At 54.4% G+C, this 55,759-nt stretch carries 56 protein-coding genes and 2 riboswitches (1 of these 58 cut by a window edge); of the genes, 29 read left to right on the forward strand and 27 right to left on the reverse strand.

Annotated features, from left to right (window positions below; all coding sequences use genetic code 11):
* Positions 1–820: 820 nt before the first annotated feature.
* The 7 genes from ACT6RZ_RS09460 (at position 821) to ACT6RZ_RS09490 (ending at position 7,660) form a co-directional block, all read left to right on the forward strand.
* Positions 821–2,401: a Na+/H+ antiporter gene (locus ACT6RZ_RS09460; protein ID WP_444701873.1), complete on the forward strand. Its 1,581-nt coding sequence runs from the start codon at positions 821–823 to the stop codon at positions 2,399–2,401.
* 220 nt (positions 2,402–2,621) lie between these two features.
* Positions 2,622–2,843, forward strand: coding sequence for a hypothetical protein (locus tag ACT6RZ_RS09465; RefSeq protein ID WP_444701874.1), 222 nt, complete (start codon positions 2,622–2,624; stop codon positions 2,841–2,843).
* Between the two features lie 57 nt (positions 2,844–2,900).
* Entirely contained in the window at positions 2,901–3,311 is a 411-nt protein-coding gene (locus ACT6RZ_RS09470) for a YeeE/YedE family protein (protein ID WP_444701875.1), read from the forward strand.
* 43 nt (positions 3,312–3,354) lie between these two features.
* Entirely contained in the window at positions 3,355–3,774 is a 420-nt protein-coding gene (locus tag ACT6RZ_RS09475; RefSeq protein ID WP_444701876.1) for a DUF6691 family protein, read from the forward strand.
* Between the two features lie 252 nt (positions 3,775–4,026).
* Positions 4,027–4,482 (forward strand): (2Fe-2S)-binding protein, encoded by a 456-nt coding sequence (locus tag ACT6RZ_RS09480; protein ID WP_379032793.1) that lies wholly within the window; start codon positions 4,027–4,029, stop codon positions 4,480–4,482.
* Positions 4,483–4,493: 11 nt separating this feature from the next.
* A complete protein-coding gene (locus ACT6RZ_RS09485; protein WP_444701877.1) occupies positions 4,494–6,656 on the forward strand; it encodes a molybdopterin cofactor-binding domain-containing protein in 2,163 nt (720 codons plus the stop codon).
* Positions 6,657–6,661: 5 nt separating this feature from the next.
* Positions 6,662–7,660: an XdhC family protein gene (locus tag ACT6RZ_RS09490; RefSeq protein ID WP_444701878.1), complete on the forward strand. Its 999-nt coding sequence runs from the start codon at positions 6,662–6,664 to the stop codon at positions 7,658–7,660.
* Between the two features lie 87 nt (positions 7,661–7,747).
* On the opposite strand, the gene ACT6RZ_RS09495 is transcribed toward ACT6RZ_RS09490, so the two are convergent.
* From ACT6RZ_RS09495 to ACT6RZ_RS09520, 6 genes are all read right to left on the reverse strand, one after another.
* Entirely contained in the window at positions 7,748–8,344 is a 597-nt protein-coding gene (locus tag ACT6RZ_RS09495; protein ID WP_444701879.1) for a nucleotidyltransferase family protein, read from the reverse strand.
* Between the two features lie 102 nt (positions 8,345–8,446).
* A complete protein-coding gene (gene msrA, locus ACT6RZ_RS09500; protein WP_444701880.1) occupies positions 8,447–9,724 on the reverse strand; it encodes a peptide-methionine (S)-S-oxide reductase MsrA in 1,278 nt (425 codons plus the stop codon).
* Positions 9,721–10,197: a DoxX family protein gene (locus ACT6RZ_RS09505; protein WP_444701881.1), complete on the reverse strand. Its 477-nt coding sequence runs from the start codon at positions 10,195–10,197 to the stop codon at positions 9,721–9,723. Before ACT6RZ_RS09505 ends, msrA begins: the two co-directional genes overlap by 4 nt.
* The gene (locus ACT6RZ_RS09510; protein WP_444701882.1) at positions 10,148–10,432 is read right to left on the reverse strand and encodes an HvfC/BufC family peptide modification chaperone; all 285 of its coding nucleotides are present in this window, start codon (positions 10,430–10,432) and stop codon (positions 10,148–10,150) included. Before ACT6RZ_RS09510 ends, ACT6RZ_RS09505 begins: the two co-directional genes overlap by 50 nt.
* Positions 10,405–11,187, reverse strand: coding sequence for a DUF692 domain-containing protein (locus ACT6RZ_RS09515; protein WP_444701883.1), 783 nt, complete (start codon positions 11,185–11,187; stop codon positions 10,405–10,407). Before ACT6RZ_RS09515 ends, ACT6RZ_RS09510 begins: the two co-directional genes overlap by 28 nt.
* Positions 11,188–11,215: 28 nt before the next feature.
* A complete protein-coding gene (locus ACT6RZ_RS09520) occupies positions 11,216–11,431 on the reverse strand; it encodes a hypothetical protein (RefSeq protein ID WP_444701884.1) in 216 nt (71 codons plus the stop codon).
* 168 nt (positions 11,432–11,599) lie between these two features.
* On the opposite strand from ACT6RZ_RS09520, the gene ACT6RZ_RS09525 reads away from it, so the two are divergent.
* Both ACT6RZ_RS09525 and ACT6RZ_RS09530 read left to right on the forward strand, forming a co-directional pair.
* Complete coding sequence (locus ACT6RZ_RS09525) at positions 11,600–12,139, forward strand: sigma-70 family RNA polymerase sigma factor (RefSeq protein ID WP_444701885.1); 540 nt, start codon at positions 11,600–11,602, stop codon at positions 12,137–12,139.
* Positions 12,136–12,777, forward strand: coding sequence for an NrsF family protein (locus ACT6RZ_RS09530; RefSeq protein ID WP_444701886.1), 642 nt, complete (start codon positions 12,136–12,138; stop codon positions 12,775–12,777). The genes ACT6RZ_RS09525 and ACT6RZ_RS09530 overlap by 4 nt, the downstream gene beginning before the upstream one ends.
* 91 nt (positions 12,778–12,868) lie before the next feature.
* Here ACT6RZ_RS09530 and ACT6RZ_RS09535 read toward each other — a convergent pair whose 3' ends face one another.
* Positions 12,869–13,900 carry a trypsin-like peptidase domain-containing protein gene (locus tag ACT6RZ_RS09535; protein WP_444701887.1) on the reverse strand — a complete coding sequence of 344 codons (1,032 nt, stop codon included), beginning with the start codon at positions 13,898–13,900 and terminating at the stop codon, positions 12,869–12,871.
* Positions 13,901–14,149: 249 nt separating this feature from the next.
* Here ACT6RZ_RS09535 and ACT6RZ_RS09540 point away from each other — a divergent pair, with 249 nt between their 5' ends.
* Both ACT6RZ_RS09540 and sbmA read left to right on the forward strand, forming a co-directional pair.
* Positions 14,150–14,479, forward strand: coding sequence for a hypothetical protein (locus ACT6RZ_RS09540; protein WP_444701888.1), 330 nt, complete (start codon positions 14,150–14,152; stop codon positions 14,477–14,479).
* Positions 14,480–14,604: 125 nt separating this feature from the next.
* Positions 14,605–15,831, forward strand: a complete 1,227-nt coding sequence (gene sbmA, locus ACT6RZ_RS09545; protein ID WP_444701889.1) for a peptide antibiotic transporter SbmA — start codon at positions 14,605–14,607, stop codon at positions 15,829–15,831.
* A gap of 876 nt (positions 15,832–16,707) precedes the next feature.
* On the opposite strand, the gene ACT6RZ_RS09550 is transcribed toward sbmA, so the two are convergent.
* Complete coding sequence (locus ACT6RZ_RS09550) at positions 16,708–18,870, reverse strand: sensor domain-containing protein (RefSeq protein ID WP_444701890.1); 2,163 nt, start codon at positions 18,868–18,870, stop codon at positions 16,708–16,710.
* Complete coding sequence (locus ACT6RZ_RS09555) at positions 18,870–21,455, reverse strand: chemotaxis protein CheW (protein ID WP_444701891.1); 2,586 nt, start codon at positions 21,453–21,455, stop codon at positions 18,870–18,872. Before ACT6RZ_RS09555 ends, ACT6RZ_RS09550 begins: the two co-directional genes overlap by 1 nt.
* Positions 21,456–21,805: 350 nt before the next feature.
* On the opposite strand from ACT6RZ_RS09555, the gene ACT6RZ_RS09560 reads away from it, so the two are divergent.
* Positions 21,806–22,261 (forward strand): DUF2721 domain-containing protein, encoded by a 456-nt coding sequence (locus ACT6RZ_RS09560; protein WP_444701892.1) that lies wholly within the window; start codon positions 21,806–21,808, stop codon positions 22,259–22,261.
* A gap of 9 nt (positions 22,262–22,270) precedes the next feature.
* On the opposite strand, the gene ACT6RZ_RS09565 is transcribed toward ACT6RZ_RS09560, so the two are convergent.
* Entirely contained in the window at positions 22,271–23,413 is a 1,143-nt protein-coding gene (locus ACT6RZ_RS09565) for an HPP family protein (RefSeq protein WP_444701893.1), read from the reverse strand.
* 226 nt (positions 23,414–23,639) lie between these two features.
* Between ACT6RZ_RS09565 and ACT6RZ_RS09570 the strand changes: the two genes are divergently transcribed.
* The 4 genes from ACT6RZ_RS09570 (at position 23,640) to cobC (ending at position 27,673) form a co-directional block, all read left to right on the forward strand.
* Positions 23,640–25,100, forward strand: coding sequence for a DegQ family serine endoprotease (locus tag ACT6RZ_RS09570; protein ID WP_444701894.1), 1,461 nt, complete (start codon positions 23,640–23,642; stop codon positions 25,098–25,100).
* Between the two features lie 166 nt (positions 25,101–25,266).
* A complete protein-coding gene (gene cobT, locus ACT6RZ_RS09575; protein WP_444701895.1) occupies positions 25,267–26,313 on the forward strand; it encodes a nicotinate-nucleotide--dimethylbenzimidazole phosphoribosyltransferase in 1,047 nt (348 codons plus the stop codon).
* Positions 26,314–26,315: 2 nt separating this feature from the next.
* Positions 26,316–27,107: an adenosylcobinamide-GDP ribazoletransferase gene (locus tag ACT6RZ_RS09580; RefSeq protein WP_444701999.1), complete on the forward strand. Its 792-nt coding sequence runs from the start codon at positions 26,316–26,318 to the stop codon at positions 27,105–27,107.
* Positions 27,104–27,673 carry an alpha-ribazole phosphatase gene (gene cobC, locus ACT6RZ_RS09585; RefSeq protein ID WP_444701896.1) on the forward strand — a complete coding sequence of 190 codons (570 nt, stop codon included), beginning with the start codon at positions 27,104–27,106 and terminating at the stop codon, positions 27,671–27,673. Before ACT6RZ_RS09580 ends, cobC begins: the two co-directional genes overlap by 4 nt.
* On the opposite strand, the gene cobD is transcribed toward cobC, so the two are convergent.
* Positions 27,663–28,673, reverse strand: coding sequence for a threonine-phosphate decarboxylase CobD (gene cobD, locus ACT6RZ_RS09590; protein WP_444701897.1), 1,011 nt, complete (start codon positions 28,671–28,673; stop codon positions 27,663–27,665). The genes cobC and cobD overlap by 11 nt on opposite strands.
* Positions 28,666–29,625 (reverse strand): adenosylcobinamide-phosphate synthase CbiB, encoded by a 960-nt coding sequence (cbiB, locus tag ACT6RZ_RS09595; RefSeq protein WP_444701898.1) that lies wholly within the window; start codon positions 29,623–29,625, stop codon positions 28,666–28,668. Before cbiB ends, cobD begins: the two co-directional genes overlap by 8 nt.
* A 2-nt stretch (positions 29,626–29,627) precedes the next feature.
* Here cbiB and ACT6RZ_RS09600 point away from each other — a divergent pair, with 2 nt between their 5' ends.
* The gene (locus ACT6RZ_RS09600; protein ID WP_444702000.1) at positions 29,628–31,079 is read left to right on the forward strand and encodes a cobyric acid synthase; all 1,452 of its coding nucleotides are present in this window, start codon (positions 29,628–29,630) and stop codon (positions 31,077–31,079) included.
* On the opposite strand, the gene ACT6RZ_RS09605 is transcribed toward ACT6RZ_RS09600, so the two are convergent.
* The 10 genes from ACT6RZ_RS09605 to ACT6RZ_RS09650 all read right to left on the reverse strand — a co-directional run bounded on the left by ACT6RZ_RS09605 (position 31,076) and on the right by ACT6RZ_RS09650 (position 40,636).
* Positions 31,076–31,297 carry an RNA-binding S4 domain-containing protein gene (locus ACT6RZ_RS09605; protein ID WP_444701899.1) on the reverse strand — a complete coding sequence of 74 codons (222 nt, stop codon included), beginning with the start codon at positions 31,295–31,297 and terminating at the stop codon, positions 31,076–31,078. The two genes, ACT6RZ_RS09600 and ACT6RZ_RS09605, sit on opposite strands and share 4 nt — an antisense overlap.
* A 44-nt stretch (positions 31,298–31,341) precedes the next feature.
* The gene (locus ACT6RZ_RS09610) at positions 31,342–32,166 is read right to left on the reverse strand and encodes a DUF4198 domain-containing protein (RefSeq protein ID WP_444701900.1); all 825 of its coding nucleotides are present in this window, start codon (positions 32,164–32,166) and stop codon (positions 31,342–31,344) included.
* A 27-nt stretch (positions 32,167–32,193) separates the two neighbouring features.
* The gene (gene cobU, locus ACT6RZ_RS09615; protein ID WP_444701901.1) at positions 32,194–32,718 is read right to left on the reverse strand and encodes a bifunctional adenosylcobinamide kinase/adenosylcobinamide-phosphate guanylyltransferase; all 525 of its coding nucleotides are present in this window, start codon (positions 32,716–32,718) and stop codon (positions 32,194–32,196) included.
* Positions 32,715–33,521, reverse strand: a complete 807-nt coding sequence (locus ACT6RZ_RS09620; protein ID WP_444701902.1) for a cobalamin-binding protein — start codon at positions 33,519–33,521, stop codon at positions 32,715–32,717. The genes cobU and ACT6RZ_RS09620 overlap by 4 nt, the downstream gene beginning before the upstream one ends.
* Positions 33,518–34,186 carry a 5,6-dimethylbenzimidazole synthase gene (bluB, locus tag ACT6RZ_RS09625; protein WP_444701903.1) on the reverse strand — a complete coding sequence of 223 codons (669 nt, stop codon included), beginning with the start codon at positions 34,184–34,186 and terminating at the stop codon, positions 33,518–33,520. Before bluB ends, ACT6RZ_RS09620 begins: the two co-directional genes overlap by 4 nt.
* A complete protein-coding gene (locus tag ACT6RZ_RS09630; protein WP_444702001.1) occupies positions 34,183–35,442 on the reverse strand; it encodes a cobyrinate a,c-diamide synthase in 1,260 nt (419 codons plus the stop codon). Before ACT6RZ_RS09630 ends, bluB begins: the two co-directional genes overlap by 4 nt.
* Before the next feature lie 29 nt (positions 35,443–35,471).
* On the reverse strand, positions 35,472–36,077 hold the full coding sequence (cobO, locus tag ACT6RZ_RS09635; RefSeq protein ID WP_444702002.1) for a cob(I)yrinic acid a,c-diamide adenosyltransferase: 606 nt from the start codon (positions 36,075–36,077) through the stop codon (positions 35,472–35,474).
* A gap of 16 nt (positions 36,078–36,093) precedes the next feature.
* The gene (locus ACT6RZ_RS09640) at positions 36,094–36,663 is read right to left on the reverse strand and encodes a hypothetical protein (protein WP_444701904.1); all 570 of its coding nucleotides are present in this window, start codon (positions 36,661–36,663) and stop codon (positions 36,094–36,096) included.
* 92 nt (positions 36,664–36,755) lie between these two features.
* Positions 36,756–38,618, reverse strand: coding sequence for a TonB-dependent receptor domain-containing protein (locus tag ACT6RZ_RS09645; protein ID WP_444701905.1), 1,863 nt, complete (start codon positions 38,616–38,618; stop codon positions 36,756–36,758).
* 68 nt (positions 38,619–38,686) lie between these two features.
* Positions 38,687–40,636 (reverse strand): TonB-dependent receptor, encoded by a 1,950-nt coding sequence (locus tag ACT6RZ_RS09650; protein ID WP_444701906.1) that lies wholly within the window; start codon positions 40,634–40,636, stop codon positions 38,687–38,689.
* A gap of 137 nt (positions 40,637–40,773) precedes the next feature.
* Positions 40,774–40,985: riboswitch (cobalamin riboswitch) on the reverse strand.
* A 159-nt stretch (positions 40,986–41,144) separates the two neighbouring features.
* Here ACT6RZ_RS09650 and ACT6RZ_RS09655 point away from each other — a divergent pair.
* A complete protein-coding gene (locus ACT6RZ_RS09655; protein ID WP_444701907.1) occupies positions 41,145–41,312 on the forward strand; it encodes a hypothetical protein in 168 nt (55 codons plus the stop codon).
* A 3-nt stretch (positions 41,313–41,315) separates the two neighbouring features.
* The gene (locus ACT6RZ_RS09660; RefSeq protein WP_379032706.1) at positions 41,316–41,618 is read left to right on the forward strand and encodes a cell division protein ZapA; all 303 of its coding nucleotides are present in this window, start codon (positions 41,316–41,318) and stop codon (positions 41,616–41,618) included.
* 328 nt (positions 41,619–41,946) lie between these two features.
* Here the strand turns inward: ACT6RZ_RS09660 and ACT6RZ_RS09665 are convergent, their stop codons facing one another.
* Positions 41,947–42,306 carry a DUF2237 family protein gene (locus ACT6RZ_RS09665; protein WP_444701908.1) on the reverse strand — a complete coding sequence of 120 codons (360 nt, stop codon included), beginning with the start codon at positions 42,304–42,306 and terminating at the stop codon, positions 41,947–41,949.
* Between the two features lie 158 nt (positions 42,307–42,464).
* Here ACT6RZ_RS09665 and ACT6RZ_RS09670 point away from each other — a divergent pair, with 158 nt between their 5' ends.
* The 3 genes from ACT6RZ_RS09670 (at position 42,465) to ACT6RZ_RS09680 (ending at position 45,600) form a co-directional block, all read left to right on the forward strand.
* Positions 42,465–42,929, forward strand: a complete 465-nt coding sequence (locus tag ACT6RZ_RS09670; RefSeq protein ID WP_444701909.1) for an EVE domain-containing protein — start codon at positions 42,465–42,467, stop codon at positions 42,927–42,929.
* Positions 42,930–42,977: 48 nt separating this feature from the next.
* On the forward strand, positions 42,978–44,150 hold the full coding sequence (locus ACT6RZ_RS09675) for a diguanylate cyclase (protein ID WP_444701910.1): 1,173 nt from the start codon (positions 42,978–42,980) through the stop codon (positions 44,148–44,150).
* A gap of 442 nt (positions 44,151–44,592) precedes the next feature.
* Positions 44,593–45,600, forward strand: a complete 1,008-nt coding sequence (locus ACT6RZ_RS09680; RefSeq protein WP_444701911.1) for a trypsin-like peptidase domain-containing protein — start codon at positions 44,593–44,595, stop codon at positions 45,598–45,600.
* 89 nt (positions 45,601–45,689) lie between these two features.
* Here the strand turns inward: ACT6RZ_RS09680 and ACT6RZ_RS09685 are convergent, their stop codons facing one another.
* The gene (locus ACT6RZ_RS09685; RefSeq protein WP_156376475.1) at positions 45,690–45,839 is read right to left on the reverse strand and encodes a hypothetical protein; all 150 of its coding nucleotides are present in this window, start codon (positions 45,837–45,839) and stop codon (positions 45,690–45,692) included.
* 287 nt (positions 45,840–46,126) lie between these two features.
* A riboswitch (S-adenosyl-L-homocysteine riboswitch) is annotated at positions 46,127–46,208 on the forward strand.
* 94 nt (positions 46,209–46,302) lie between these two features.
* On the opposite strand from ACT6RZ_RS09685, the gene ahcY reads away from it, so the two are divergent.
* The 3 genes from ahcY (at position 46,303) to metF (ending at position 49,042) form a co-directional block, all read left to right on the forward strand.
* A complete protein-coding gene (ahcY, locus tag ACT6RZ_RS09690; protein WP_444701912.1) occupies positions 46,303–47,712 on the forward strand; it encodes an adenosylhomocysteinase in 1,410 nt (469 codons plus the stop codon).
* Between the two features lie 107 nt (positions 47,713–47,819).
* A complete protein-coding gene (locus ACT6RZ_RS09695) occupies positions 47,820–48,170 on the forward strand; it encodes a phage holin family protein (RefSeq protein ID WP_444701913.1) in 351 nt (116 codons plus the stop codon).
* Between the two features lie 44 nt (positions 48,171–48,214).
* On the forward strand, positions 48,215–49,042 hold the full coding sequence (gene metF, locus ACT6RZ_RS09700) for a methylenetetrahydrofolate reductase [NAD(P)H] (protein WP_444701914.1): 828 nt from the start codon (positions 48,215–48,217) through the stop codon (positions 49,040–49,042).
* Between the two features lie 80 nt (positions 49,043–49,122).
* Here the strand turns inward: metF and ACT6RZ_RS09705 are convergent, their stop codons facing one another.
* From ACT6RZ_RS09705 to ACT6RZ_RS09715, 3 genes are read right to left on the reverse strand one after another with little or no spacing between them, the layout of a single operon-like run.
* Complete coding sequence (locus ACT6RZ_RS09705; RefSeq protein WP_444701915.1) at positions 49,123–49,590, reverse strand: DUF494 family protein; 468 nt, start codon at positions 49,588–49,590, stop codon at positions 49,123–49,125.
* A gap of 49 nt (positions 49,591–49,639) precedes the next feature.
* On the reverse strand, positions 49,640–50,797 hold the full coding sequence (gene dprA / locus ACT6RZ_RS09710) for a DNA-processing protein DprA (RefSeq protein ID WP_444701916.1): 1,158 nt from the start codon (positions 50,795–50,797) through the stop codon (positions 49,640–49,642).
* A 9-nt stretch (positions 50,798–50,806) separates the two neighbouring features.
* On the reverse strand, positions 50,807–51,841 hold the full coding sequence (locus ACT6RZ_RS09715; protein ID WP_444701917.1) for a LysM peptidoglycan-binding domain-containing protein: 1,035 nt from the start codon (positions 51,839–51,841) through the stop codon (positions 50,807–50,809).
* Between the two features lie 198 nt (positions 51,842–52,039).
* Between ACT6RZ_RS09715 and def the strand changes: the two genes are divergently transcribed.
* From def to rsmB, 4 genes are all read left to right on the forward strand, one after another.
* Positions 52,040–52,555 (forward strand): peptide deformylase, encoded by a 516-nt coding sequence (gene def / locus ACT6RZ_RS09720; protein WP_444701918.1) that lies wholly within the window; start codon positions 52,040–52,042, stop codon positions 52,553–52,555.
* Between the two features lie 12 nt (positions 52,556–52,567).
* Positions 52,568–53,521 carry a methionyl-tRNA formyltransferase gene (fmt, locus tag ACT6RZ_RS09725; RefSeq protein ID WP_444701919.1) on the forward strand — a complete coding sequence of 318 codons (954 nt, stop codon included), beginning with the start codon at positions 52,568–52,570 and terminating at the stop codon, positions 53,519–53,521.
* Between the two features lie 108 nt (positions 53,522–53,629).
* Complete coding sequence (gene htpX / locus ACT6RZ_RS09730; protein ID WP_444701920.1) at positions 53,630–54,502, forward strand: zinc metalloprotease HtpX; 873 nt, start codon at positions 53,630–53,632, stop codon at positions 54,500–54,502.
* 156 nt (positions 54,503–54,658) lie between these two features.
* Positions 54,659–55,759 carry the 5' portion of a 16S rRNA (cytosine(967)-C(5))-methyltransferase RsmB gene (gene rsmB / locus ACT6RZ_RS09735; RefSeq protein ID WP_444701921.1) on the forward strand. It continues 189 nt past the right edge of the window, so 1,101 of the gene's 1,290 nt are visible here — the first part of the coding sequence; its start codon is at positions 54,659–54,661; its stop codon lies off the right edge, out of view.

The following is a 55,759-nucleotide window of genomic DNA, read 5'->3' on the forward strand; positions in this document are numbered from 1 at the left end:
TGGGCGTCCAACGAAACTCGCCCTAGCGGCTTGCACACTGCGCAAGCCACCGCGGAACTCGAACAGACGCTGGCCGACCCCTCCCACGCTGACTGCGCTACTCGGCGCGTCAGATAGGGGCCCGTTAAAACCACACGCTCTCACGTAAGCTGAGACTCGCCGCTTTTATTCCCGCGCAAACATTGAAATAAAACAAAGCAAAAACCGAAATGAAACAAAACCCACCAACAAACCTAAAGAATTGGTTGGTTGGTTGGTTGGTGGGTTGGTGGGTTGGTGGGTTGGTTTTAGTTTTGGAAGTTAAGAGGGTTACTAAGCGCCCTGTGCAGTTTGAGCTTCACCACTCCCTAAACGTGGTGGGTCTAAATGGGCCCCTATCTGACGCGCCGAGTAGCGGAGTCAAAATAAGGAGGAAGGGAGCGACTGTCTGAGCTCCGCGGTGGCCTGCGTCTTGTGCAGGCCGCTAGGGCGAGTTTCGTGACCGCTTATTTTGATGAGCAACGCAGGAAACAAGCGGAAGCTAGGGTGCCCTTTCTTTTGGTTACATTTTCTTTGGGCAAGCAAAGAAAAGTAACTCGCCTACAGGCGAAATAAAATGCTCAAATAGAGCACAGAACCATCCAAAAAAATACCAATGACAACTTCAATCAGATCCAACATCCAACCAATGCTAATCATTAACCTTGCCTGCGCACAACATCAACTTTAACCCTTTCCACAAATACACCCCGATTCGGCCGCAAACTAAAACCCCAGCATTAAAGAGTAATATCTATACTCTGCGGTTGTAACCACAGCTTTTCGATATTGAAAAATCATTATGAGCAACGAATTCTATTTCAACCTGATCCTCTTGTTTCTGGTCGCCATCATCGGCCTCGAACTGGCAGCCAAAAAACTGCGTTTACCCCCTGCAGTGGCGCAACTGGTAGGCGGTGCAGTGATTGCTTTCTTGCCTGGCCTTCCCGCCTTCGAAATAGACCCCGCACTGGTGCTGGTGGTATTTTTACCGCCATTGCTGATGGATGGCGCTTATTTCACCGTTTGGCATGAGTTCCGCCGTCACCTGTCTGGCATCTTGCTGCTGGCGATAGGTGCAGTGCTATTCACCACCCTGGTCGTCGGCCTGGCCTTGCATGCATGGAACCCTGGCTTGCCATGGGCGGTGTGTTTCGCGCTGGGGGCCATCGTGTCGCCACCGGATGCGATCGCGGCCAAAGCGGTGTTGCAGCGGGTGGCGTTGCCGCGCAAATTACTGGTGTTGCTTGAGGGGGAAAGCCTGCTCAATGATGCTACCGGGCTGGTGTTGTACAAGTTCTCGATCGCGGTGGTGCTGACCGGGGTATTCTCCATGCAGTCTGCGGTGGGCGAGTTCGTGCTGCTCAGCGTGGGCGGCGTGTTGCTGGGGGCGGTGTTTGCTTATTTGGTGTATAAGATCCTCGGCTTTCTGGAAGATACCGCGCTCGTGATACTGGCCTCGGCGTTACCGGGCTGGATATGTTACGTGGTGGGCGAGCACCTGGGGGTTTCCGGCGTGATCGCTACCGTGACCTACGGCATGATACTGGGCTGGTTCCAGCACGAGATCATGACGGCCACCGCGCGCAGGCGTGGCAGTGCTTTCTGGGAGATCATGATCTTCATACTTGAATCGCTGGTGTTCATCCTGATCGGTTTATCGCTGCGCGGTGTGTGGGAAAGGATAGAGCATGCCGAAAAATCATGGGGCGCTTACAGTATGGAGGTGCTGCTAGTGCTGGTGGCGGTCATCGTTTCACGCTTTATCTGGATATTTGCGGTAGACGCCCTCACCAGGCTGTTCAGGCAGCCGCAGAAAACGCAGTTACAGACCAACTGGCGTGAATCCTTTGTGAAAAGCTGGGCCGGCATGCGCGGGGTAGTCACGCTGGCGGCGGCACTGGCGGTGCCGGCGCAAGTGCCGGGGCGCGACCTGATGTTGTTATGCGCGTTTGCCGTCATCCTGGTGACAGTGCTGGTGCAGGGTACCAGCATAGGCTGGCTGATACGCGTACTCAATATCAGGCATGTGGCGCATGAGCAGGTCTATCTTAACGAGCCGCAAACCTGGGCCAGGCTGGAAGCCGTGCAGTTCGAGGTGGTCAAACAGCTGGCGCATGATGAAGCGGGGGCGGTGATACACCCGCGCCTGCTGGAGCAGTATGGTTACCGTGCAGATTTATCCCACAGCCTGAAAGACGCGCATGCGCTACCTGCCGATATACGCAAAGCGCATTTTGATGTGGTGCTGGCAGCGGTGGCCGCCGGACGTGAGGAATTGCTGCGCTTGCACCGCTCCGGCCAGATCCATGACGAACTGCTGCATATGATGGAGCGCGACCTGGATATTCAGGAGATCGCCGCTTTGCACACCCGCGGCTGAGGCAGACCCTGAATCCACATTTTTTGTGGATAACTTTTGGGGTGGCCTGTGGGTGGATCGTGTAAGTCATTGATTGGCTGTGGGAATTCAGGGGTGATTAAAATAAGGGCGTTATCTGCAGCGTGCGAATATGCGTGACAAGAACAATTTTTTGTGTGTTGTCTGCAAGCAGAACCCGGCGTAGGATAGAGTGACCATAAGCAATGTTGGGGGAAAGATGATGAAAAAGCTTTTTTATATCGACTATCCGCAAGAGCATTTTGAGGGCCACGCGCATCGCTATCGTTGCGCGTTCTGCAAGCAGGAGACCACCAAGATCAATGGTAGGCTGGAAGGGCATCTGGCCAGTTGCGAATTTCGCATCGCGCTGGAAAAAGTGGGTTTTGAATGCAATCAGAATGTGCCGCGCCCCAACCTGGATACCACAGACGAAGAGGATTGACCTCTGATCGCGCAGACCGGCAAAAATCAATCTATCTTATTTCTGAGCGCATAGGCGATGACCCACTTCACTCCCTGGCAATCCCTGATCGGTGGCTTGCTGATCGGTTTTTCTACCCTGTTGTTGATACGCTGGCTGGGTAAAGTGGCTGGCATCAGCGGCATCGTCGGCCAGTTGTGGGCTGGCAATGCCAGCGATAAAGCCTGGCGGCTGGCGTTTGTCATCGGCCTGCTGTTGTCACCCTTTGTTTATCAGGTATTCACGCCACTGCCGGAGATACAGATAGCAGCGGGTCTGCCAGTGTTGATAGTGGCAGGTCTGCTGGTCGGTTTTGGTACCCGCCTGGGCTCGGGTTGTACCAGTGGCCACGGGGTTTGCGGCTTGTCGCGGCTGTCGTTGCGCTCGCTGGTCGCCACCCTGACCTTTATGCTGGTGGCGATGGTGGTGGTATGGCTCAGCCGCCATTGATGACCAGCCTGAACGCAGCACTATCATTTGAAGGAAGCGCACAATGGTGAACCTGATCGCATTGCTGGCAGGGCTGGTATTCGGCCTCGGCCTGATCATAGGCGGCATGACCAATCCGGCCAAAGTACTGGCGTTTCTGGATATCGCCGGTGACTGGGACCCGTCACTGGCGTTCGTCATGCTGGGCGCGATCGCTGTCGGTTTTTTTGCCTTTCGTGAGGCCAGCCAGCGCACCTGGAGCGTGTTGGGGTTGTCTATCGATCTGCCGCAAACCACCCGCATTGACCGGCCACTTATCATCGGAGCGGTGCTATTCGGCATAGGCTGGGGCCTGGCCGGGTTTTGCCCGGGCCCGGCGGTCGCTTCGTTGCTGGTGGGCGGCAGTGGCGTGTGGATATTCGTCGCCAGCATGCTGACCGGCATGGCGGTGTATACACTGGCCGAGCGGCAGGGCTGGCTTTAATCGCCACTGGAGTCCTCCCCCGGCTTTGCTTAACACCTCGCTATAGCAGATCAAACCTGGCGAAAAAGCGAGCCAGGCTGATCAGCCACCCCCCTGTGCAGAATTAAATTTTCCATTTTTTCCGGCACAATCTATTCATACATACAACCATGTATGTTAGGATGTTTTCATAAAGATGAAGCCCCGTCAGCAGGGTTTTGCGCACTGACCCCAACGGTTGTACTAACGTCCGTCACCAAGGAACCCTTACCGATGAAACTCAATATCAATGGCAAAGAAACAGAATTAAACGTCAGCGATGATATGCCCATTTTATGGGCGATCCGCGATATCGCCGGTTTGACCGGCACCAAATTCGGCTGTGGCATGGCCATGTGCGGCGCGTGTACCGTGCACCTCGATGGGCAGGCCATACGCTCCTGCGTAACGCCGGTGAGTGCCGCCGCAGGCAAGAAGATCACCACCATAGAAGCCATGCAGGACGACAAGGTCGGCCAGGCAGTGCAGGCCGCCTGGCAGCAGATCGATGTGGTGCAATGCGGTTACTGTCAGTCTGGCCAGATCATGTCGGCCACCTCATTGCTCAGGCAGAACCCCAAGCCCAGTGATGCCGATATCGATGCGGCCATGAGTGGCAATATCTGCCGTTGCGGGACTTATCAGCGCATACGGGTAGCCATACACCAAGCTGCCGAAAAACTGGCCTAAGGAGAGATACCATGAACGATATGATCAACTTCTCCCGCCGCAGCTTTATCAAGAGTACTGCCCTGGTGGCTGGTGGCCTGGTCGTGGCATTCAGCATTCCGCAGGCCAAGCGCTTTATGGGCGCGGCCAATGCCGCTGAAACATTGACCTTGCCGCCACCGAATGCATTTTTGCGCATAGGCGCGGATGACAGTATCACCGTGATGCTGGCCCATAGTGAGATGGGGCAAGGCATATGGACCACACTGCCTATGCTGATCGCCGACGAGATGGATGCCGACTGGAGCAAGATCAAGGTCGAGCATGCACCGGCAGCGCCTGCTTATGTGCATACCGCTTATGGCATCCAGATCACTGGTGGTTCTTCCACCACCTGGTCTGAGTTTGAACGCTATCGCCAGGCCGGCGCCCTGACCCGGGCTTTGTTACTGCAGGCCGCCGCCAAGCAATGGAAAGTGCCGGTTGACGGTTTGCGCACTGAAAACGGTTATGTGATCAATGGCACGCAGAAACTGAGTTACGGGCAACTGGTAGACACGGCCAGCACGCTGGAAACGCCTAAGAATGTCGTGCTGAAAAAACCTGAACAGTGGAAGTTTATCGGCAAGCCGACCAAACGCCTGGATAGCGCCGACAAGATCAACGGCACGGCCAGGTTTGGACAGGATGTACAGTTTGATGGCCTGAAGATCGCCATGGTGGCGCGGGCGCCGGTGTTTGGCACCAAACTCAAGTCTTATGATGACAGTGCCACGCGCAAGATCCCCGGTGTGATCAACGTGGTCAAGGTGCCGACCGGCGCTGCCGTGATCGCCGAAAATTACTGGGCTGCCAAGCAGGGGCGTGAAGCACTGAAACTGGTGTGGGACGAAGCGGGGCATGACAGGCCGGATACGGCGCAACTACTCAAGCAATACCAGGCTTTGGCCGGAAAACCCGGAGTGCAAGCGGCCAAGGCTGGCGATATTGCCAGTGCCGGCAAAAAGGCCAAACAGACCGTGACTGCAGAATACGTGCTGCCATTTCTTTCGCATGCCCCTATGGAACCGCTCAATTGCGCGGTCAAGATCTCGGGTGACGGTTGCGATATCTGGACCGGCACGCAGATGCAGACCACAGACCAGGCGGCTGCGGCCAAGATCCTGGGCCTGAAGCCGGAACAGGTGAAGATACATACCCAGTTTCTCGGCGGTGGTTTTGGTCGTAGAGCCAACCCGCGCGCAGACTTTGTCTCCGAGGCGGTAGAAGTGGCCAAAGCCGCTGGCTTGCCGGTGAAAACCGTGTGGAGCCGCGAGGATGATGTCAAAGGCGGTTTTTACCGGCCCATGTTTGTGCACCGCGCCAGTATCGCGCTGGATGCACAGGGCAAGCCATTGGTCTGGCAACACACGCTGGTCGGCCAGTCTATTATCAAAGGCACGCCGTTTGAGGGCGTCATGATCAAGGATGGTATCGATGCGACCTCGGTAGAGGGCGTGGCCGATTCGCCGTATGTGAAAGGCACTGCCAATCACCAGGTGCACCTGCATACGGTGCCGAGTGATATCCCGGTGTTGTGGTGGCGTTCGGTCGGCCATAGCCATTCAGGGTTTGTCATGGAAAGCCTGATAGACGAACTGGCACATGCCGCCAAACAGGAGCCGCTGGCTTACCGGCGCCAGTTGCTCAAAGACCATCCACGCCATCTGGCGGCACTCAACCTGGCGGCGGATAAAGCCAGCTGGGGCAAGCCTTTGCCAGCCGGTGTGTTCCGCGGCATCGCCGTGCATGAGTCTTTTGGCAGTTATGTGGCGCAAGTCGCCGAAGTCTCGGTCAAAGAAGGCGAAGTCAAAGTCCATCGCGTGGTGGTCGCCATTGATTGCGGCCTGGCAGTGAACCCTGAGGGTGTGCAGGCGCAAATGGAATCTTCAGTGGCGTATGCACTGGGTGCGGCCCTGAGCAGCGAGATCAGCTTTAAAGACGGCCAGGTGGTGCAGTCGAATTTCCATGATTACCAGGTGTTGCGCATGAAAGATATGCCTAAAGTAGAGGTGCATATCGTGAAAAGCAGCGAAAAAATGGGCGGTGTGGGCGAGCCTGGTGTGCCGCCTCTGGCCCCGGCGGTGGCTAACGCCGTGTTTGCCGCCACCGGCAAACGCATACGCCGCCTGCCTATCGGTGACCAGCTGGCGTAACCCTGATGCAATCTTCTGATCAGGAAGTGTTGCAGCGCGCCAGCGACTGGTTGCAGCAAGGTTATGCTGCGCATCTGTTCACCGTGATCCAGACCTGGGGCTCCGCGCCCCGGCTGCCGGGCGCTATCCTGGTGGTGCGCGAGGATGGCCACCTGGTGGGCTCGGTGTCCGGGGGCTGTATAGAGGATGACCTGGCAGATAAAGCCAGGCATCAGGCTTTGCCTGAGCAGGCGTCTATCATGGACTATGGGATCAACCAGGCAGAAGCCCAGCGTTTCGGTATCCCCTGCGGCGGGCAGCTCAAGATCTTTTGCGAGCCGCTCAGCCATGCAGCGCAGTTGGCGCCCATGCTGGCAAGCCTGGCGCAACGGCGCTTGCTCAAGCGCTCTGTGCATTTGACCAGCGGCGAGGTGAAACACCATTATGTATTGCCTGAAGGCCAGCCTTATCTGGAGGCAGACTGGTTTCACAGCTATTTCGGCCCGCAGTGGCGCTTGCTCATCATAGGGGCCAACCAGTTGGGCTCGATATTGGCCGCCATGGCGCAGGCGCTGGATTTTCATGTCATGATCTGTGACCCGCGCGAAGAAATGCGTGCTGAATGGCATGTAGAAGGGGCCGACTGGTTGCCTGGCATGCCGGATGATGTGGTGCTGGAGATAGCGCCTGACCCGCATACCGCCATCGTCGCCGTCACGCATGACCCCAAGCTGGATGATATGGCCTTGCTCGAGGCGCTTAAATCGCAAGCCTTCTATATCGGGGCTTTGGGCGCCGCCAAAAATCAGGAAAAGCGCAAACAACGTCTGCGCAGCTTTGATTTAAGCGAGCAGGAAGTCAACCGCCTGCATGGGCCGGTCGGGCTGCGCATAGGCAGTCGTACCCCTGCCGAGATCGCAGTCTCGATACTGGCCGAACTGATACAGGAGCGAGCGCAACTGCAGCAGTCCGGCGTTGCTCAAACCGGGATAGCTCAAACCGGCGACAAGCGCGCGGTCGCCTGAGCACTCGGATGTGACATCAGGCAGGTGGGTGCGGCATCAGACCACGCCCAGGACAGTCAAGATCAGTCCAGCCCAGCCCAGCCAAGATCAGTCAAGATCAGCCAGCGTATCGATATCCCGCAAAATGCCGCTATCCTCGCCGGCCAGCAAAAACACTTCATGCGCATGGGCGCGTAACACTGCGCGTGCGCCCTGATCACCATTCACGGCCAGCAGGGCCTGCGCAAACCGGCTGGCAAAGCCGACCGGGTGACCACGCTGCCCGTTGACCGCCGGTTGTACGATGGCAGAAAACGCCAATTGATGCGCCACTTTGCGGATAGTGTCTGGCTGGATATAAGGCATATCTGCCAGCGCAATGACAAAGCCAGTCGCAGCCGGAAAAGCAGCCTGGGCCGCCTGCACACCCAGCTTCAGGCTATCTGCCATCTCCGTCGCATCTGCTGCGCACGGTGTGACACGAAAACCCTGAGCGATCAGCGCATCCTGTAACAGTACATTCTCCTGCCGCACCACTGCCACTGCTTGCGGTAAAGCAGCTATCAGGGCCTGCGCGGCAGTCTCTGCCACAGATGATCCGCTAGCCAATGGATGCAGCAATTTATCCTGCGGGCCAAAGCGGCGCGAAAATCCGCCCGCCAGCAAAATACCCACAACCAGTGACTGTTGCGTGTGATCTGTCACAAACATCCTTGAAAGCCAAATGTGGCCATATAAAGTAATGCCATATTATGAATCGAGTTGTGCGACTTTTAACAATTTGATACTCGAGACTCGTTCAAGACTTTAAATAGTCTTATCCTTTTTATCCGGCACAAACTTTAAAACAGCGCTATTGATGCAATACCTTTTACCAGTCGGTGGCGGGCCGTCGTCAAACACATGGCCCAGGTGTATGCCCGAGCTGGCGCTCAGTACTTCAGTGCGGCGTGCACCATGGCTGGTGTCTTCTTTCAATACCAGTGCGCCAGGCAACGGGTCAAAGAAGCTCGGCCAGCCGGTGCCGCTGTTGAATTTTTTGTCACTGCGGAACAGGCGCTCGCCTGACACCGGGTCTACATAATAGCCCGCGGCATGGTTATCGAGGTTAGAGCCGGTGAAAGGCAGCTCTGTGCCTTTTTCGAAAGCGATCTTGCGTTGCTCGGCCGTCAGCGTTTGCACACCCAGCCAGCGCCAGAAACGCTGTTTGTTACCATCATAGCCAGTGTAACGCGCTGCCTCTTTGCCATTTTCAAACAGCACTATGGTTGGCGTCGCCCATAACGCTTCCTTCAGCACCCAGCCGGCAGGCGCCTGGGTGGCGTAAGTTTTGTCTATGCTGACATCGGATTTCCACTGACTCATGATGTCTTTTTCAAACGCTTTGCAAAAATTGCATACTTCAGATTCGAACACCACCAGTTGCTTTGTCGCCAGCTTCTTGCCATCCAGCGTTGCGGCCGCCACCGGGGCCGCCACGGTATTGCCGGGAAAAGCCACGCCAGTGCCGCCTAGCCCGCAATAGCCATTCGGGTTTTTCTTCAGGTATTGCTGGTGGTAACTTTCGGCCGGGTAAAACGCTTTAAGCGGCGTGATCTCGGTGGTGATCTTGCCTAAACCGGCTTTGCTTAAAGCCTGCTGGTAAATATCCCTGGTCTGTAGCGCGGCTTGTTGCTGGCTGGCTGAGTTGTAAAAGATCGCACTGCGGTAATTGGAGCCTATATCATTGCCCTGGCGGTTGCCCTGGGTAGGGTCGTGATTCTGCCAGAACGCCGCCAGTACTTTATCCAGCGTGGTCACCTGGCTGTCAAAAGTGACTTTCAGGGCCTCGGCATGGGTAGCCGGCTGGTTGGAATGACCTTCTTTAGAAACCGATTCATAGGTGGGGGAGGCGCTGCTGCCACCCGCATAACCGACTTCGGTCTTGATCACGCCGGGGATCTCGCTCATGCGTTTTTCGGCGCCCCAGAAACAGCCCATGCCTAGCACCAGCGTGTCTTTTTGCGTGTCTGCGTATGCAGGCATGGCCAGCAGCAAGCACAGGCATAACAGCAAAGCACTTTTCAGATCGCGTATCAGCTTCATGGTGATGGCTCCTGCACGCTGTAGCGTCCGCTACCTTGCGTCAAAATGGTGAATAACATCAGTGACAACATCAGCGGCACTTTAAATCCCAGGCCTGCTTCGGTGTCTATCTGGTTCCAGCCGGCCCAGCCTAAATCAAAATGCACAGTGTAGATGGCGACATAGCTGATAAATAACAGACCCAGCGCTGCCAGCCGGCTATAAAAACCTATCAAGAGTGCGAACCCGAATGCGATCTCGCCGCTGCCCGCCATCACCCAGTTCAGGTCTGGGCCCAGCAAAGCCAGTGGCCAGGGAAACGACAGGCTGCTGAACCACTCCGGCGCATGAATGCCGCCACTGAGTTTGGTATACCCCGCCACTAAAAACTCCTGCCCCGCCCATAGTCTCAGGGACAGCAAGCCCAAGTCGCTCAGATATGGGTCACGTATGCCCGCTATCAGTTTCGCGTGCCAGAAATGCCAGGAATTCATCTTTTAAGTCTCCATAATAATGTGATGTCCAGGCAGACTGGCGTACGAATGCCTGTATCAATGTTTTCCATGCCGCTTCACCCAGTTGCTCGCGGATGGCCGGAAAATGTGCTTCAACCATCTGGCTCGCCCCCAGGTATACCAGGTGCCGGTAAGCGCGCATGCCGGATTCGCCGTAGCCGGGCGGGATCACCTCAGTCACGCCCCTTATATAGAGATAGAAGTCTTCAGGCATGATAGTTGTTGATTAATGGTCGCCAGCGAGGGGATGTCGTTGTCCCATTCCAGCAGAATGGGGATATCGTATCGCTGGTGCAGTGTCAAGGCGGCCTCGCGCGTTGCCGTCTCCACGCCCTGGCTATGGGTATCAATATACAGGCCGAAACGCTCATCAAACTCGTGGCCGGCTACGTGCATATAGGTCACGCGCTGCATCTCAACCTGATCTAAAAACTGCTGCAAGCCTGCCAGCTGGTGGTTCTTGTGATTGACCACGATATTGTTGATATCGAGCAAGATATGACAGTCTGCCCGCTCTACCACCCGCATCAGGAACTCCACCTCGCTCATGTCGCCGATGTTGGTATAGTAGGTGGTGTTCTCGACTGCGATCCTAGTGCCCAGTACATCCTGCACATGTCTGATGCGGTCGCTGATACGGATCACCTCGCGATCAGTGAACGGCACCGGGAAAAGATCATACAGCTGGTGCGCGTCGCCACTGGCGGCCAGGTGGTCGGAATAATACTCAGCCTGCAGGTCATGCATCAGTTCGCGCACGCTGTTGAGGAAAGCATGCTCTATAGGTGCGCTGCCACCCAGGTTGAGAGAAACACCATGCAGCCGGACCGGGCGGCCTGCGTCTATGAGCTGGTAAAGCGGCGCCCTGTCACGACGTATCCAGTTTTCAGGCGCGACTTCAAAGAAATCGGCATCTATAGACGCTATCTGCCAGTCATTCATTTCTGCGCGGTAACCGAGTCCGGCCATGGTGATATCCCTGTTTCCTTAATCCGGCTTACTTCTTGGAGCAGGAAGCTTCTTTTTTACTGCAAGAGGCTTCTTTTTGCTCACCGACAGCTTCTTTTTTAGAGCAGGAAGCGTCTTTTTTCTCGGCAGCTTTCTCTTTTTTGCTACAGGTGCCGGCGCTGCATTTTTTTTCTGGCGGGCTACCGGCAAAAGCACTGGTGGCGATGATAGTGGTGGCGAGTACAGCTAACTGTTTGATATTCATTTTAAAAACTCCTGTCAGGGTTGAGATGCATTGCGCAGTTTGTGTTGCTCTCTGCACAATGTTCTCTTGCTAATACGTGGCAGTGCGGATTATGGTTACACTTGTTAATAAAAATATTTTTTTGCAGCCCTGTGTAACTTTTATACTTCATAAGCGAATAGAACAATGATGAGTGAAGAAGAACTGCGTGCGTTGATGTTGCGTGCCCTGGATGGCGATGCAGCGGCCTATCAAAAGGTATTGCAGAGTATCAGTTCGCTGGTGCGTGCCTATTTCAGGCGACGCCTGAGCAGTGCCCCTGATGAGATCGAGGATCTGTTGCAGGAGACGCTGCTGGCGATACATACCAAACGGCATACCTACCACAGGGAACAACCCTTCACGCCGTGGCTGTATGCGATAGCACGTTACAAAATGATAGATTGTTTGCGCAGGCGTGCGCATCATGAAGCCTTGAATGACCCGTTTGATGACGATGTCGAATGGATGTCCGCTGATGATGGTGAGGCCGCTGCCTCGAACAAAGACCTGGCGGTGATGCTCGCCGCATTGCCCGCCAGTCAGCGCTTATCGATACAGCACACCAAACTGCAGGGTTTGTCGGTGGCTGAAGCGGCGGCTATGACAGGGATGTCTATCTCTGCCATCAAAGTGGCGGTGCATCGCGGCATGAAAGCACTGGCCAATAAGTGGAAGGAACAAGCATGAAAACTGATGAATTGATCCAAATGCTGGCTACCGGGGTAGAGCCGGTCGCGCAGCATGCCAATGAAAAAGCACTGGGCCAGGCACTGCTGGCGGGGGCATGCATCTCCCTGCTATTGCTGATCACCATTTATGGCATACGGCCAGATTTAAGCGCAGTGAGCACCAGCTTTGCTTTCTGGATGAAACTGGGGGTGCCGCTGACTAGCGCCCTGACAGCGCTGGTGTTACTTATCACATTGTCCAGACCGGGCAAGTCTCTGCAGGCAGCTTACTGGCTACTGCCACTGCCGGTATTGGCTTTATGGATATGGGCGATTGCCAGCTGGCTGGGCACAGAAGCAAGCCAGCATGCGGACATGGTCTGGGGCAAGACCTGGCGCGTCTGCATCATGAATATCACATTGCTGGCAGTGCCGGTAGGCACGCTGACGCTGCTGACCTTACGCAACCTGGCGCCTACACGGCCGGCGTTGACCGGCGCAATCGCCGGCTGGCTGGCGGGTAGCAGCGGTGCCAGTATCTATGCCCTGCATTGCCCGGAAATGGCGGCGCCTTTCCTGGCGATCTGGTATGTGCTGGGTATGCTGGTGCCTACGGCGATCATGGCTTATGTCGGGCACCGTAGTTTGAGGTGGTAAGCTCAGCAGCATTACTTGCTTAACCACTTTCACCGTTGTCATACTGGCCTCCGCCGGTATGACGAATAGGCTGTTAGCGTTTTGCTTGCAGTTAATTGCTCTGCTTCAGCTTGCTGATCTGCTGTGCGATCAGATCGCCCTGCGTTTTATCCAGTGCCGAGACCGCGGGTTGCAGTGATTCCAGCGCGCTCAGGTTGTTCTGCACCAGCGCGATACGTGACAACGCCAGCATGGCATCCAGGTCACGCGGGTTGATGCTATAAGCGCGTTTAAAATCCTTTTCTGCCTGTGGCAGTTGCAGCAGGCCTTCTTCCGCCAGGCCTAAAAAATACCAGGCATCTGCCGACCCCGGTTCCTTGCCGGTCCACTGCTCAGCAATGGTTTTCAGCGCGGCCCATTCTTCATTCTGATACGGGATCACCACCTGCATAAAATAAGGCCGCTCGGCGATGGGCAACGCCCAGAACGGCACTTCCTGGGTTTTCAATGAAACCACGTCCGGGCTATCCATCAATTCCTTGATCCACTCCACCGGCAAGCTGTAAAAAAACGCGTGATGGCCAGGGCTTTTAAACGTGGTCAGGCCGATCAGGTTAAAGTCCTGGTCAAACAGGGCGCCGCCGCTGGATCCCATGGCGAAGGTCGCGCTGGAGCGTACGATCTGGCCGCCATCGTAAGGGTAAATGCCTTTGATCGTGCCATACGAAGTCTGTGGCACCGGCGACCCGGCCGGAAAACTCAGCGTGAACACTTCTTCTTCGTATTGCAGGGTCTTACTTTCGCGCATGGGCACTGGTTTGAATGGCAGTGGTGTGAATTTAAGCAGGCAGAGATCGCGTCGCCAGTTGGCCTTGAGCCCAGTTGGCTGGTAACCATCGCGGAATTTGGCGATATTGGCACCGTTACTATTGGCGATCACATGGCAATTGGTGGCGACATATTCCGGGCTGACCACGACACCCGAGCCACGTCCGTTGGAACCACCAGGCAGGTCGGTGGTGACCATCACGATAGAATGCCCCAGTTCCAGGGTATCGACCATGTCCGGCTGCGCCTGCGCCAACAGGGGGGTGGCCAAAAGGGGGGTGAAAGTGAAACAAAAAAACGCTACTATTTTTTTCATGCGTATCCCCGCCTGTGGTTAATGCTGCCGATTGAAGTAAGCGTTATGACCAGCAAAATAAAGAAACGTTTTCAGCATGCCACAGATAGTCGCATAAGGGGGAATCGCTGGATCTTAAGCCTAAGCACAACGGGCATTTCACCGCCATGTAAGGATATTCTGACAGGCAAATAGGCGATATCCTTCTTATTCCTACAGACAGGCACCTCTACCATTGCACATTAAATAACGAGTTGAATGGTTCACGTAATGCACGCAAAATCCTATATGGTTCCAAAATTGATCTTTGCCAACGTACTGGCCGTCATCATGATGACGTTTGAACAGCACGCCCCGGCCGAAATGCAGCAAACACCGCAAAAAGAGCCACAAAAATTGGTAGACGGCCAGGCCCGTCAACCTGAGCCTGTGGTACAGGTTGCTGCCAGCAAACAAGACAATCAGGAAGTCGTGGTTGAGCATGCCGTGGCCAAAAAACGCATGCACAACACCCAGCACAAAGCGAGAACACCTCACACCCGGTTTATCAGCAGCAAGTCAGCGCCTATCGATTGCTGCTTCCGCGGTTACAAGAGCTAGTGACCATACATTAAGTCACTGAAACGAACATCATTGATCCTCCAAAAGCCTCCTAGCGAGGCTTTTTTCTTGCAGGTCTTTGCTTCAAGCAATACACTGGCAAAAAACATCCTAAAGAAAAATCCATGTTCAAATCCTTTTTCCCTGACTCCCGCTGGTTCTGGCCTTCAGTCATTTTATGGTCTGTGATCTCCTGCGGGGTGTGGTTCGAGTTTTCTAGCGTGATAGGCGCTATGGTCGGCCTGAACATGAGTGAAAAAGAGCCGGTGATCGGCCTGGGCCACTTTGTCACCGACTCCTTCAAATTGTTTTATGTGTATTACACCGTCAGTGTCGCCATTTTCGCTTTACTCTGGTTCACGCTGAAACCCAGCCGCTGGCAATGGTGGTCTATAGTCGGTTCGGCTTTTATCCTGTTTTCAACCTATTATTCAGTACAGGTGTCAGTCGCGATCAATAACTGGCGTCGGCCGTTTTTTGATGGCGTACAGGCGGCGCTGTCACCCAACTCCAAAGTGACCACCGCCGAGCTATACACGCTGATGCTGCAGTTTGCCGAGATCGCCTTCGTCGCCATCTTTATCTATGTCATCACGCGTTTCTTCGTCAGCCACTATATCTTCCGCTGGCGCACGGCGATGAACGACTTTTACACCAGCCAATGGCCGCAAGTGCGCCGCATTGAAGGTGCCTCGCAGCGGGTGCAGGAAGATACCATGCGCTTTGCCACCATTATGGAAGGCCTGGGCGTATCCATGGTAGAAGCCATCATGACGCTGGTGGCTTTCCTGCCGGTGTTGTGGAGCCTGTCGGCTTATGTCAGCGAACTGCCGGTGTTCGGCGCGGTGCCTGCACCGCTGTTCACCGCCGCGATCGCCTGGTCAGTGTTTGGCACATTATTGCTGGCAGCCGTGGGTATCAAATTGCCGGGCCTGGAATTCAGGAATCAACGGGTAGAAGCCGCATACCGCAAAGAACTGGTGTATGGCGAGGATAATGCGGAACGGGCGCAACCGGCGACCTTGAGATCGTTGTTTCAGGATGTGCGTACAAATTACTTCCGCTTGTATTTCCACTATATGTATTTCAATGTGGCGCGCAGCTTGTATTTACAGGCAGATAATATATTTGCTTACCTGATCCTGGTGCCTACCATTGCGGCAGGCAAGATCACTTTCGGTATCCTGCAGCAGATACTGACAGCGTTCTCGCAAGTGAGTAACTCGTTCCAGTATCTGGTGAATTCGTGGACGACGATCGTTGAGTTGTTGTCGGTGTATAAGCGTTTGACGGCATTTGAGGCAGCGATCAAGCATGAGGCATTGCCGGAGATTGAACATACGAACTCATGATTTAAGTGCTGCAACAGCGGGGCGTGCCAGCGCAGACTGGGTTTGTGCTTTATTTGGTTGGATATTACATCCGCGATCACTTTGTAATTGGTATTTCTTTGGATGATTTCACCCTTTTCTTTCGCCTCTAGGCGAGTTACTTTTCTTTGCTTGCCCAAAGAAAATGTAACCAAAAGAAAGGGCACCCTAGCTTCCGCTTGTTTCCTGCGTTGCTCATCAAAATAAGCGGTCACGAAACTCGCCCTAGCGGCCTGCACAATACGCAGGCCACCGCGGAGCTCAGACAGTCGCTCCCTTCCTCCTTATTTTGACTCCGCTACTCGGCGCGTCAGATAGGGGACCCTGAAAGACACTACGCGGTTACTTGGGTGAGTTCCCCTACATTGCATCCCACTCGATCAGTGCAATAAAACAAATCAAAAAGATAGTTGGCGGGTTGGTCTTAGATTACACAGGTGCTTAGCGCCCTCTGTCCATTGAGTTCAATCATTGTGTCATCGTGGTGATTTTAACGGGCCCCTATCTGACGCGCCGAGTAGCGCAGTCAGCGTGGGAGTTTTCGGCCAGCGTCTGTTCGAGTTCCGCGGTGGCTTGCGTAGTTTGCAAGCCGCTAGGGCGAGTTTCGTTGGACGCCCACGTTGACGAGCAACGCAGGAAACAAGCGGAAGCTAGGGTCCATTTCTTTTGGTTACATTTTCTTTGGGCAAGCAAAGAAAAGTAACTCGCCTAGAGGCGAAATAAAAGGGTGCAATAGAGCACTGAAAAATCCAAAGAAATACCAATTAAAACGTCACAACAAATGCAACTAGCTCACTGGCAGTCTCGCCGGCCCCCAGCATGCCATGCTGCACACTAAAAACGCAATAATGGCCAGTCTTACCTGGCCACTCTCTGCATATGATCAAACTTAGGCTGTTGCTCGCGCATAAACTCAGCCAATGCCTGTTCCGACAACGGTCGGCTGTAATAATAACCTTGCCCTACATCGCAGCCACTGTGTAGCAGAAAACGGTGCTGGTATTCCGTTTCTATGCCTTCTGCAGTCACCGATTTATGCAGACTTTTACCCAGGTTGATCAGCGCCAGCAGGATGTTGCCGTTAGTCACGCTTTGCTCCAGGTCTTGCACAAAGGCTTTGTCTATCTTGAGTTCATCGATAGGGTAGTTTTTCAGGTAGGCCATATTGGAGTAGCCTATGCCGAAGTCATCAATGGCGATGCAGACGCCCAGCCGTTTCAGTTGTTCCAGCGTGCGCGTGAACATGGCTTCGTCCTTGAATCTGGCGTTTTCGGTGACTTCCAGTGTCAGCAGGTGTGGCGGCACGCGCTCCTGGCGCAGTACCCGTTGCACGGTTTCGACCAGGTTGCCGCGTAAGAACTGGATAGGCGATACATTCACGGCGATAGGTACCAGGTAGCCCCATTCGGTCTGCATGGATTTGATTTTCTGGCAGGCGGTCTGCAGTACCCATTCACCGATGGCGAAAATATGCCCGGTTTCTTCTGCCACCGGGATAAATTCGTCCGGCGGGATCAGGCCTTTTTCCGGGTGCTGCCAGCGTATCAGCGCTTCGAGTGCGTTGATGTTGCCATGCTGCATATTGATCTGTGGCTGGTAGTACAGCATCAGCTCCTGCCTTTGCAAGGCGTGGCCCAGGCCGTATTCGATCTCGTTGCGTTCGCCCAGTTGCTGCGCCAGCGTGCCGCTGAACATCTGTACTTTATTCTTGCCGGCATTTTTGGCGCTGTAGAGGGCCGAGTCTGCGCAGCTGAGCAGGGCGTCTATCTCCTGGGCGTGGTCAGGGTAGATACTCACGCCCACGCTGCAGGTCATGTTGAATACATAGTCGCCTATCTCTATCGGCAGAGAGATGGCTTCCATCACGCGTGCCAGCAGCGGTTCTGCATCTTCGCCTGCGCGCAGACCGGGGTAAAGCATGACGAATTCGTCACCGCCAAAGCGCACGATGGCGTCGGTAGGGCGGGTGCTCTGTATCAGGCGTTGCGCGACATTCTCCAGCATTTTATCGCCGGCTCTGTGGCCCAGGGTGTCGTTGATGAGCTTGAAATGGTCCAGGTCTATAAATGCGATCGCGATCTTGCGCTGCATCTTGTCGGCTTCGGCGATCAGGCTGGCCAGTTTGCCGCTGAAGGCATGGCGGTTGAGCAAGCCGGTCAGGTTGTCGGTGACGGCCAGCTGGTGTATCTGCTGCTCATGATTGCGGCGGCTGGTGATGTCTTCTACCGTGCCTTCGTAATACAGGATATGGCCCAGGGTGTCATAGACCGCATGCGCATTCTCTGATATCCAGATGGTTTCGCCGTTGTGGCGGTAGACTTCGGATTCAAAGTTCTGCACACGGCCATAGGCGCTGATGGCGGCAGTGAATTCGCCACGCCGGCTTTCGGCGACATACAGTTGGGTGCTGATATTGTTGAGGTCGCTGATCAGCTCGTCGGCAGAGGCGTAGCCGTACAGATCGGCCAGGGCCTGGTTGGCATTCAGGTAGGTGCCGGATTCAGTGGTCTGGAACATGCCCAGGGTGGAGTTATCAAACATGGAGCGGTATTTTTGCTCGGTGCTGAACAATGCCTGCTCTATGCGTTTGCGGTCGCTGATGTCCTGAATGATGCCTTCCAGCGCCACTGGCTGGCCTTCGTCATCAAAGACACCGCTGCCACGTTCGGCCACCCAGACGATATCGCCATTGGCGCGCACGATGCGGTATTCCAGCTGGAAACGCTCACTTTTTGCCAGCGCTTCGGCAATGATGGCTCTGGCTTTTTCCCTGTCATCGGGGTGGGTGAGGCGCTCATAGGAGATGTCTTTATTCAGCAGCAACTCGGGCGGCGTATAACCAGTGAGTGACTGGCAGCCTTTGCTGACATAGATCATGGTCCAGCTGTCGTCATACAGGCAGCGATAAACCATGCCATCCAGGTTGTCCAGCAAGGTATCCATCAGGCGTTGCTGTTGCGCGGTGAGTAAGGATTCCATGATGTCGTTTTGCATGATGCCGAGTATGGTTTGGCTGTTCATCAGACAAGTACCTGTTCTTCCTGCCTGAGTGTACGCACGGTGAGCGCCTTGTTCCACATGCTTTGCGCGGTGACCAGTGTCAGCATGCTGTGCTGCGCGATGTTGGCAATGGCGATACCGGGGTTATGGCTGACGCCCCTGAACAATGCCGTCATCGGCTGGATCTGGCCTGGCGTCAGATACGGGATCTCACCGAGCGCCGAGACGAATACGCCAAATTTAAGCGAGCTGGATTTATCTTCTATCACAATGATCTGCCGGTAATCGGTGGAGTAATGGGCGTGGCCCAGCATGCGTGCCAGGTCTATGATGGGGATCACCTCATTCTGGTAGGCATGCATGCCGGCGATAAAGGGTGCCGGTTCTGGCAGGGTGCGTAATTGCACTTCATCTATCGCTTCGCGCACATACTGCGTTTCTATGCCCATCCAGGTGTCGGCCACGTAGAAAGTCGCATATTCCTGGGTGTCCTTGCCGTATTGCAGGAACAGGTTGGGGTTGAACTTGTTGTGTATGACCTGCGCTTCGGCGCTGATGCGCTGATTGATCTCATCCACCTTGCCCAGCGGTGTAAAGATCAGCGCCACCACCTTGTTGCGGTAGCTGTCCTGCGCGCCTTTGTATTCGCGGTAGCCATAAGAGGCATGCGCGCCCACGGCGTAATAGGTGTTGTGATAAACGGCGATATCAAACAGCTGTTCGCCTTCTTTCAACTTGCCTATGGCCGGGATCAGCTCAAAACTCTCGCCGATGGCGATCTCGCCGTGGGTGCTGGAGATCACGCTGGACTGGTCATTGACGAACACGGTAAAGCTGCCTGCCACCGGCGCATCATCGCCATCACGCGGCACCACATCCTGCAGCATGGCCTGAAACTGCGGCGTGCTGTCAAACACGATGGCGATGCCGCCGACTATGCTGTTGACCTCCAGGTGGCGGATAGGCGCGGCGTAAATATAGGTGCATTGGTCGCCGTATAACGGCGTTTTCTCAAACGGCGACACCACATAATCCTGGGTCGACAGACAACTGCGCGTGCGGCCTACCCAGTCATCCTGCAATTGGGTGCCGACCAGGTGTTCATAACGGTGGTTGGACACCGCCATTACTTCCCCCTGGCGGTCAAACACGATCAGGTTGTCATACACGGTATACAGGCCATTGATATAACGCAAGGTCTCGGTCATCTTGCGTTTGTCGTCTTTGCTGACCTGGCTTTGTGCCAGCAACTCTCTGAAACTGTGAGTAAGCGCCCACCAGCGGACGTCATTGGCGCGCTCGTACAGGTTGCGGTCCAGGATATCCACTGCCATTTGTGCGCAAAAACTGGAGTTTTCCAGCATCACCGATACCACGGTCTGGTAAAGCTCGGACACCATCTGCTCAATGATCTGCTGCGTCTTATGGCCGGTATTGCTGATCTCGCACAACAGGGTCTTCGAGAAGTTCTTTTGCTGGGTATCCACATAATTGCTTTGCCAGATATTGCCGTTCCACACTGACTGGTTCAGCTTGCTCTGTATGCTGGCGGCCTGCTTGGGGATATTGAGCAGGGTGTCTGAGAATATCATGGGGCTGCGCATGACCTTGCGCAGGGTCTCGCCATCGATCTGTGCCACCATGGCGTGCATGGTGTGGTGAAACGCATATTGCAGCGGGATCATGGCCTGGCCCAGCCAGCCCGGCCCCAGATAACCCTGGTAGCCCTGGGAGTGTTTGGTGACGCATAAATATTCGCGCCCGGCAAAGCGGCAGATAAACCAGTCCTGATCGGGTGCGGTGCACAGTTTGGCGCCCAGCGGGATCTGGTAGGCATCGCTTGATGCGATCACATTGCGCTGCTCGTCCAGCAGTACGCCGACTGTCCAGTCGTTCTCGGCGATCAGGTTGTGGAATATGGTATCCAGCTCATTGACGAACTTGAAGCAAAGACACAATACGCCCAAAGGCTTACGGCCATCCTGGCTGCGCACCTCATGGGCGTAGACCAGTGATTTATAAGTGCGGCCATTGAGCTCGGTCTCGTAAAAACGCTCTATATACGGCTCGCTGGATTGCTGCGCCAGCGCCACGATAGGGTGGAAATGATCCAGCATGGTCTGGCTGGGGTCCAGTTGATGCAGTAGCTGGCCCTGGCTGTCAAACAGCACTATGTTCTCGTAGACCGTATATTTTTTCTGGTATTCCTCAAACCGCGAACACAGCGCATCGTGCTGTTCATCGGTCAGCGCGCCCTGCATGTATTGCGCCAGATAATCGCGCACATCGTCATCGGTGGCAAAAAATCCGATATCGGCGGTGCGCTCAAACAGGTTGCGCACCAGCAGGTTGATGATCTCAAACGCCTTGGAAGATAATTGCGCCGCCGTTTTGCGCAAAGTCTCCTGCGAAAGGTGCTGCAGCACATCATTGGAGATGGTGTTAAACGCACTGCGGGTATGCTCCATTTCGGAACCAGTGCCCGAAAGCTGAGCCATTAACGCCAGGCTATCCCAGGCGTTTTGCAGTTGATAGATGCGGGAACGAAAGTCATTAACTTGTCTGAAATGGCTGGTAAGTTCATCGGTAAGGGGTTGCTTGAGCATGAAACACTTTCAAAATCATCGGATATCCCAGCCATGTACAGCAAGAACGGGTCCTAAACTGAAGTCGCAATACTTTGAATAAGCGGCAAAAAAGGCCGCTTCCTTTTGCTTTGAGGCCTGCAAACGGTCATTTCCCGCCTGCTTGTGCCTGTAGCTAGGCTGGAATCCATAGAGAAAGCGCCTGATTCAACGCCAGGCGCACTTGGATAGGGCGTTGATTCCCTGTATTGGTGCAGAAATGAGGGTGGTAAAAGTGCTATCCGCGCGGAGGAATATAGGTATGTTGCCCGGGCACAAGAACTGCTTGCAGCACAGGCAGGCGATCACTGCAGAAAGGAAGCATGCCGGTTATGATAGCTAGCGCATTTGACATCCACAACGTATCGGGGGCCATCCGCGATGCGGTCGCGCCGGTGTTTTTGCTCACCGGCATAGGTTCCATACTCGGTGTGCTGATAGGCCGCCTGGGGCGGTCTATAGACCGGGCGCGCTTTCTCACCGACGCGCCGGAAGAAAAACGCGAGCGTTTCATGGATGAGCTGAAGATCATTGTGCGGCGCACCAGCTGGTTGCGGCGGTCTATAGGCCTGGCGACATTTGCCGCGCTGTGCATCTGCGTCTCCATCGCCAGTATGTTTCTTTCTGTAGAAACCGGCTTGCGTTTGCCACACCTGGTGATGATCTCTTTTATTATCTCCATGGCCTCGCTGATACTGGCCCTGCTGTGTTTTTTGCGCGAGATCGTACTGGCCTCACGCGAGGTGATTGTGCCCTACCAGCAACTGCAAAAGCTGAAAAAACGCTGATCTGACAGCCTAGCGATACAGCGCGCGTATGATATCGGTCTGCGTCAGTATGCCCACCAGTTTATTGTGCTGGTCGACCACAGGCACCAGCTGCAGATGATGGCTGGTCATCAGGGGGATGGTATGCATCAAGTGCATGTCTTGCAGTATGGTGATCACCGGCGTCGCCATGATCTGGCCGACGACTTCCGGCTTGTTGCTATGGGTGGTGGGTGACCAGCGTATCAGTTTTTTAAGCGCAGGCGCCACCAGATTGAATCTTTCCGGTTTGGCATGCCGCATAAAATCAGCCACGCTCAGCAGGCCTATCACCAGGCTGGCCTTGTTGATGACCGGGATGGCCGGTTCGGATTGCTGCAACAGGGTCTGCCAGGCATCTTCCAGCGTATCGCCAAATTGCAGGGTGTCAGTGACAGGCCGCATCACATGCCGGCATTCTATCTCTTCCAGTTTGCGGTGATAGGCGATTAGCTCGGTCTGTTGCAACAGCGCCTGCAAACTATCCGGGCTGATATCCAGTACTTCATGAAACTGGCCCAAAGCCGCCTGCAAGTCTTCCTGGCGGAAACCGAACTGGTAGTTCATATGCTCGGGAGAGGTGGGCTTGCTGTCTATTTGCACCGCCGGATAACGGTAGCCGGTCAGCGTGTGGTACAGCCAGGCCGACAATACCAGCAACAGACTATTCGCCAGCACCGGCCACCAGATAAAACCATAGCCCAGCTGGTAGATGGTCTCGCCGCCCAGCACGGCCGTCAACGCCACCGCACCGCTGGGTGGGTGCAGGCAGCGCAGGGCGAACATCAGGCTGATGGCTGAGAGCATGGCCAGCGCGGCGGCATAAGCCAGCTGCCCCGGCAGCAGGTGGGCAAAGAAAACGCCACACAATGCGGCGACAGTGTTGCCGGCCAGAATAGACCACGGCTGCGCCAGCGGGCTGGAAGGCAGACAGAACAGGATCACGGCCGACGCCCCCATGGGCGCGATCAGGAAGATGGCACTGAGCCAATCACCAGGCAAGGCAGCACGGGCCAGCAGGCCGGTCGCTAAAATACCCAGTCCGGCGCCAAATGCAGCGCGGGCATGGTCACGCAGGGAACCGGTGACCGGGCGTGGCCAGTAAGCTTTCAAAAACGCGGGAATAGCAGGCATGAGCAAATACAAACTGCGAGTGCACAATGAAAGTTGGCAGTGTATCACGCACACAGCCTGATAAAGCTGACCAGACAGACACCGCAGCCTCACGGCGTGATACATCAGGATACAAACTCAGGGAAACTTCGCACTGACTTTTTTGCTCATAAGCGCAGAAAGTGTTTTTTGTAGTCCGCCTATGAACACTCGTTAAAAAACAAGTCTCCAGGAAAGGAATCAAGTTATGCAGGCATTCATGCAATCGAAACTCGCGCACTGGGTCAGTGTGCCATTGGCCGTCGCGGCCTTGTTTGGCGCTGGCTACTGGGTAAAGGGCAACACACTGGTCAATGACGCCCAGGCCACCGCCCCGGTGGCGGCGCAGACCATCGCTGGCCCCAGTGCCTATATCACGCTGCCGAACTTTGCCAGCATCGCCGCCAGTCAGGGCGCGGCCGTGGTCAATATCAGTGTCACCGGCACCGTCAAGACCAGCGGTATTCCGGGCATGGACCCGAATGACCCCATGTATGAGTTTTTCCGCCGTTTTCAGCCCAAGCAGCCACAGACCGAAATGCCTATGAGCGGCATGGGCTCAGGCTTTATCGTCAAGCCTGACGGTGTGATCCTGACCAATGCACATGTGGTGGATAAGGCCGACGAAGTCATTGTCAGGCTGACCGATAAACGCGAGTTCAAAGCCAAAGTGATAGGTGTGGATAAACTGACCGATGTCGCCGTGCTGAAAATAGACGGCAAGGACCTGCCTACCGTCAAGATAGGCAGCACCAGGAACAGCAATGTCGGTGACTGGGTAGTGGCGATCGGTTCTCCGTTCGGCTTTGATAACACGGTGACGGCGGGCATCATCTCGGCCAAATCACGCGCCCTGCCGGATGAAGGCTATGTGCCATTCCTGCAGACCGATGTCGCCATCAACCCCGGCAATTCCGGCGGCCCGCTGTTCAATCTGAATGGCGAGGTGGTCGGCATCAACTCGCAGATCTATAGCCGCAGCGGAGGCTATCAGGGCTTGTCTTTCGCTATCCCTATCGATGTCGCCATGGGCATAGAGCAGCAATTGCTGGATAAAGGCAAAGTCAGCCGTGGCCGCCTGGGTGTCGGTGTGCAGTCCATCAACCAGGACCTGGCGAGCTCGTTCGGCCTGAAAAGCAATAGCGGTGCGCTGGTGAGCAATGTAGAGAAGAACGGCCCGGCCGATAAAGCCGGTCTGGAAGCCGGTGATGTGATCCTGAAATTCAATAACCAGGTCATAGATAGCTCCAGCGACTTGCCGCCCATGGTGGCCAATCTGGCCCCCGGCAGCACGGTCAAGATGGAAGTCTGGCGCAAGAAGTCACTGAAGACCCTGAGCGTGCGCGTCGATGAAATGCAGAGCGCGAAGCTGGCACCTGTGGCTGCCCCCGACAGCAAACAGGCCAAGCTCGGCGTGAGTGTGCGCCCGCTCACTTCCCAGGAGCAGGCACAGATTCAGGTCAAACAGGGCTTGCTGGTCGAAGAAGTGGGCAAAGGCCCGGCGGCCAATGCCGGTATCCAGCCTGGCGATGTGATCCTGGCGGTGAATGGTGACCAGGTCACCAGCGTCACCCAGTTGCACGACAAGTTATCGCCCAACAGCAAAAACATCGCCCTGCTGGTGATGCGTGGTGATAACAAGATTTATGTGCCTATCAAGATCAGCTGATTCAAGCGTTTTTAAATCCAGGCGGTTTTATATCCCCTCCGCTGGCCCCGCGATCGCGGGGCTTTTTTTCGCCTTATTTTGTCAGCGTATTTTGCCACCAGTATTTTACTGGGCTTGCCAGCCTGGCTTTCTGACACGTCTATATTTACTCGGGTAGAATACGCCTATGCAAAAATTCCAGATAACTTCCACCCGCGACGACGCCTTGCAAACTGCGCTGCTGCAGCGTATCAACCAGAAAACCAAACCGCTGGGGGCTTTGGGCAGGCTGGAAACGCTGGCATTGCAGCTGGGCCTGATCCAGAAAACCGAGCATCCCAGCCTGCAGCAGCAGACCATGCTGGTATTCGCCGGTGACCATGGCATCGTCGCCGAAGGCGTCAGCCCCTATCCGCAGGCGGTCACGGCGCAGATGGTGCTGAATTTTCTCAATGGTGGCGCGGCGATCAATGTGTTCGCGCGGCAGCATGCTTTCCAGCTGCAGGTGGTCGATAGTGGTGTGAATGCGGTTTTTGAGCCGCACCCGCTGCTGATAGATGCCAAGCTGGGTATGGGCACGCTGAGTTTTTTGCATCAGCCGGCGATGACCGCGGATGAATGTACGCAAGCCATCAGCCGCGGTGCCGAGATCGCCCGCGATGCGATGGCACAGGGCTGTAATGTGCTGGCCCTGGGCGAGATGGGCATAGGTAATACCTCCAGCGCCAGCTGCCTGATGAGCGTATTGTGCAACTTGCCGCTGCACCAGTGCGTAGGCCGCGGCACCGGCCTCAGCGATAAGGGGCTGGATCATAAACTATCGGTACTCACCACTGCCCTGCAGACGCATCATGTCGATGCCAGGGATCCTCTGCGAGCGCTGGCTGTGTTTGGTGGCTTTGAAGTCGCCATGATGGTGGGCGCCTTGCTGGCGGGCGCAGAAGCCAGGGCCACCTTGCTGATCGACGGCTTTATTGCCACTTCTGCACTGCTGGTGGCGGCAAAACTGTATCCGCAAGTGCTGGATTACTGTGTATTCGCGCATTGCTCTGACGAGAGCGGGCATAGCATCATGCTGGCTCACCTGAAAGTACAGCCATTGCTGCATCTTTCGCTGCGGCTGGGCGAAGGCACCGGCGCGGTGCTGGCCTACCCGTTGCTGCAATCGGCAGTGGCTTTCCTCAACGAGATGGCCAGCTTTGAAAGTGCTGGCGTCAGCGAGAAGACGCAATGAACCTGAAACTGCAATGGCGCTATTTCCTGCTAGCGGTGGGTTTCTTTACCCGCCTGCCGGTGCCAGCGCTGGCAGATTTCCAGGAAGCTGAACTCAATCATGCTGCGCGTTATTTCCCGCTGGTCGGCTTGTTGATAGGCCTGATCGCAGCCATGGTCTGGTGGCTGGCCAGCTTGCTGTTCCCGCCTGCCATCGCGGTGTTATCCAGCATGGCGGCCAGCATTTACCTGACCGGCGCTTTTCACGAAGACGGCCTGGCCGACAGTGCCGACGGCCTGGGCGGCGGCATGGATAAAGCCGCTAAACTGGCCATCATGCAGGACTCGCGCCTGGGCAGTTATGGCGCTATCGCCGTGATCGGTGTGCTGTTATTCAAATTCCAGGCACTGCTGGCTTTGCCGGCGGCGGTGCTGCCATTTGCCCTGATCGCCGCCCATGCCATGAGCCGCCTGGCGGCAGTCCATGTCATGGCAGCGCTGCCCTATGTCAGGTCTGCGGGTAAATCCAAACCGCTGGCCACCACTTTGACACGTCACGATCTCTGGTGCGCCAGTGCCTTGGGCTTATGGAGCTGGATAGGCTTTGCCGGGTTGTTATGGCTCAACCATACCGCGCTGGCGGCTGTGCAGTTTTTATTGCTGACCGGCTTGCCGGTGCTGCTGGCCTGGTGGTGGTGGCGCAACCTGCTGGCGCGCAATCTGCAAGGTTATACCGGCGACACGCTGGGTGCCATGCAACAACTCACAGAACTGGCTTTTTACCTGGGCCTGCTGGCGTGGAGCCGGCTGTTATGAAACTCACATTGATACGCCACACCAGCCTGCAGGTGGCGCAGGGCATATGCTATGGGCACAGCGATATCGACGTCGCCGCCAGCTTTCATGATGAGCTGGCCGGTTTGCAGGCCAAGCTGGCAGGCGAACGGTTTGACGCCGTTTATGCCAGCCCGCTGCAACGTTGTAGCAAGCTGGCGCAGGCACTGGGCCAGGCTCAGCACATCACGCATGACGAGCGCCTGAAAGAATTGCATTTTGGCGACTGGGAGATGCAGGCCTGGAATGATATCCCGCGTGAACTGTTTGATGTGTGGGCGCAGAATTACGCCGACCTGGCCCCGCCCAACGGCGAGACTTTCGCCGCCCTGCAACAGCGCGGCATCGACTTTGTTGAAACGTGTTTACAGAGCCATGCCAACCAGCATGTGCTGGTGGTGACCCACGGCGGCATGATACGTGCCCTGATCGCGCATGCACTGAATATGCAGCTCAAAGGCCTGTTCCGCTTTCATGTTGATTATGCCAGCCTGACCCGCCTGGATTTCTCAGGCGCTATCCCTAAAGTAGAATTCGTTAACCGCTAAGGCTGCGAAAGCCGTTAAGGCCAATGGTGGCCTTGCTCAGTGCCTGCTCCAGGCGCGCCCATTGCGTGGCTGGTGGCAAGCCCAGGCGCAAGGCTTGCGGTGATGCAAAATAGCGCGTCCACACGCCTTGTTCTGCCAGCGCTGCCTGTAATCGCTGGCTGGCAGCGTGCGGCACATACTGAAATAAGTCGGTGCCGCCGACGGGGGTTAAACCATATTCAACCAGCAATTGCGACAACTGCCGTGACTGCGCAGCCAGCTGCTCACGCGTCTGCTGTTGCCAGGCGATGTCTTGCAGCGCCAGTTGTGCGATATGGCGGCTGGGTCCGCTGACTGTCCATGGCCCGAGCAAGGATTCAACAGCGGCCAGCGCTGTCGCTTCACCCAGCAAAAAACCCACCCTGAGCCCGGCCAGCCCGAAAAACTTGCCCAGCGAGCGCAACACCCACAAGCCAGGCTGGCCGGTATGGCTGGCGAGGCTGTGCTGCGGCGTGGTATCCATAAATGCTTCATCCACGACCAGCCAGCCACCACGCGCTGCAAGTCGCGCATGCCAGCCCAGCAGGGTGTCCACTGTATATTTTTGCCCGGTAGGGTTGTTCGGGTTGCATAGCAGCAGCACATCGCTATTGTTCAGCGTCTGTTCATCAGGCAGCAGGTCAAAAAAATGCACATGGTGACCGGCGCGTTGCCAGGCATGTGCGTGTTCCTGGTACATGGTGCGCGGCATGGCGACGCGGCAAGTCTTGCGCAAGGCCGGCAGCACCTGCAACGCTGCCTGCGAGCCGGCACAGGCCAGCAAGTGTTGTGCGCCATAATAAGTGCGCGCGGCGGCCAGCAAACTGTCATCCACCGCTGGCAGGCGCTGGAACAAGGCTGGCGGCAGCGGCGGGATAGGGTAGTGCTGCGGATGTATGCCGGTAGACAGGTCCAGCCAGTCAGCCAGCGGGATGCCGTACTGCGTGGCTGCCTGTTGCAGGTTGCCGCCGTGCTCAAGCATAGCGCACGGCTGCCATAATCAAGGCGATCACCAGGGCGATCGCCAGCCAGCTATATAAGCCTGCGCTGACCAGCCGTAATGCTCTGGGGATATCCTGTAGGCCAGGCGCAGTGTCGCTGCCCAGTGGCGGCCGCTCATGCCACACGCCATGGTAGCGCGCCCGCCCGCCCAGTGCGACATTCAGTGCCCCCGCGCCCGCAGACATCACCGGCCCGGCATTCGGGCTATCCCATAGGTTTGCTTGTGTGCGCCAGGCATGCAGCGCTTTGCGGGTATTGCCCAGCAGGGCGTAAGTAAGGGCGGTCAGGCGGGCAGGAATATAGTTTAAAACGTCATCCAGCCGCGCTGCGGCCCAGCCAAAATAAAAGTACTGGCTGGTCTTGTAACCCCACATGGCATCCAGCGTGTTCGCCAGCCGGTATAACAATGCGCCAGGGCCGCCGGCGATCAGAAACCAGAACAGGGCGGCGAATACGCTGTCACTGCCATTCTCCAGCACTGATTCCAGCGTGGCAGATACAGGCTCGATTGCTTCCTGGTCGCGGCTGACCATATACGAAGCTGCCAGTTGTGCCTGCTTGATATCGTTGTTCTGCAGCGCAGAATACACCGCTAATGCATGCAGGCGCAGGCTGTTGTGACCCAGCGCAAAGTACAGCAGGTAGCCATGCAGCAGCCAGCCGAAGCGCATTTGCGCCAGCAGCCATGCCACATAAGTCAGCGGCAATACCGCCACCAGCCAGGCCAGCAGACCTATCAGGCGTTGCGCGGGTCTGGGCTGGGCGTTTGCCGGGTTCAGCCATCGGCTTAATCCGCTGGCAAGACGGCCAAAACCGACCAGCGGATGCCAGCGCCTGGGTTCGCCCAGGCAATGATCAAGCGCAACCGCGCCGCAGGCAAGCAGGGCGAGTATGAGATAATCGGCGTATGGATAAACAGGCAGTAAAAACATTAATGGTTCAGGGCACCACATCGGATGCCGGTAAAAGTACGCTGGTGGCCGGATTGTGCCGCGTATTGTACCGCAGCGGGGTCGCTGTTGCCCCTTTCAAGCCGCAAAACATGGCGCTGAACGCGGCGGTGACTGAAGACGGTGGCGAGATCGGCCGCGCACAGGCTGTGCAAGCCATGGCTTGTGGCCTGCAGCCGCACACCGATATGAACCCGGTGCTGTTAAAACCTAATTCTGACACCGGCTGCCAGGTGATCATCCACGGCCAGGTGCGGGGTAACCAGGAAGCAAGCACTTACCACGAGTATAAAAAAGTCGCCATGCAGGCAGTGCTGCAGTCCTACCGGCGATTAGAGCAGCAATATGATTGTGTGGTGGTCGAAGGCGCGGGCAGTCCGGCAGAGATCAATCTGCGTGCCAACGATATTGCCAATATGGGCTTTGCCGAAGCGGTGGATTGCCCGGTGATACTGGTAGCCGATATAGATAAAGGCGGCGTGTTCGCCCACCTGGTCGGTACCCTGGCCCTGCTCTCTGACAGCGAGCAGGCAAGGGTGGCAGGTTTTGTCATCAACAAGTTCAGGGGCGATATCGCCCTGCTGCAACCAGGGCTGGATTGGCTGGAGCAACGCACCGGCAAGCCGGTGCTGGGCGTGTTGCCTTATATGCACGACCTGCACCTGGAAGCGGAAGATGCGGTCGCCAAAAGCCAGGTGAAAAAAACCGGCGCCCAGCTGACAGTGGTGGTGCCGCTGCTGCCACATATCGCCAACCATACCGACTTTGATGCCCTGCGCCTGCACCCGCAAGTGGCGCTGATGTTTGTGCGTCTGCATGAGCCGCTGCCCGCTGCCGATCTGATCATACTGCCCGGTAGCAAGAATGTGCGTGGCGATCTGGCCGCCCTGCGTGAACATGGCTGGGAGCAAGCAATCGCGCGGCATCTGCGTTACGGCGGTAAATTGCTGGGTATCTGCGGTGGCTTTCAGATGCTGGGTCAGCAATTGCATGATCCGCTGGCGATAGAGGGTGCAGCCGGTAGTAGTGCCGGCCTGGGCTGGCTGGCGATGGAAACCACGCTGGAAACGCACAAACAGCTTAAACAGGTATCAGGCAAGCTGGCCTTTGCCGATGCCGAGTTACAGGGTTATGAGATCCATATGGGGGTGAGTGCCGGACCTGCATTAGCAAGCCCGGCGCACCTGATCAACAATCAGGCAGAAGGCGCACTGTCAGCAGACGGCCAGGTCGCAGGCAGTTATATCCATGGCCTGTTTGACCATCCCCAGGCCTGTGCTGCCTGGTTGCAATGGGCCGGGTTATCGGATCAGCTGGCTTACGACTATACGCAATTACGTGAACAAAGCCTGCAGCAATTAGCCGACAGTTTGTGTAAACACCTCAACTGGCCAGCGCTCAAGCCTTATTTGCCGGCCGGCTTTAGCCCCCGTTAAGCGGCCGCGACCACAGTGATGGTCTGCTCAAACGCCTGTACCACTTGCCCGGCACGTATCTTGGCGGTTTTTCTGCGCTCTATCTGACCGTCTACCGAGATCAGCCCTTCCGCCACCATAGACTTGCCCTGGCCGCCGCTATCGGCGACGCCTTCAAGTTTTAGCAAGTCGCACAGTGCAATGAATTCACCTTTGAGTTGGAAAGTAGTGGTGGTCATGGTGGTGTCTTTTCCTGTGTGATTTAGATGTATGAACGCAACAATTAAGGCTTGTTCGCAGTGTCTGCCGGCAGATTCACTTCCAGCGTCAGCGACGCATTCTGGCTTTCCCACAGGTTTTCGTTCAGCTGGTGGTGCACGGTGACAAACAGGAAATTCAGCCCGGCTTTTTTCGGCTTGAAACTGAATTCACCTTGCTGGTTCGCCTGTATATTCGACTCCCTGACGTTGTCCAGGTCATACAGGTCTTCCACGCGGTGCTTGATGAAATGCTCGTTATCGGTGACCACGATGATGCGTGCATTGGCGACCGGCTTGCCATTCTCCAGCACGCGGAATGAACCCTCAGCGCCTAATAGCAGGCCATTTGGCGAGCTCAGTGGCACGATCTCCAGGCCTTTGTTAAATGGTCTGGCCACATATTTCTGCTGGCCTTTGAAAATGTAAGTATCGGCATAGCTGTAGTAATTCATGGTGGTCGGCTTGCCGGAAACACGCTTCATATCGGCCGCAAAATACAGTTTTTTATCAGGCGTTTCCACCGCTTTATAGATAGGCCCCACTCGTTGGCCAGTGCTGATACGGTAGGTGCCTTCCGCTTTTAATTCTGGCTCAAGGTAAACCGCGGCCTTGGTTTTTGCGATGGGCTTGATCGCCACCGAAACCCCGTTGGGATCAGTGATGCTGAAGTTGGGTGAATCCATGGCAAAGTCTGCCTGGAAGGGGAACTCAGTAAACGCTGATTCTATGGTCAGGCGGTGATGCGTGACATTGAACTGGTTGGGTTTTAAAAATGGCACATGCGCCTGCGCCGCCAGTGAGGCGGCCAGTGTCAGCAGTGAGGTGGCAATCAGGGAAAACTTGTTCATGATGGTTCCTGCGGTTTGATTAAAGGTTTATTTAAGAGGGAGAGGTAGTCCGGCGGCAATAAAACTGACTTTGTCGGCGATGGCCGCCACGTGCTGGTTCAAGCGGCCCTGTTCATCCTGGAACTGGCGGTTGATCTCGCCCAGCGGCACTATGCCCATGCCGACTTCGTTGCTGACTAAAAACACCTGTGCCTGTAACTGCGGCAGGGTAGCCAGCAAGGCCTGTTTTTCTGCCTGCCAGTCCAGCCGTTCCGGCTTGTCGCAATCCGGGCATATGCATTGCGCCAGCCACAAGGTCAGGCAATCAACGATCAGGCAGCTGTCGGCGGCATCGTTATCCAGCAAGGTCTGGCCCAGGTTGAACGGCGCCTCTACCAGTTGCCAGTAAGGCGGGCGGCGCGACTGGTGTTGCGCCACGCGGCTGGCAAACTCGTCGTCATATACCTGGGCCGTGGCGATATAGGTCACCGGCAATTCCAGCGCAGCAGCCTGCCGTTCTGCATAGGCACTTTTGCCGCTACGTGCACCGCCCAGGATCAAATGTGTGGTCATGTCAGTCTCCCGTTTTGCTGTTGCCAGTGTTGGATGATGGTTTGCAATTGCGCCAGGCCTTCGGTAAACAGGGCCGGCCCCGGCTGCAGAATATCCACTGATTTGATTTCATATAAATGGCCGTGCTGCACTGCCGGTATGCTTTGCCAGCCGGCACGCGCCTTGACTTTTTCCGGCTGGAATCTCTTGCCGCACCACGAGCCTATGATGATATCTGGTTGCGCAGCCAGCACTTGTTCTGCGCTCACCTGACGGTCACGCGCATTGTGAAACCGGCTCAATGCCGGAAAGCAATCCTGCCCGCCTGCCGCTTCTATCAGCTCTGCTGCCCAGCGTATGCTGCACATCATGGGTTCATCCCACTCTTCAAAATAAACACTAGGTTTGTATGACCATGTTGCAGCTTGTTTGCGCGCAGCGTCCACCAGGGCCTGGTATTGGGCAACCAGAGCGTGTGCCTGATTGCTGGCGCCGACCAGGTCACCCACGGTCAGTATCATCTGCAGGGTCTCTTGCAGGCTGCGCTGGTTGAATACGTGCACCTGGCAACCGGCCTTGATCAGCGCAGCGGCAATGTCGGCCTGCAAGTTGGAAAAACATAAAACCAGGTCTGGCTCTAGTGCCAGTATCTTCTCGATATTGGCGCTGGTAAAGCCGCTGATCTTGGGTTTTTCTTTACGAGCGACAGGCGGGCGTGTGGTAAAGCCTGAAATGCCGACTATGCGTTGCTGCTCACCCAGCAGGTAGAGCACTTCTACCGTTTCTGTGGTCAGGCAGACTATGCGTTGCGGCCAATGTTTCATGGCTGCGGCTCATGCTGCCAGCCGTTTTCCATCAGCATGTCAGACAACGGTTTTTCTGTCGCCCAGCCTTGTTCCACCAGCATGGGCGATTTGTAAAAAGTGTTCACGTAACCCAGGCAAAGGATAGCGACAGGTTTGGCATCGGCGGGCATGCCCAGCAAGTCGGCCAGCGCCTGCGGATCAAACAGGCTGACCCAGCCCATGCCTATGCCTTCGGCACGCGCCGCCAGCCACAGGTTCTGGATCGCACAGCTGACCGAGGCCAGGTCCATTTCCGGCAGGGTGCGGCGGCCAAAGATATATTTTTCGCGCTGGTCGCACAGAGTGGCGACCAGTAGCTCACCGCAATCGAGTATGCCTTCAACCTTGAGCCGCATGAATTCAGCCATACGCGCGGTGTTTTCAAACTCGCCTATCGCCAGCGCGGTTTTCTTGCGTTCTTCATCCACCAGGGCATGCATGCGTTTGCGCAGACCGGCATCCGAAATGCGGATAAAGCGCCATGGTTGCATCAGGCCTACGCTGGGCGCCTGGTGTGCGGCCTGCAGTAGTTTTTGCAATAACGCTGGCGCGATCGGCGTGGGCAAAAAATGCCGCATATCGCGTCGCTCGGCGATCACCTTGTAAATGGCCGCCTTGTCGTTATCAGAATAAGCAAAACTCATGGCAGAAAGAAACGCGCGGCCAGCGCCGGGTTAGACGGGAAATAAAAATGCAGAAAGCTGGCGGTGATGTTGTGCTGGCGGTAGATGGCCTCACCGGCACCATATCTACCTTTGCCCTGCGCGATCACCGGCAGGCTGGTTTCAAAGCGGCCATAGTGGAAAGTGTGCGCGCCTATGGTTTCTTCAGCTTCGCCTGAAGGTGAAGTGAAGGTTGCGTGTTGCGTGCCTAAACCCTGCCGTTTGGCTTCAATCGTGCCATGACCAGCCAATAGGCCGAAAACTGATTGCCCGTTCAGACTTTCACCTGCCGCCAGCATGCCGCCACATTCTGCCAGTAGCGGCATGCCAGCGGCAACCGCCGCCTGCAGGCTCTCGCGCATGCCGCTGTTGTGTTGCAGTGTGTCCAGATGTAGCTCGGGGTAACCGCCTGGCAGCCAGCAGGCATCAGCCGCAGGCAGTTGCCCATCATTCAGGGGCGAGAAAAAGCTGATGCTGGCACCCAGTGATTGCAATAGATCCAGGTTTGCCTGATAGATGAAACAGAAGGCAGCGTCCTTGGCGACGGCGATGGTTTTACCTCGCAACAATGGCTCACAAGAATTATTTTCTGGAGCAGCAAAATTGACAGCTGGCGGTAAGGGGATCTCTTCCCCCAACAACTTGGCAGCCGCTTCTATGCGTTGATCAATGTCGCTGATCTCCTGCGCCAGATGCAAGCCAAGGTGGCGTTCCGGCAAGCTTAGCTGTGTATCGAATTTCATGGCGCCCAGCCAGGGGATATTCGCAGGCAAGGCTTCTTTGATCATTTTGGCATGGCCGTCGCTGCCCACCTGGTTGGCGATCACGCCAGCGCGTTGCAGGCTGGGGCGGAACGCATACAAGCCATAGGCCACCGCCGCAAAGGTTTGCGCCATAGCCTTGGCGTTGACCACCAGACCGACCGGGATGCCGAAGCGCTCGGCGATATCGGCGCACGAAGGGTTGCCATCGTACAGCCCCATCACACCTTCCAGCAGTAGCACATCATTTTCCTGCGCGGCTTTATAAAGCAAACGACTGGCATCCGCTACACCACACATACCCAGGTCCAGGTTATACACCGGCTTGCCGGTGGCTACTTCCAGTATCATGCCGTCGATAAAGTCCGGCCCGCATTTGAATGCCTGTACGCGCAAGCCACGCTTGCGGTAAGCGCGTGCCAGCGCAGCGGTGGTCATGGTCTTGCCCTGGCCGGATGCCGGTGCTGCCATCAGCATGGCATGGCAGGTCGCTACAGCTGCTTGTGTCACAGATCTATTCCAGCCTGGGCCTTGATGCCTGCACGCCAGGCGTGCTTGACGTCCATCAGCTCGCTGACTGTGTCGGCTGCTTCACGCAGTGCTTCTGAAGCGCCACGGCCGGTGATGACCACATGCTGCATGGGCGGGCGGCTGGCTATGGCATCCAGCACCATTTGCTCATCGAGGTAGCCATATTTGAAGGTGTAAGTGAGTTCGTCGAGCACGACCAGCTGGATAGCCGGGTCTTGCAGCATGCCGGCGACGATCTGCCAGCCGCGCATGGCGGTCTCGGTATCACGCTGCCTGTCCTGGGTGTTCCAGGTAAAGCCTTCACCGAGTACATGCCAGCTGACTGCCTGATGCTGGCGGAAAAACGCTTCTTCGCCGGTATCAGACCTGCCCTTGATAAACTGGGCGACGCCTACCCGCATGCCGTGACCGAGTGAGCGGGCCACCATGCCAAAGGCAGAAGAACTTTTGCCTTTGCCGTTGCCGGTGAGTATGAGTAGCAGGCCTTTTTCTACCCTGGCCTGTGCTATCTTTTCATCAATGACCACTTTTTTTCTTATCATGCGCGCCTTGTGGCGGCTGTCGCGGTCATTGGTTTCCATCATGATGCCTAAAGAATTATGCTTTTTCGTGAACAGAGCGTTTGGCCAGGCCAAATGCTACGTGTGCGATCAAGGCAACCACTACCCAGAACGCGATCGCTTCCAGTTGTTTTGGATAGTATTTCACCACGCGCGCGCCAAACTCAACCAGGGTAGGGTTGGCATAACGGCCGCCGAAGAAATAGAAACCACCGCTGGAGAACAGCTCGGCAATGGCAGAAGCAACGACCACCACACCTGCCAGTTTGAACAGGCTGCTGAATTCCCAGCTGGTGTTGTCTGCTGTCCAGCGACCGGCCAGCCACATGGTGCCATAGGCTGGCAGTAAAAAGCCGTAAGCCGGTGTCACACAGAAATTGCTGACGCCACCCCAGGTCACCGCGGCCAGATCCAGCCCGGCACACAAGGCCAGCAGGGCGACGAACATAATGGTGGAGCGCAGATAATAACCGGCAATAAAGAAAGCCGCGTATGAAGCGCTAGGCAGAAAATCGATAGAAGCGAAATGATGACCGCGCGTGACGATGACCATCAGTGCAATGACAAATGCGATTGCCAGAGCTTGAGTTGAAATTTTACGTGGCATGCCAACGACTCCCAAATTTTATTAAATTAGCTAGGGGTGGATTTTAGCCCAATTCCATTAGGCTTGGTCAAAATCCACCGGCTATTCAGTGCTTAATGCATGTCATAGTTCAGGCTGAAAAACACATTCGCCCCCATGGTGTTGTAATCCACGGTTGAATTCACAGCCGCCAGCACATAGTCTTTATCCAGAATATTATTGGCGCGGGCTTGCAGTCGCCAATGTTGATTCAACTGATATGCAAGTGTTGAGTTGAGCAGGGCGTAGCCACTTAATGCAAGTCGGTTAGCAGCATCGTTGTAGCGTTGTGAGGACGCAGTCAATTCTGTAGTCCAATTCCAGTCACCAGCTTTGTATTGCAATACAAGATTGCCATAACGTTGGGCGCGTCTAACCAGCAAGTTGTCTGAGCCATCGACCCGGGGGGATTGCACAGTCAGGTTGCCGGACAATAACCAGCTTTCATCTAAAGCCAGACTACTTTCAAAAGTCACCCCTTGAATCTCGATCTTTCCTGCATTCACTGCACAGTTGGGAAAGCCCACCGGGCAGCCTGAGGTTAAGGTTTGAATGAAGTTACGGATATGGTTATCAAACACAGTGACTTTGGCCTGTAAAGCTTGGCCTTGGTAACGAAGGCTGGCTTCCAGATTGTCTGCTTTCTCGGCAGCCAGGTTAGGATTGCCGTAGTTCACCGCATACAATTGATTAAATGTAGGTGCACGGAAGGATGATCCGTATTGTGCTGTTACCCGCCAGGCTGGAGTGAATGCATAGCCATAGCCCAGTCCACCAGTGGTGTAATTGCCAAACTGGCTGTTATGGTCTTCTCTCAAAGATAATTGGGCGCTATGGTTGTCAAAGCTGCCGGTATAGCCCAGGACGAAAGCATCATTGCTTCTGCCTCTGTCCAGTGTTTGCCTGCCAATAGTCTTGGTCAGTACATCCTGTTCAAGTCTGTCATAAGCAAACATGATGGTGCCATTCGAGAGTTGGTAATCATGTTGCCAGGAAATCTGGTGCTGCTCAGTTTCAATATTGCTATTGGCGGTTGCGCCGGTTGCTGCACTCACGGTATATAACTGATCGCGACCATTGTTATATTGCAAGGTACTCTTCCAGCGTTCGGTCAGTGCGTTCTTCAGCGCAAGCCCATAACCTTGCTGGTAGCGGTTCTGGTGGTTGCCAACGTAACCATTGTCATATTCGCTACGGCCATCGCTCTCCAGGTAGTTCAGTCCCAGAGAATGTCCTGGAGCAAACTCCAGACTGGCATAAGCTGATCCACTGAAATTTTGGTAGCCGTCACGGTCTTTGTCCACATTTAATGGCGGGCGTTTTTTTGCGCTGATGCCACGGGTATCATAGCTGCTGATCTGTGCCCCTAATTTCAATGCTTTGTAAGCGGTATCGATTCCGGCATTACCAGTGTAAGTATCATAGCTGCCAGCACCGACTGTGCCGTAAATATGTGTTTTATTGCCGCTGCCACGTTTCGTGAAAATCTGGATCACGCCGCCAATCGCATCGGAACCATACAGGCTGGATGCCGGGCTGCGCAAGATTTCAATGCGGTCGATCAATGCAAGGGGAATATTCTCAAAAGCAGTAGTGCCAGTAGTGCCGGAGTTAATGCGCACACCGTCGACCAGCACGATCAGCTGATTGTCATTGGTGCCACGTAAGGTGATATTGCTGCTAGTGCCCATGCCGCCATTGCTGTAGCTTTGTACGCCAGGTTGCAGCCTGAGCAAGTCGGCCAGAGAGCCACCTTGTAGTCTGTTAATTTCTTCGCTATCGATCACCGTGATATCGCCGGTGACGGTTTTGGTAGATTGCGCGGTCCTGCTGGCGGTGACCACCACTTCGTCCAGGTCTGGTGTCGCCAGCGTTTCTGCGGCAAAGGTGTTAATAGGAAGAGCTGCCATCAGCCCTAGTAATGTTATTTTTTTCATAAGGTTTCTGCTGCGTTTGCGTAATTATTTTGTTGTGTGAGTGGACTTAAATAAGGCAAGAAATTTGTTTAAAAATCTGCCTTTAATCCCACTCGCCAGGTACGGACAAAATCTACTGGATACATTGCGTTGTCTTGTATCTGGATCGAGTTTTCATGCTCAAACAAATTATTCACGGCTGCAAAAACTGTGAATTGATTGTACTGGTAATTTACAGCGAGGTTGGTGCTTGAGTAAATGTCCTGTTTTTGATTGAAGCTGTTGCCGAAGTCGTTAAACGCATAGGCTTTGGAGCGCCAGGTATGATTCAGATTCAGGCTGGCTTTTGGATAAAACTTCCAGTTTAAATTGGCAACCAGGTTGTGCCTGGGAACGCCTGGTAGATCTTTACCATTGAAAGCTCCACCACCGTTATCTTCGCGGTCAATTCTTGCACGTACATAGTTGTAGAGCACAGAAGCAGCGAGTTGATTGTTGATCTGGTAGTAATCCTGGATCTCTAGGCCGTACTTATGTGATTTATCCAGATTGGTGTTGGTAAAAGCATTGGCAAAGCCCGTTGGTACTAAAAAGATCTCGTCATCAAGGTCGGCATGAAATGCGGAAATTTTTAAGCGATTGCTGGCGATAGTATGGTTGATGCCCAGGTTGAATGTTTTCACTTTTGCTGGTGTCAGGAAGCCATTAAAACCACCGCCAAACACAAACAGGCGGTCAATATCTGGGGCTTGATAGGCCTGGTTGTAGTTGGAGAATAAGGAGATCTCCTCATTCACACGGTAGTTCACGCCCACATCCCAGGCATTGATATCATTCTTTTCGCTGGCGGCCAGTGTACCGAATGGATTAATCACTGGTTTGAAGTTATAACGTACGCTTTCGTTCCTGGCGCCGGCAGAGAAGGTCCAGTTACTCAGTAAAAACTCGGTTTGAATAAATGTGGCTTCGTTTTTCTTGGAGGTGACATCAGAGCTCACCCCGAAAAAGTCACTCCAGCGTTTGCGCTCGCCATCAAAATTTTGATAACCGCCCAATACATTCACGTGTTCACTCTGAAACTTCAGAGCGAGTTCATTCCCTTTATAAATGGAATTTGCCGTTGAAGGGGTGGCAGAAATAAACTCGGAGAATTTGTCTTCGTTGTAATGGGTGGCACGAAGTTGAAATTGTTCGCTGATATCCCATTCAGCGCCTAATTGCCATTGATCAGTGTCGAATGACTGGTGGGTATAGGTGCCGTTAGCGGTTCTGGGGTCTGCGTTGAAAACAGCTTTGCTTAAAGAGTTAACGTAACGGATGTCATTGCGGGAGCTGGTGGCCTCAGCAAGCACGCGGAATGTTTGTGTTGGTTTGATTCTCACTTTTACATTCTGTGTATTGCTATCGAATGTGTCTTTGTGGCCGGAGGCATCTCTTTTGCTAAACCCATCATGGCTGTCATGCGCAAGATTCATTGAAAGGTCGATTTTATCTTCACTGATCCCGGCTGACAGGTAGTGGTTTTGCTGTCCGTAATTGCCCCAGCTGGTTGAGGCTGTGACACCTGTTTTTGTTTTTGTATAGATCTGGATAGCCCCTGCAGTGGCACCGTCGCCAAAACGTACAGAACCGCTGCCTTTGCTGATCTCGATGCGTTCAATATTGCTTAACGGGATGCCGGCTAACAGCGCTGGCTGCATGTCGATATTGTTCAGTCTTTGGCCATCCACGGTGATGGCGACATTCTGATAGCCATTTTCGCTGCCATAACCGCGCAGGTTAATCGATGGTGTGGCCTTATTGCCTATGTTAGACAGTAGGTTCAGCGAACTTTGTTGCGCCAGGTAGTCATACAATGTGCTGGCACCTGAGGCTTCGATTTGTTTGGCGGTATGGATTTCCGAGGTGTAGGTAGTCTCTGTATCTTTACGCTCAAAGCCGGAAGACTTGACGGTGACATCGTCCAGTTCGAGATCTTCAGCGTATGCCGATGTGTTCAAAAGCGAGGCGATGACGCTAAATAGTAATTTCTTTTTCATTATCTTGTCCCTGTGTCATATGCGACCCCGCATATGGGTTAGTGGGCGATACCAGGGGGTAAAGACAATGAATTTAGCGTTGCTATGGCTAGCAAGAATAGAAATACACTATCAGACACCGTCACCCCGCGGTATTGCAAATGGTTGGTTGTGAGGCCGGTCTCCGGGCTTGCAAGTTTTGATCTATCGCCTTCCCGAGTGTGTACTCAGTGGCATATTGATAGACCCGCACTTGCTTACCGTTGCGGGGGCAGCACAGGCATTGCGAATGTGAATTCACGCACCTGTTTCCCAGTTTCACTCCGTCTGCAAGAACACAGCGCGAAGCACCTGACAACTGGCGCTCATTTTAGTTGAAAGCGCCTGCTTTTGCGAGCAAACATTGATCGCGGATTAAAGTTGAAATCTTTAATTTACTTTGAAAAACTACGCTTAGCTATTGACCACAATCATTTTTTTCATTGATAATGGTTCGATGGATGCTGATCTGAAAAGTTTGGAAGAGCGTGTGGCGAAGTTAATTGCGCTGTGTCATCACTTGCGTGAAGACAATGGCCAGTTGCGGCTAGAGGTGACAAAACTGCACCAGGAGTCGCAATCGCTCAAGCTGAATATGACTCAAGCCAGCGTGCAGTTAGAAAAATTATTGTCTGCACTGCCACAGGAAGGTCAATAAACGATGGCTAAACAACCGATCGATATTGAGATCATGGGCCGTGCCTTCAGCGTGACCTGTACTGATGAAGAGCGCGATGTGATCGTGCAGGCAGTCGGCTATCTTGATGGTAAGATGCGTGAGATTCGCGATGCGGGCAAGATGGTCAGTGTAGAACGCATTGCCATCATGGCGGCACTGAATATCACGCATGAATTATTGAATACCCGCAGTGATGGCGTGGATGTGGGCGATGTCAAAAAACGCATCACAACCATGCAACAGCAAATGGATGAAGTGTTATCCAGTCAACATAAATTGTTGTAATCCGCTTAACTTCATAAAATATTCACCGTCAATAGTAGTAATTGGCGTATCATTTTTTATACGGTGTGCTTTTAAGAAGGTGTATTAAGGCGTTGCCTGGGTCTAAATTCCTTGAACTAGTCTTTGTTATAGGTTTCGGCTCATCAGGTGCTGTGCGATCGCACTAAGTTGGGATATCTTTTAAGACTCCCTTGGCGTGTGAACCTAATGTACCTTAGGCTGTTACCACCTGAACTTTTTGGTTCAGGATTATGGCTCAGGTAACCCCTTAATACACCTTCTCAAAAGCACATTTGTTTCTTTCTGCCAGGCTATCTCAAGGCCCAGGCTATCTCAAAGCATGGTACATCAGGTCAGCCAGGCTGACCACTTCCAGACAACTTTCATCGCAAGATTCCAGTACCACAGGTGGTGCATAACCGGCTTCACTGGCTTCCAGCCAGCGCCTTGCACACACGCACCAGCGGTCGCCGGCATGCAACCCCGGGAAACCGTACTCAGGGATAGGGGTAGACAGATCGTTACCCTGTGCGGTGGAAAACGCCAGAAACTCATCAGTCATTTCTGCACATATGGTGTGCCTGCCGCTGTCATCCGGGTGAAAGCCGCAACAGCCATCCCGCATAAAGCCGGTGACAGGATAAGTGCTGCAAGGGATGAGCAGGGTGCCGAGGACGTTTTTAGCCATATGTAATGTGGGGTGACTTTAGATTTATGATATTGGGGTTTATGATAATGGGTTTATGATACCTGGCTTAGCCGGTATCGGCGCTTCGGTATAGCGGTGCTGGTGGCACAGGCATTGATGATACTGGACATTTGCATGAGGGAAGAAGGTTTTAACAGATGGCACGTTATTGGCTGATGAAATCCGAACCATCGGATGTTTCGATTGATGATCTGGCAGGCCTGCCGGATCAAAGCATAGATTGGTATGGCGTGCGCAATTATCAGGCGCGCAATTTTATGCGCGACCAGATGAAAGTAGGCGATGGCGTGTTGTTTTACCATTCCAACTGTGAGGTGCCGGGCATAGTCGGCATCTGCGAGGTGAGCACCCTGGCTTATCCGGACAAGTTTCAGTTTGTACCCGGGCATAAATACTTTGATCCTAAATCCACCTCGGAGAATCCGCGCTGGGTGAATGTAGATGTCAAACTGGTGCGTAAAACGCGCGTGCTCAGCCTGAAAGAGCTGCGCGAGATCCCCGAGCTGGCCAATATGCGCACCCTGCAAAAAGGGAACCGATTGTCTATCACGCCGGTCGATCCTAAAGAGTGGGCATTGATCACCAGGTTGCTGGGTACATAATGCCGTGCCGGAGGCATGCCACATGGTGTTAAGGCGATGGGATAACGCATGAAAAGACAGCGCAAAAAAGCGGTGTTATATATCCTTGTTGCCGGATTTTTGATCGCTTTTATCGGCGCGCTATTATTCCTGTGGATCTACTTTTCGAGCATGCGCGAGATGCACCAGACCACGCGCAATCTCTACGAGCAGCCGTTTGCGGTTTCAAATGCCGCGCAGCAATTAAAAGCCGATCTATACCAGATACGCAGCAGCCTGCTCTACGCCACGCTGATCCAGGCCGATGCCAATGCCATGGGCGAAACCATAGGCTTTATTGAGGCACGCGAGCGCGTGGCCGAAGAAAACATCGCCGTCATGCAGCACAGCTACTCCGGCGACCCGCAGCAGATCGTCAACCTGCAGCAAAAGTGGCAGGCACTCAACCAGGTGCGGGACATGATCTTGCAAAAGCTGGAAGATGCCAGGTTTGCCGAAGCCAAGCGTTTGATAGAGACCGACTGGACTAGCCGATTTTCACAGGTGGCAAGGTTGAATGAATCCATACTCGCCTATGCCAATCAGCGCGCCAACCAGTATGTGGAAGAAAGCCAGCAGCGGCTGCAACGGCACACCAGGGCGGGCCTGATCTATGCGTCTTTGTTGCTGTCATTGTTTTTGCTGGTCAGCGTGTTCGTGGTGTGGCGCATCTACCAGTTGCATATAGAAGCCGACAAATTCGCCTTTACCGACTTTTTAACCGGCATCGCCAACCGCCGGCATTTTATGCACGAGCTGGAATCCGAGATAAGGCGTAGCCAGCGCTATGCAGCGCCTTTTTCGTTCGCCATGGTCGATATCGATCATTTCAAAAAGATCAATGACCAGCATGGTCATCATGCCGGCGACCTGATCTTGCAGAATTTCTGCCTCAAGTGCGTGAATGCCTTGCGCACCAGTGATATGGTCGGCAGGCTGGGTGGAGAAGAATTCGGTATCCTGATGCCGATGACAGATCTGCATGAAGCTGCCCGCGTCATAGAGCGCCTGCGCTCCGAGATCGACCATAGTGTGCTGGTGGAAAATGGCGAGAAGATTCACTACACCGCTTCGTTCGGGCTAGTTTCAACCTCGCAACTGACCGATCAGCAGGGCCTGGCGCATATGATGCGCATGGCCGATAACGCGCTATACACCGCCAAACAGCAAGGCCGCAACCGCGTGTTTATCGCGAATCATTAACGCAGCTTTCAGGCTTGCGCGCAGGCAGATTTTAATCCCCCCTTGTTATCCCCCCAGGCCGCATTGCAGATGCGGCTTTTTCACGTATTCGGATGCGCTGATCGCATAAAAAAGCCAGTCTGAATCGCTGATGTGCATTGATTGTGCAACAGCCTGTTTCTACGCACTTTTATGGTGCGTTTATACTTGTTTTCGCATTTGAATTGCAATGATTCAGATCATGGATCCTGTGTTTTTAAAAGGGATTCTAAGTGACCATCTCTACTTTTATAGTTGTTAACTTATTGATTATTAAATAGTTATTTTCTAATTAATCAGTTGTTGGCGCAAACATCGTGCTGCTTTATTTGTGTGCATCACAGGTTGGAATGCATCTTGCTGAAATGCAAGTACAGGCTTTCCAACGACACACCAAATTTGCTGTAACGGATTGGAGCACAACATGACAAAGTTTTTGATCGGTTTACTGGTAGGGTGCTTGACTGCACCATTGATGGCAGAACCTTCTGGCGAGTTGCTGGAATCATTGAACAGTCGTGTATTGCGCATCCAGGTCGGCCTCACCAACGGTCAATTCGGTTTGGGTTCCGGGGTGGTAGTGGCTGACAATCAAGTCGTGACTAACTGCCACGTTGTCGCCAATGCCAGCAGCATCAGTGTGTTAAGTGGCGGCGCCGTTTACCATGCGGTAGGCGTCAAGCCTGACTGGAAGCACGACGTATGCATGTTGCAAATGGAAGATCTGCCGCTGGCGCCTGTCAAAATGAAATCCAGTAGCGAACTGAAATACGAACAACCAGTATTCACCATAGGCTATCCCAGCTTTGTGCCAGCGCCAGTCACCACCACAGGCGTGGTCAAGGGTCTGTTCAGCATGGATGATTCAGTCATCGTGCGCGCCACGCCCACTTTCAGGCAGGGTGCCAGCGGTGGTGGCCTGTTTGATGAGTCCGGCACGCTGGTAGGGCTGATCACACTGAAAAGCCCGGGCAAGGATGCGTATTACTACTATATGTCCATAGACTGGGTGCAGACTTTACTGAACAAGCCGGCAGGCCCGGTGGTGGTGAAAAGTGAATTGCCATTCTGGGGTAAACCGGCAGCACAATGGCCTAACTTTATGAAAGTGGTGTTCCCTTACCTGCATAAAGACTGGAACGGCCTGAAAACAGTGGCTGAGCTATGGGTGAAACAAGAGCCTGCCAGTACAGAGGCCTGGTTTTACCTGGCAGCGGCAGAGTATGAAACACACGACCTGACCCTGGCTGAACAACATTTGCACCGCGTAGTGAGCATGAACGAGCAACATAGCCAGGCTTTTTACTACCTGGGTTTGATCGCCGAAGCCAATGGCAAACACAGCGAAGCATTGGCCAGTGTGGATACGCTTAACCAGCTGGATGCGGAGAAAGCGGTAGAACTGACTGTAGCGATGAAAACACTGCCATAAGCAACCGCCTGGTGTAGTGAAAAGTCAGCCACTCATATCAGCAAATAAAAAAGCGCCTCATGGGCGCTTTTTTGTTGCCAGCTGTTTATTCAGACAACTTGCAGATCGAGTTCTTCTACATGGTAATAATGCTCGTCATCCCAGACAGTGAAGTCTTGCGCGGTCACTACGGCTTCCTGGAAGTGATAAAAGGTCGCAATGCAATGGTTCTCTTCGTCCATGACCTGATACATTGACATAATTTCCCGCCTTTCCGTAATGATTAAGTGACAATAAATACTGCAGTTGATACATCATGCCACTGTGCCAGCTAAATGATTTTATGGAGAAAAGCGGTCTATAGGCTTCAATTTGAAATCATGTTCAACCTGGCGTTAAAGTGTCTGACAAACCCTGTTCAAGACAGCCTGCCAGCCGCTGCGCATGGGCCGCCAAACGTGGCAATTAGCTGTGCTTTACCGGCTTGTTTTGGCTATGATTAATATCGGCCTTTTGTAAAATAGCGCGGTTGGCGGTATAATTTCCGCCTTCTGAGGAACGCTGCGAGAGTTTCATACTCCCAGGCTCAGAGTGATAGCTGCAAAGCTTCTCAACTGCGTTCACTTTTCACTGTGCGAGCACGGAAAAAAGGTGAGCAAAACGTTTCCACCGGTTCTTCATGAACTTTCCCTGCTCAGTTTTCATTTTTTTAGGACTTCAAACATGAATACTGTAGCTGATTTCAAAGATTACATTGTCGCCGACATGGACCTGGCTGGCTGGGGCCGCAAGGAGATCGCGATTGCCGAAACCGAGATGCCTGGCCTGATGGCTATCCGTGAAGAATATGCCGCGGTGCAGCCGCTGCGTGGTGCGCGCATCACCGGTTCTTTGCACATGACTATCCAGACCGCGGTGTTGATCGAGACACTCAAGGACCTGGGCGCCGAAGTGCGCTGGGCGTCCTGCAATATCTTCTCTACCCAGGACCATGCCGCAGCGGCGATCGCTGCTACAGGCACGCCGGTGTTTGCCGTGAAAGGCGAGACTCTGGAAGAGTACTGGGATTACACCCATCGTATTTTTGAATGGGCGGATGGTAGCTTCTCTAACATGATTCTGGATGATGGCGGCGATGCGACCTTGTTGTTGCATCTGGGCGCACGTGCAGAAAAAGATCTGTCAGTGTTAGGCAACCCGACTTCTGAAGAAGAAGTGTGTTTGTTTAACGCGATCAAAGCCAAACTGAAAACCGACCCGACCTGGTATTCCGTTCGCCTGAAAGAAATCATAGGCGTGACCGAAGAGACGACCACTGGCGTGCACCGTTTGTATCAGATGCACAAAGACGGCAAGCTGGCTTTCCCGGCCATTAACGTCAATGACTCGGTGACCAAATCCAAGTTCGATAACCTGTATGGCTGTCGCGAATCACTGGTCGATGGTATCAAACGCGCGACCGATGTGATGATCGCAGGCAAGATCGCCGTAGTGGCCGGTTACGGCGACGTGGGTAAAGGTTCTGCGCAAGCACTGCGTGCCTTGTCTGCCCAGGTGTGGGTGACTGAGATAGACCCTATCTGCGCCTTGCAGGCAGCCATGGAAGGCTACCGCGTGGTGACCATGGATTATGCGGCCGAGCATGCTGATATTTTCGTGACTGCAACTGGTAACTACCATGTGATCACGCACGACCATATGGCAAAAATGAAAGACCAGGCCATCGTCTGCAACATCGGCCACTTCGATAACGAGATCGACGTTGCCGGTATCGAGAAATACCAATGGGATGAGATCAAGCCACAAGTTGACCATGTGATCTTCCCGGATGGCAAGCGCATCATCCTGCTGGCAAAAGGCCGTCTGGTGAACCTCGGTTGCGGTACCGGCCACCCAAGCTATGTGATGAGCTCCAGCTTTGCCAACCAGACCATTGCCCAGATCGAGCTGTTCACACAAACCGGCAATTACCCGGTAGGCGTCTACACCTTGCCTAAGCACCTGGATGAAAAAGTGGCAGTGTTGCAATTGAAAAAACTCAACGCCCAGCTGACTGTATTGTCAGATGCACAAGCGGCCTATATCGGCGTGAGCAAGAGCGGCCCTTACAAGCCAGACCACTACAGATACTAATGCGGCAGATACACACGCTGTGCGCTTAGGCCCAAACTTCCGTCAGGTGTCCTGGCGGGAGTTTAGGTGTACACTCTTCCTCAATCTAATGACGATGGGAGGCTGTAATGGTTAAGTTGCTGATAGTGTGGGTATTGAACGCATTGGCTTTAATGGCGGTGGCTTATCTGGTGCCCGGCATCCACGTGGCCAACTTTACCGCGGCGCTGATCGCTGCGCTGGTGATAGGCCTGGTCAATATATTGATCAAGCCGTTGCTGGTATTGCTGACCTTGCCGATTACTTTGTTGACCCTGGGTTTATTTATCCTGGTGATCAACGGGGTGTTGTTCTGGCTGGTCGGCAACTATCTACAGGGTTTTTCAGTCAGCTCTATCGTCGTCGGTATCATTGGTGCTTTGGTCTACAGCCTTATTTCAGGTGTACTCAGCGCTATTATCCCGGACGGCAAAGACTAACAGGCTGTCAGCCGTAAGCCTGCAATAGATTAAAGATTAAACAAGTGAATAATAAGACTTCTTTCAGTTTTGAGTTTTTTCCGCCAAAAACAGCGGAAGGTATGGCCAACTTGCGGCAAGCACGTACGCAACTGGCAGAATTCTCACCGGAATTTTTCTCTGTCACCTTTGGTGCAGGTGGTTCTACCCGTGACCGCACCATGGATACGGTCCTGGAAATCCAGGGTGAAGGCTCTGAGGCAGCGCCGCATATCTCGTGTATCTCATCGAGCAAGCAGGAGATCAGTGAGCTGTTGCAGGCCTATCAGGCCAAAGGCATCAAGCGCCTGGTGACTTTGCGCGGCGATATTCCATCTGGTGAAGTCAGCGTAGGCGATTTTAAATACGCCAGCGAACTGGTGGAGTTTATCCGCGCCGAAACCGGCGACTGGTTCCATCTTGAAGTAGCGGCCTACCCGGAATTTCACCCGGAAGCAGGCTCTGCGCAAAAAGACCTGGAAAACTTCAAACGTAAGATAGATGCCGGCGCAGATTCGGCGATCACGCAGTATTTTTACAATGTGGATGCGTATTTCCGCTTTGTGGAAGCGGCGCAAAAGCTGGGTATCAGCGCACCTATCATTCCTGGCATCATGCCTATCTACAATTACACGCAGCTGGCGCGTTTTTCTAATGTGTGTGGCGCCGAGATCCCGCGCTGGTTAAGGATGCGTCTGGAAGCCTACGGCGATGACCTGGCGTCATTGCGTGCATTCGGGGTGGATGTGGTAGCCGATATCTGCGGCAAACTTTCGCAGGCGGGTGTAGATAAAATGCATTTTTACACCTTGAACCAGGCCGGCATCATCGGCCAGATCATACGCCAGCTATAAACTGACACGGCAAAAACAAAAAAAGCGCGATAGCTATCGTGCTTTTTTCGCTGCCGCCGCGCTTTTTTATTAGCTGCCACTTATTGCAATGACAGCCCTTTAGGGTTGAACAGGGCGTCTTCGACAAACAGGTAATCCTGTTTACGGTTTTCATCCCACAGCACCATCATGGTGATCCAGCGTATATCTTCCATACTCAGGGTCTCCTGCGGTAACACCATGCCCCGGTCTATGATCAGATCACGCTCGTAAGCCGTGATGATGTCACTTTTCTGCAGCAGGCAGAGAAAATTCAGACTCTCGTCATTGATCTTGTCTCTTTCCATCTCGCAGAAGATACGCAGCGCAGACGGGTCCTGCAGGTATTGCGGTTGCTCCACAGACCGGCGCAGGTCTTTGACCCAGTCGACCGCGTGCAAGATGTCCTGATGGTTAAATCCAGCCTGGGACAGCTCATAGGCCATGATCGCTTCGTCGGTTTCTTTCAACTCGAACGCTTCATGTTTGTCCCAATAGTTTTGATAAATAAATATCAATACTTCCAACATGCACATCTCCTCAAACATGCTATTCAATCACTAACGCCACAGTGTGAGGTTAAGCCAGTCTCTGAAATTGTCCATTCGCGAGATGGCTGACTACACCTTCTAATTCAAGTAGTGTAAGCATGGTGGAAACTTCTCCGGGCGTCAAGCCTGAACGGGCGGCGATCTGTTCGGCAAAGATAGGGTCAAACCCCATGCAGGCCAAGACCGGGCTTGCTTCGGAGGGTAAATTAGTCCAATTGGGCATTAGCCCGTTCGGGCTAACCGGCCAGCTGCTATCGGGCAGGCGGATATGGCGTAACTCGCTGAGGATGTCTTCGGTGGACTCTGCCAGTTTGGCACCCTGTTTGATCAGGGCATGGCAGCCTTTGGCCACCGGCGAATGGATAGAGCCGGGTACGGCGAATACTTCACGGCCCTGTTCTATCGCCAGTTTAGCGGTGATCAGCGAGCCGCTGTCTATATTGGCTTCCACCACCAGGCAGCCTTCGGACAGGCCGCTGATGATGCGGTTGCGGCGCGGGAAATTGTAGTTGATGGAAGGCGTGCCCAATGCGTATTCCGACAGCAGCAGCCCATGCTGGGCGATCTGGTGCGCCAGTGCCTTGTGTTTGGCCGGGTAGACGATGTCCAGCCCGGTGCCGACCACGGCGATCGTGGCACCATCAGCTTTCAGCGCGCCTCTATGGGCAGCGCCATCAATGCCGAGTGCCAGTCCGCTGGCGACGGCAAAACCTGCCCGGCACAAACTCTCGGCAAAATTCTCGGCCGTGGTCTCACCCTGGGCGGTGGCATGCCGGCTGCCGACGATGGCCATGCATGGCCGTTTCAATATCTGCAGGTTGCCTTTGGCGTATAGCACTGGCGGTGGCTGGTCGGTTTCCAGCAGGCGTTTGGGGTAGTGCAGGTCGGCTAATGTGATCAGGTGGTTGTCAGCTTGCGCCAGCCAGTCCAGGGCTTTGGCGATATCTGCATGTTGCATGGCGCGCTGTATACCCTCAGCCACTTCCTTGCTGACCATTTCGCGCAGGGTGGTGTATGAAGCATTCAGTATGGCTTCCGGCGTTTTAAATGCCAGCAGCAGCTGGCATAAAGTCATGCTGCCCAGACCTTCTATCAGGGTGAGTGCTATCCACGGCGCATATTGCTGGTCGGCATTTGCCTGGCCAGTGGTGGTCAGTCCGGGGTAGTCTGCAGCATCATTGTCCATAAGCGGCGGTCACGGGGTGCGTACGATATCTTCCACATGCACAGGTTGCGAGGCCTGCATGATCAGCGCGTAAGACAGGCGCGGAAAGGTTTTAAACACCATGAGCAGGCCAACCGGCTCATCCGGCAGTTTCAGGGTCTGCGGATGTTTGGGGTCTGACGCCGGGTCTATCATGCTGGCACCTTTACGCAGGATAGACAGCACATGACCGCGCTCCAGGCCATCGTTAGTGCCGCGGTTCAGCACCACCACACGGCCGGAGCCGGTTTCATCTATGCCATCGCTGATACGGGCGATCTGGCCTTGTAGCTGGTTTTCCGGCGCATGCGGCAAATAGGTCTGTGTCAGTTCATCTTCAATGGCGATCAGCTTGTCTTTGACGGCGATCTCTTCTTTGACCTGGCTGATATTCAGTGTCGCTGGCTGGCCGTCGCGCAACAGCTTTGCCTCGCCCAGATAATGCGCCTCAATGCCGAGTATCTCTCCGTTTTCAGGGTTTTTGACTGGCTCACCTTCACGGTAGATGGCCCAGATAGGCTGCGGGGTCGCTGGTAAGCCCTGCACATAAATACGCGTGCCCGGGCTCAGTATCTGGCGCTCTTCTTCTGCAGCGATGATCCTGGGCGCATTTTTCAATTCAGCATCAGAGATCAGCACCGGCTTGGTTAAAAACGGCAGGATGGCATTCGGCTGTATGGTCGGTATCGCATCGGCCTTGATCGGTGTCACGATTACGCCTGGTTCCAGCGTGACAGATTCGCGTATCAATCTCAGCACTGGTTTACCACTGCTGGTATCCAGTACAATCACGTCACCGGGGTAGATCCAGTGCGGGTTTTTGATATGGTCGCGGTTGATCTGCCATATCTGTGGCCACTGCCAGGGATTTTTGAGGAATTTGGCCGAGATATCCCACAAAGTATCGCCTTTGACCACCACGTGGCGCTCAGGATGCTGTGCACGCAAGCTAATTTCATCTGCAAAAGCGCACAAGCTGCTACAAGCCAGGGCAAGCGAGGTTATAATTTGAACAATTTTGGTCATGTGACGTCTCTGTTATAGGCAGTACTTTGAGTTTTTTACAGCTAAAAATGAAGTACTTAGGTAAAGGCAGCACGCATGTCGCGGTTGTATGCGCAATGTCGACCAATCTAGCATGGGTTTAAAGTTATTATCAAGATGAAAAAACGGGGGTTTTGCCCTGTTTTCGTTAAACACTTAGCATTGAAAGATTTATAGCGCATGGCACTCCTTCCGATTTTGCAGTATCCGGACCCTCGCTTGCACACGGTCGCCAAGCCGGTGAAGGTGTTTGACCAGAACTTGCAGCAACTGGTGACCGATATGGCTGAAACCATGTATGACGCGCCCGGCATAGGCTTGGCGGCGACGCAGGTAGACCAGCATATCCAGTTGATCGTGATCGATCTGAGCAAGGAGAAGAACGATTTGCTGGTGCTGATCAACCCCAGGATCATTGCTGAATCCGGCCACCAGGATTACGAAGAGGGCTGTCTGTCAGTGCCCGGCATATACGAGAATGTGACGCGCGCAGAATTCATCACCGTTGAAGCGCAGGACGCCAGTGGCAAAAGCTACAAACTGGATGCCGATGGTTTGCTCAGTGTATGCATACAGCATGAAATGGATCATTTAAAAGGTAAAGTGTTTGTGGAATATCTTTCGCCCCTGAAACGCAATCGCATTCGCAGCAAAATGGTCAAGCACGCGCGCGAAATCGAACGTAACAGTTATTAACGGGGCGTACAAATGCGTATCATTTATGCCGGGACACCGGAATTCGCAGTGCCTGCCTTACAGGGGCTGATCGCAGCCGGACATGAGATCGTCATGGTGCTCACGCAGCCAGACCGGCCTTCAGGCCGTGGCATGCAGCTCAAGGCCAGCCCGGTCAAGCAGCTGGCGCTCGCACATGGCTTGCAGGTCTTCCAGCCGGAAAGTCTGAAACCGGCAGAAGTGCAGGCACAGATAGCGGCCACCAATGCCGATGTATTGATCGTTGCCGCCTATGGCCTGATCATCCCCACGGCAGTGCTGAATATCCCCGCGCGCGGCTGTTATAACATCCATGGTTCATTGCTGCCACGCTGGCGCGGCGCGGCGCCTATTCATAGAGCTATCCTGGCCGGTGATAGCGAGACCGGCGTCACTATTATGGAAGTCGTGCCCAAGCTGGATGCCGGCAATATGATCAGCAAGTGGGCAGTGCCCATCACAGCGTCAGATACCACGCAAACCCTGCACGATGCCATCAGCCGCGAAGGTGCGCGCCTGATGGTGGAAGCCATGCATAGCCTGCAAACCAGCGGCCAGTTGCCTTCTGAAGTACAGGATGAGTCACTGGTCACCTATGCCCACAAGCTGGAAAAGTCCGAATCCGGCATAGACTGGACGCAATCTGCTGTGCAGCTCTCGCGCCAGGTGCGGGCGTTTAATCCTTTCCCGGTCGCCACCGCCAGATTCAAAGAGCAGGTGTGCAAACTGTGGTTCGCCCAGGTCGCTCAAACAGATGCGGGTGTGGCTGACTCAGCGCCTGTTGCCGGCAATGTTGCTGGCACTATAGTGCAGATACAGCCGCTGCTGGTCGCGTGTGGTGATGGTGTATTGCAGATAGATGAACTGCAGATGCCAGGCGGCAAGCGGCAGACGGCGCAGCAGTTCGTGCAAGGCCAGCATGTGCAGGTCGGTGACAGATTCTTCTAGCGCTGGCGCGCGCATGTCATGTGGTGTTCATCTGCCTCTATTAGCATTGAAAAACACGCCTGCCTCCCCCATGTAGTTGTAGAGTAAAAAAGAACTGAAGGAATGTGAATGTTAGGTAACTGGACCAAAACTTTTGTGTTGATGGCAGCCATCACGGCGCTGTTTGTCGCTGTCGGTGGTGCATTCGGCGGCCAGAGCGGCATGCTGATGGCCTTGCTGCTGGCTGGCGGCATGAACTTCTACGCCTACTGGTTCAGCGACCAGGCCGTGCTCAAGATGTATGGCGCCGTCGAGATCAACGCTGAAAACAACTATGGCAATAACCAGTTCAGAAACTATTTCAATATGGTGAAAGAGCTGGCAGAGCACGCACAACTGCCTATGCCACGCGTATTCGTCATTAACGAAAGCCAGCCGAACGCGTTTGCCACCGGCCGTAACCCAGAAAATGCCGCTGTGGCCGCCACTACCGGTATTATGCAGATACTGAGTGAGCGTGAACTGCGCGGCGTGATGGCGCATGAACTGGCACACGTTAAAAACCGGGATACCCTGATCTCTACCATGTCGGCCACTGTTGCCGGTGCGATCTCTGCCATTGCGCAATTCGGCATGCTGTTCGGCGGCGGCCACCGGGATGGCGAAAACCGGCCTAACCCCATGCTGGGCATTCTGATGATAGTGATGGCGCCACTGGCCGCCAGCCTGATCCAGATGGCGATCTCGCGCTCGCGCGAATATGAGGCCGACCGCATGGGTGCGGATATCAGCCGTGACCCCAAAGCATTGGCGAGCGCGCTGGAGAAGATCCATAATTACGCGCACCAGATCCCCAACCTGACCGCCGAGCAACACCCGGAGACCGGCCAGATGATGATCATCAACCCATTGTCAGGCGCTGACTTCTCCGGCTTGTTCAGCACTCATCCCAAAACCGAAGAACGCGTGCGTCGTTTACTGGCGCTAGCCAAGCAGTACTGATTTCGTCGCCGCGTGACCTGAAAAAGGCTTTCCTGAGGAAAGCCTTTTTTATTACGTCTGCAGCCTGCCTGATTTTTAATCCGGGCTTATTGCAGTGTTTCTGCTGTGAAACAGGTGGCATCAAGTAAAATAGCATTTTTTTGCCAGAGTCCACCCGTGCAAGTAGCCCAGATAATCGCCGCACACGCCGTCGCCGAAGTCCTCTCCGGCCATAACCTGACGGTTTCCATGCCCAAGGCATTGCGCAAAGTCAAAGCGGCCACGCCGCAACAGCAGGCGGCTGCCCAGGATTACAGCTACCTGACCTTGCGTTTTTACGCTGAAGCGGCTGCCTATCTGGCAGCGCTGACACCCAAGCCGGTTTCTGACAGCCGGGTGCAGGCATTGTTGCTGGTGGCGCTGTCGCAGTTGCTGCATGGTCACGATGATGACTTTACCGTGGTCAACCAGGCGGTAGAAGCTGCCGGCACTACCGGGCAACGCTGGGCCAAAGGCCTGGTCAATGCCGTGCTGCGCAATTTTCTGCGGCAGCGGGAGACTTTGCAGGCGGTCGTCAGCCAGGATGAAGAAGTCAGCTGGAACTATCCGCACTGGTGGATAGCGCTGCTCAGAGAGCAATATCCCGATCACTGGCAAGCCATGCTGGCGGTGGGTAACTCGCACCCGCCCATGACTTTGCGCGTCAATCTGCGCAAAACCAGCGTGCCTGCCTATCTGCAGGCCTTGCAAGAAGCCGGTATCGCAGTCACCCATCTGGGTAGCGCGGCCATACAGCTGCATCAGCCATTGCCGGTGCATAAACTGCCGGGCTTTGACCTGGGCTGGGTCAGCGTGCAGGATGCAGGTGCGCAATGGGCGGCACCTTTGCTGGATGTCACGCCGGGTATGCGCGTGCTGGATGCCTGCAGCGCCCCGGGCGGCAAGACCTGCCAGCTGCTGGAATCTGCCGATGTTGAATTGATCTCGCTGGACCTGGAAGCGGACCGCTTGCAGCGCGTGCATGAAAACCTGCAACGGCTGGGTTTAAAGGCGCAGGTGGTGACAGGCAGCGCAAGCGCGACTGACTGGTTTGATGGCCGGCTGTTTGACCGTATCCTGGCTGATGTGCCGTGTAGTGCTTCCGGGATCGTGCGGCGGCATGTGGATATGAAATGGTTGCGCAGACCCGAGGATTTAGCGACTTTTGCCCACACTCAAGAGCAAATTTTATCTAATTTGTGGCAAATGCTGGCAAAAGGCGGTAAATTGCTTTATGTG

It is taken from the genome of Methylophilus sp. (genome assembly GCF_052437885.1).
Taxonomy (GTDB): Bacteria; Pseudomonadota; Gammaproteobacteria; order Burkholderiales; family Methylophilaceae; genus Methylophilus.

Coding starts and splice junctions, on each gene's coding strand:
- ACT6RZ_RS09610 (WP_444701900.1), bottom strand. CDS start 32,166: ATGAACAAGTTTTCCCTGATTGCCACCTCACTGCTGACACTGGCCGCC.
- ACT6RZ_RS09695 (WP_444701913.1), top strand. CDS start 47,820: ATGGTTAAGTTGCTGATAGTGTGGGTATTGAACGCATTGGCTTTAATG.
- ACT6RZ_RS09505 (WP_444701881.1), bottom strand. CDS start 10,197: ATGAATTCCTGGCATTTCTGGCACGCGAAACTGATAGCGGGCATACGT.
- ACT6RZ_RS09705 (WP_444701915.1), bottom strand. CDS start 49,590: ATGTTGGAAGTATTGATATTTATTTATCAAAACTATTGGGACAAACAT.
- msrA (WP_444701880.1), bottom strand. CDS start 9,724: ATGAAGCTGATACGCGATCTGAAAAGTGCTTTGCTGTTATGCCTGTGC.
- ACT6RZ_RS09620 (WP_444701902.1), bottom strand. CDS start 33,521: ATGAAACATTGGCCGCAACGCATAGTCTGCCTGACCACAGAAACGGTA.
- sbmA (WP_444701889.1), top strand. CDS start 14,605: ATGTTCAAATCCTTTTTCCCTGACTCCCGCTGGTTCTGGCCTTCAGTC.
- ACT6RZ_RS09465 (WP_444701874.1), top strand. CDS start 2,622: ATGAAAAAGCTTTTTTATATCGACTATCCGCAAGAGCATTTTGAGGGC.
- ACT6RZ_RS09480 (WP_379032793.1), top strand. CDS start 4,027: ATGAAACTCAATATCAATGGCAAAGAAACAGAATTAAACGTCAGCGAT.
- htpX (WP_444701920.1), top strand. CDS start 53,630: ATGTTAGGTAACTGGACCAAAACTTTTGTGTTGATGGCAGCCATCACG.
- ACT6RZ_RS09520 (WP_444701884.1), bottom strand. CDS start 11,431: ATGAATATCAAACAGTTAGCTGTACTCGCCACCACTATCATCGCCACC.
- ACT6RZ_RS09550 (WP_444701890.1), bottom strand. CDS start 18,870: ATGAACAGCCAAACCATACTCGGCATCATGCAAAACGACATCATGGAA.
- ACT6RZ_RS09605 (WP_444701899.1), bottom strand. CDS start 31,297: ATGACCACCACTACTTTCCAACTCAAAGGTGAATTCATTGCACTGTGC.
- ACT6RZ_RS09475 (WP_444701876.1), top strand. CDS start 3,355: ATGGTGAACCTGATCGCATTGCTGGCAGGGCTGGTATTCGGCCTCGGC.
- ACT6RZ_RS09680 (WP_444701911.1), top strand. CDS start 44,593: ATGACAAAGTTTTTGATCGGTTTACTGGTAGGGTGCTTGACTGCACCA.
- cobD (WP_444701897.1), bottom strand. CDS start 28,673: ATGCTTGAGCACGGCGGCAACCTGCAACAGGCAGCCACGCAGTACGGC.
- ACT6RZ_RS09650 (WP_444701906.1), bottom strand. CDS start 40,636: ATGAAAAAGAAATTACTATTTAGCGTCATCGCCTCGCTTTTGAACACA.
- ahcY (WP_444701912.1), top strand. CDS start 46,303: ATGAATACTGTAGCTGATTTCAAAGATTACATTGTCGCCGACATGGAC.
- ACT6RZ_RS09640 (WP_444701904.1), bottom strand. CDS start 36,663: ATGCCACGTAAAATTTCAACTCAAGCTCTGGCAATCGCATTTGTCATT.
- ACT6RZ_RS09555 (WP_444701891.1), bottom strand. CDS start 21,455: ATGCTCAAGCAACCCCTTACCGATGAACTTACCAGCCATTTCAGACAA.
- ACT6RZ_RS09540 (WP_444701888.1), top strand. CDS start 14,150: ATGCACGCAAAATCCTATATGGTTCCAAAATTGATCTTTGCCAACGTA.
- cobC (WP_444701896.1), top strand. CDS start 27,104: ATGAAACTCACATTGATACGCCACACCAGCCTGCAGGTGGCGCAGGGC.
- ACT6RZ_RS09490 (WP_444701878.1), top strand. CDS start 6,662: ATGCAATCTTCTGATCAGGAAGTGTTGCAGCGCGCCAGCGACTGGTTG.
- ACT6RZ_RS09525 (WP_444701885.1), top strand. CDS start 11,600: ATGAGTGAAGAAGAACTGCGTGCGTTGATGTTGCGTGCCCTGGATGGC.
- ACT6RZ_RS09670 (WP_444701909.1), top strand. CDS start 42,465: ATGGCACGTTATTGGCTGATGAAATCCGAACCATCGGATGTTTCGATT.
- bluB (WP_444701903.1), bottom strand. CDS start 34,186: ATGAGTTTTGCTTATTCTGATAACGACAAGGCGGCCATTTACAAGGTG.
- ACT6RZ_RS09460 (WP_444701873.1), top strand. CDS start 821: ATGAGCAACGAATTCTATTTCAACCTGATCCTCTTGTTTCTGGTCGCC.
- ACT6RZ_RS09715 (WP_444701917.1), bottom strand. CDS start 51,841: ATGACCAAAATTGTTCAAATTATAACCTCGCTTGCCCTGGCTTGTAGC.
- ACT6RZ_RS09470 (WP_444701875.1), top strand. CDS start 2,901: ATGACCCACTTCACTCCCTGGCAATCCCTGATCGGTGGCTTGCTGATC.
- ACT6RZ_RS09600 (WP_444702000.1), top strand. CDS start 29,628: ATGGTTCAGGGCACCACATCGGATGCCGGTAAAAGTACGCTGGTGGCC.
- ACT6RZ_RS09675 (WP_444701910.1), top strand. CDS start 42,978: ATGAAAAGACAGCGCAAAAAAGCGGTGTTATATATCCTTGTTGCCGGA.
- ACT6RZ_RS09560 (WP_444701892.1), top strand. CDS start 21,806: ATGATAGCTAGCGCATTTGACATCCACAACGTATCGGGGGCCATCCGC.
- ACT6RZ_RS09660 (WP_379032706.1), top strand. CDS start 41,316: ATGGCTAAACAACCGATCGATATTGAGATCATGGGCCGTGCCTTCAGC.
- ACT6RZ_RS09510 (WP_444701882.1), bottom strand. CDS start 10,432: ATGCCTGAAGACTTCTATCTCTATATAAGGGGCGTGACTGAGGTGATC.
- ACT6RZ_RS09565 (WP_444701893.1), bottom strand. CDS start 23,413: ATGCCTGCTATTCCCGCGTTTTTGAAAGCTTACTGGCCACGCCCGGTC.
- cobU (WP_444701901.1), bottom strand. CDS start 32,718: ATGACCACACATTTGATCCTGGGCGGTGCACGTAGCGGCAAAAGTGCC.
- ACT6RZ_RS09530 (WP_444701886.1), top strand. CDS start 12,136: ATGAAAACTGATGAATTGATCCAAATGCTGGCTACCGGGGTAGAGCCG.
- ACT6RZ_RS09570 (WP_444701894.1), top strand. CDS start 23,640: ATGCAGGCATTCATGCAATCGAAACTCGCGCACTGGGTCAGTGTGCCA.
- cobT (WP_444701895.1), top strand. CDS start 25,267: ATGCAAAAATTCCAGATAACTTCCACCCGCGACGACGCCTTGCAAACT.
- ACT6RZ_RS09645 (WP_444701905.1), bottom strand. CDS start 38,618: ATGAAAAAAATAACATTACTAGGGCTGATGGCAGCTCTTCCTATTAAC.
- ACT6RZ_RS09515 (WP_444701883.1), bottom strand. CDS start 11,187: ATGGCCGGACTCGGTTACCGCGCAGAAATGAATGACTGGCAGATAGCG.
- def (WP_444701918.1), top strand. CDS start 52,040: ATGGCACTCCTTCCGATTTTGCAGTATCCGGACCCTCGCTTGCACACG.
- ACT6RZ_RS09535 (WP_444701887.1), bottom strand. CDS start 13,900: ATGAAAAAAATAGTAGCGTTTTTTTGTTTCACTTTCACCCCCCTTTTG.
- fmt (WP_444701919.1), top strand. CDS start 52,568: ATGCGTATCATTTATGCCGGGACACCGGAATTCGCAGTGCCTGCCTTA.
- ACT6RZ_RS09685 (WP_156376475.1), bottom strand. CDS start 45,839: ATGTCAATGTATCAGGTCATGGACGAAGAGAACCATTGCATTGCGACC.
- cbiB (WP_444701898.1), bottom strand. CDS start 29,625: ATGTTTTTACTGCCTGTTTATCCATACGCCGATTATCTCATACTCGCC.
- ACT6RZ_RS09665 (WP_444701908.1), bottom strand. CDS start 42,306: ATGGCTAAAAACGTCCTCGGCACCCTGCTCATCCCTTGCAGCACTTAT.
- dprA (WP_444701916.1), bottom strand. CDS start 50,797: ATGGACAATGATGCTGCAGACTACCCCGGACTGACCACCACTGGCCAG.
- ACT6RZ_RS09485 (WP_444701877.1), top strand. CDS start 4,494: ATGAACGATATGATCAACTTCTCCCGCCGCAGCTTTATCAAGAGTACT.
- ACT6RZ_RS09630 (WP_444702001.1), bottom strand. CDS start 35,442: ATGCTGATGGCAGCACCGGCATCCGGCCAGGGCAAGACCATGACCACC.
- cobO (WP_444702002.1), bottom strand. CDS start 36,077: ATGGAAACCAATGACCGCGACAGCCGCCACAAGGCGCGCATGATAAGA.